General features: G+C 73.6%; 57 protein-coding genes, 1 pseudogene and 1 CRISPR repeat array (2 of these 59 only partly in view). Of the genes and pseudogenes, 39 read left to right on the forward strand and 19 right to left on the reverse strand.

All coding sequences use genetic code 11. The features are described 5' to 3' along the window. The 5 genes and pseudogenes from ACIP4O_RS02005 to ACIP4O_RS02025 all read left to right on the forward strand — a co-directional run. On the forward strand, window positions 1–524 hold the 3' end of the coding sequence (locus ACIP4O_RS02005) for an aspartate-semialdehyde dehydrogenase (RefSeq protein WP_401570366.1). It extends 556 nt beyond the left edge of the window; 524 of the gene's 1,080 nt are visible here — the last part of the coding sequence; the start codon falls outside the window, past its left edge; the stop codon is at window positions 522–524. A gap of 395 nt (window positions 525–919) precedes the next feature. Next, a complete protein-coding gene (locus ACIP4O_RS02010) occupies window positions 920–1,594 on the forward strand; it encodes a SigE family RNA polymerase sigma factor (protein ID WP_401570369.1) in 675 nt (224 codons plus the stop codon). Between the two features lie 416 nt (window positions 1,595–2,010). Continuing rightward, on the forward strand, window positions 2,011–3,030 hold the full coding sequence (locus ACIP4O_RS02015; protein WP_401570372.1) for a hypothetical protein: 1,020 nt from the start codon (window positions 2,011–2,013) through the stop codon (window positions 3,028–3,030). A 79-nt stretch (window positions 3,031–3,109) separates the two neighbouring features. After that, window positions 3,110–3,235: pseudogene (locus ACIP4O_RS02020) on the forward strand (hypothetical protein); the annotation flags it as partial. 89 nt (window positions 3,236–3,324) lie between these two features. Then, window positions 3,325–3,516, forward strand: a complete 192-nt coding sequence (locus ACIP4O_RS02025; protein WP_361331066.1) for a hypothetical protein — start codon at window positions 3,325–3,327, stop codon at window positions 3,514–3,516. 113 nt (window positions 3,517–3,629) lie between these two features. Here the strand turns inward: ACIP4O_RS02025 and ACIP4O_RS02030 are convergent, their stop codons facing one another. Both ACIP4O_RS02030 and ACIP4O_RS02035 read right to left on the reverse strand, forming a co-directional pair. Beyond that, on the reverse strand, window positions 3,630–4,427 hold the full coding sequence (locus ACIP4O_RS02030; protein WP_401570375.1) for an SURF1 family protein: 798 nt from the start codon (window positions 4,425–4,427) through the stop codon (window positions 3,630–3,632). Between the two features lie 58 nt (window positions 4,428–4,485). Beyond that, the gene (locus ACIP4O_RS02035; protein WP_401570377.1) at window positions 4,486–6,321 is read right to left on the reverse strand and encodes a S9 family peptidase; all 1,836 of its coding nucleotides are present in this window, start codon (window positions 6,319–6,321) and stop codon (window positions 4,486–4,488) included. A gap of 259 nt (window positions 6,322–6,580) precedes the next feature. Between ACIP4O_RS02035 and ACIP4O_RS02040 the strand changes: the two genes are divergently transcribed. Beyond that, window positions 6,581–7,288, forward strand: a complete 708-nt coding sequence (locus ACIP4O_RS02040; RefSeq protein ID WP_401570380.1) for a DUF4232 domain-containing protein — start codon at window positions 6,581–6,583, stop codon at window positions 7,286–7,288. Window positions 7,289–7,434: 146 nt separating this feature from the next. Then, entirely contained in the window at window positions 7,435–8,523 is a 1,089-nt protein-coding gene (locus tag ACIP4O_RS02045) for a glutamate--cysteine ligase (protein ID WP_401570383.1), read from the forward strand. Window positions 8,524–8,554: 31 nt separating this feature from the next. Here the strand turns inward: ACIP4O_RS02045 and ACIP4O_RS02050 are convergent, their stop codons facing one another. The 4 genes from ACIP4O_RS02050 to ACIP4O_RS02065 form a co-directional block, all read right to left on the reverse strand. Further along, entirely contained in the window at window positions 8,555–9,601 is a 1,047-nt protein-coding gene (locus ACIP4O_RS02050) for a MerR family transcriptional regulator (RefSeq protein ID WP_401570385.1), read from the reverse strand. A gap of 655 nt (window positions 9,602–10,256) precedes the next feature. Then, window positions 10,257–10,463, reverse strand: coding sequence for a DUF397 domain-containing protein (locus ACIP4O_RS02055; RefSeq protein ID WP_401570388.1), 207 nt, complete (start codon window positions 10,461–10,463; stop codon window positions 10,257–10,259). 43 nt (window positions 10,464–10,506) lie between these two features. Further along, window positions 10,507–10,734, reverse strand: coding sequence for a DUF397 domain-containing protein (locus ACIP4O_RS02060; RefSeq protein ID WP_401570391.1), 228 nt, complete (start codon window positions 10,732–10,734; stop codon window positions 10,507–10,509). Then, window positions 10,731–11,582 (reverse strand): helix-turn-helix domain-containing protein, encoded by an 852-nt coding sequence (locus tag ACIP4O_RS02065; RefSeq protein WP_401570394.1) that lies wholly within the window; start codon window positions 11,580–11,582, stop codon window positions 10,731–10,733. Before ACIP4O_RS02065 ends, ACIP4O_RS02060 begins: the two co-directional genes overlap by 4 nt. A 206-nt stretch (window positions 11,583–11,788) precedes the next feature. On the opposite strand from ACIP4O_RS02065, the gene ACIP4O_RS02070 reads away from it, so the two are divergent. Both ACIP4O_RS02070 and ACIP4O_RS02075 read left to right on the forward strand, forming a co-directional pair. Next, window positions 11,789–12,226, forward strand: coding sequence for an ATP-binding protein (locus ACIP4O_RS02070; protein ID WP_401570396.1), 438 nt, complete (start codon window positions 11,789–11,791; stop codon window positions 12,224–12,226). After that, window positions 12,223–12,597, forward strand: coding sequence for a hypothetical protein (locus ACIP4O_RS02075; protein WP_401570399.1), 375 nt, complete (start codon window positions 12,223–12,225; stop codon window positions 12,595–12,597). The genes ACIP4O_RS02070 and ACIP4O_RS02075 overlap by 4 nt, the downstream gene beginning before the upstream one ends. A 101-nt stretch (window positions 12,598–12,698) precedes the next feature. Here the strand turns inward: ACIP4O_RS02075 and ACIP4O_RS02080 are convergent, their stop codons facing one another. Next, the gene (locus ACIP4O_RS02080; protein ID WP_401570402.1) at window positions 12,699–13,643 is read right to left on the reverse strand and encodes an aminoglycoside phosphotransferase family protein; all 945 of its coding nucleotides are present in this window, start codon (window positions 13,641–13,643) and stop codon (window positions 12,699–12,701) included. Window positions 13,644–13,824: 181 nt separating this feature from the next. Further along, window positions 13,825–14,331: a DUF2199 domain-containing protein gene (locus ACIP4O_RS02085; protein WP_401570405.1), complete on the reverse strand. Its 507-nt coding sequence runs from the start codon at window positions 14,329–14,331 to the stop codon at window positions 13,825–13,827. Window positions 14,332–14,715: 384 nt separating this feature from the next. On the opposite strand from ACIP4O_RS02085, the gene ACIP4O_RS02090 reads away from it, so the two are divergent. After that, window positions 14,716–15,447: a DUF4232 domain-containing protein gene (locus tag ACIP4O_RS02090; protein WP_401570408.1), complete on the forward strand. Its 732-nt coding sequence runs from the start codon at window positions 14,716–14,718 to the stop codon at window positions 15,445–15,447. A 1-nt stretch (window position 15,448) separates the two neighbouring features. On the opposite strand, the gene ACIP4O_RS02095 is transcribed toward ACIP4O_RS02090, so the two are convergent. Then, entirely contained in the window at window positions 15,449–16,081 is a 633-nt protein-coding gene (locus ACIP4O_RS02095) for a nucleotidyltransferase family protein (RefSeq protein WP_401570411.1), read from the reverse strand. Window positions 16,082–16,243: 162 nt separating this feature from the next. On the opposite strand from ACIP4O_RS02095, the gene ACIP4O_RS02100 reads away from it, so the two are divergent. From ACIP4O_RS02100 to ACIP4O_RS02110, 3 genes are all read left to right on the forward strand, one after another. Continuing rightward, window positions 16,244–16,621: a DoxX family protein gene (locus ACIP4O_RS02100; RefSeq protein WP_401570414.1), complete on the forward strand. Its 378-nt coding sequence runs from the start codon at window positions 16,244–16,246 to the stop codon at window positions 16,619–16,621. Window positions 16,622–16,637: 16 nt separating this feature from the next. Further along, window positions 16,638–17,552 (forward strand): RNA polymerase sigma-70 factor, encoded by a 915-nt coding sequence (locus tag ACIP4O_RS02105; protein WP_401570417.1) that lies wholly within the window; start codon window positions 16,638–16,640, stop codon window positions 17,550–17,552. Window positions 17,553–17,766: 214 nt separating this feature from the next. After that, entirely contained in the window at window positions 17,767–18,294 is a 528-nt protein-coding gene (locus ACIP4O_RS02110) for a nucleotidyltransferase domain-containing protein (RefSeq protein WP_401570420.1), read from the forward strand. 42 nt (window positions 18,295–18,336) lie between these two features. Here ACIP4O_RS02110 and ACIP4O_RS02115 read toward each other — a convergent pair whose 3' ends face one another. Beyond that, window positions 18,337–19,101: a VOC family protein gene (locus ACIP4O_RS02115; protein WP_401570422.1), complete on the reverse strand. Its 765-nt coding sequence runs from the start codon at window positions 19,099–19,101 to the stop codon at window positions 18,337–18,339. A 227-nt stretch (window positions 19,102–19,328) separates the two neighbouring features. Between ACIP4O_RS02115 and ACIP4O_RS02120 the strand changes: the two genes are divergently transcribed. Further along, window positions 19,329–19,715 carry a VOC family protein gene (locus ACIP4O_RS02120; RefSeq protein WP_401570425.1) on the forward strand — a complete coding sequence of 129 codons (387 nt, stop codon included), beginning with the start codon at window positions 19,329–19,331 and terminating at the stop codon, window positions 19,713–19,715. A 12-nt stretch (window positions 19,716–19,727) separates the two neighbouring features. On the opposite strand, the gene ACIP4O_RS02125 is transcribed toward ACIP4O_RS02120, so the two are convergent. After that, window positions 19,728–20,114, reverse strand: coding sequence for a VOC family protein (locus tag ACIP4O_RS02125; RefSeq protein ID WP_401570428.1), 387 nt, complete (start codon window positions 20,112–20,114; stop codon window positions 19,728–19,730). A 207-nt stretch (window positions 20,115–20,321) separates the two neighbouring features. Between ACIP4O_RS02125 and ACIP4O_RS02130 the strand changes: the two genes are divergently transcribed. The 3 genes from ACIP4O_RS02130 (at window position 20,322) to ACIP4O_RS02140 (ending at window position 22,119) form a co-directional block, all read left to right on the forward strand. Beyond that, the gene (locus tag ACIP4O_RS02130) at window positions 20,322–20,693 is read left to right on the forward strand and encodes a helix-turn-helix transcriptional regulator (protein WP_361331024.1); all 372 of its coding nucleotides are present in this window, start codon (window positions 20,322–20,324) and stop codon (window positions 20,691–20,693) included. A gap of 62 nt (window positions 20,694–20,755) precedes the next feature. After that, entirely contained in the window at window positions 20,756–21,625 is an 870-nt protein-coding gene (locus ACIP4O_RS02135) for a hypothetical protein (RefSeq protein WP_401570431.1), read from the forward strand. Between the two features lie 155 nt (window positions 21,626–21,780). Beyond that, window positions 21,781–22,119 carry a DUF2516 family protein gene (locus tag ACIP4O_RS02140; RefSeq protein ID WP_164291822.1) on the forward strand — a complete coding sequence of 113 codons (339 nt, stop codon included), beginning with the start codon at window positions 21,781–21,783 and terminating at the stop codon, window positions 22,117–22,119. A gap of 76 nt (window positions 22,120–22,195) precedes the next feature. On the opposite strand, the gene ACIP4O_RS02145 is transcribed toward ACIP4O_RS02140, so the two are convergent. From ACIP4O_RS02145 to ACIP4O_RS02155, 3 genes are all read right to left on the reverse strand, one after another. Continuing rightward, window positions 22,196–23,680, reverse strand: coding sequence for a PP2C family protein-serine/threonine phosphatase (locus ACIP4O_RS02145; protein ID WP_401570434.1), 1,485 nt, complete (start codon window positions 23,678–23,680; stop codon window positions 22,196–22,198). Between the two features lie 234 nt (window positions 23,681–23,914). Beyond that, entirely contained in the window at window positions 23,915–25,387 is a 1,473-nt protein-coding gene (locus tag ACIP4O_RS02150) for an NlpC/P60 family protein (protein ID WP_401570437.1), read from the reverse strand. 254 nt (window positions 25,388–25,641) lie between these two features. Further along, window positions 25,642–26,370 (reverse strand): class I SAM-dependent methyltransferase, encoded by a 729-nt coding sequence (locus tag ACIP4O_RS02155; RefSeq protein ID WP_401573771.1) that lies wholly within the window; start codon window positions 26,368–26,370, stop codon window positions 25,642–25,644. A gap of 500 nt (window positions 26,371–26,870) precedes the next feature. On the opposite strand from ACIP4O_RS02155, the gene mshA reads away from it, so the two are divergent. From mshA to ACIP4O_RS02170, 3 genes are all read left to right on the forward strand, one after another. After that, complete coding sequence (gene mshA, locus ACIP4O_RS02160; protein ID WP_401570440.1) at window positions 26,871–28,250, forward strand: D-inositol-3-phosphate glycosyltransferase; 1,380 nt, start codon at window positions 26,871–26,873, stop codon at window positions 28,248–28,250. Between the two features lie 31 nt (window positions 28,251–28,281). Then, complete coding sequence (locus ACIP4O_RS02165; RefSeq protein ID WP_401570442.1) at window positions 28,282–28,782, forward strand: YbjN domain-containing protein; 501 nt, start codon at window positions 28,282–28,284, stop codon at window positions 28,780–28,782. Between the two features lie 470 nt (window positions 28,783–29,252). Further along, window positions 29,253–30,014: a class I SAM-dependent methyltransferase gene (locus tag ACIP4O_RS02170; protein WP_401573773.1), complete on the forward strand. Its 762-nt coding sequence runs from the start codon at window positions 29,253–29,255 to the stop codon at window positions 30,012–30,014. Window positions 30,015–30,065: 51 nt separating this feature from the next. On the opposite strand, the gene ACIP4O_RS02175 is transcribed toward ACIP4O_RS02170, so the two are convergent. Further along, window positions 30,066–31,358, reverse strand: a complete 1,293-nt coding sequence (locus tag ACIP4O_RS02175) for an MDR family MFS transporter (RefSeq protein ID WP_401570445.1) — start codon at window positions 31,356–31,358, stop codon at window positions 30,066–30,068. Between the two features lie 289 nt (window positions 31,359–31,647). Between ACIP4O_RS02175 and ACIP4O_RS02180 the strand changes: the two genes are divergently transcribed. The 5 genes from ACIP4O_RS02180 to ACIP4O_RS02200 all read left to right on the forward strand — a co-directional run bounded on the left by ACIP4O_RS02180 (window position 31,648) and on the right by ACIP4O_RS02200 (window position 35,560). Further along, on the forward strand, window positions 31,648–32,406 hold the full coding sequence (locus tag ACIP4O_RS02180; RefSeq protein ID WP_361331009.1) for a phosphoglyceromutase: 759 nt from the start codon (window positions 31,648–31,650) through the stop codon (window positions 32,404–32,406). A gap of 103 nt (window positions 32,407–32,509) precedes the next feature. Then, complete coding sequence (locus tag ACIP4O_RS02185) at window positions 32,510–32,845, forward strand: transcriptional regulator (protein WP_401570448.1); 336 nt, start codon at window positions 32,510–32,512, stop codon at window positions 32,843–32,845. Window positions 32,846–33,174: 329 nt separating this feature from the next. Then, window positions 33,175–33,639 carry an NUDIX hydrolase gene (locus ACIP4O_RS02190; RefSeq protein ID WP_401570451.1) on the forward strand — a complete coding sequence of 155 codons (465 nt, stop codon included), beginning with the start codon at window positions 33,175–33,177 and terminating at the stop codon, window positions 33,637–33,639. A 65-nt stretch (window positions 33,640–33,704) separates the two neighbouring features. Beyond that, complete coding sequence (locus tag ACIP4O_RS02195) at window positions 33,705–34,217, forward strand: DUF4232 domain-containing protein (RefSeq protein WP_401570454.1); 513 nt, start codon at window positions 33,705–33,707, stop codon at window positions 34,215–34,217. Window positions 34,218–34,294: 77 nt separating this feature from the next. Then, window positions 34,295–35,560, forward strand: a complete 1,266-nt coding sequence (locus ACIP4O_RS02200) for an FG-GAP repeat domain-containing protein (protein ID WP_401570457.1) — start codon at window positions 34,295–34,297, stop codon at window positions 35,558–35,560. On the opposite strand, the gene ACIP4O_RS02205 is transcribed toward ACIP4O_RS02200, so the two are convergent. Then, window positions 35,549–35,890, reverse strand: a complete 342-nt coding sequence (locus ACIP4O_RS02205; RefSeq protein WP_401570460.1) for an isomerase — start codon at window positions 35,888–35,890, stop codon at window positions 35,549–35,551. The genes ACIP4O_RS02200 and ACIP4O_RS02205 overlap by 12 nt on opposite strands. 128 nt (window positions 35,891–36,018) lie before the next feature. Between ACIP4O_RS02205 and ACIP4O_RS02210 the strand changes: the two genes are divergently transcribed. Continuing rightward, a complete protein-coding gene (locus ACIP4O_RS02210) occupies window positions 36,019–36,993 on the forward strand; it encodes an NAD-dependent epimerase/dehydratase family protein (protein ID WP_401570463.1) in 975 nt (324 codons plus the stop codon). A gap of 263 nt (window positions 36,994–37,256) precedes the next feature. Here ACIP4O_RS02210 and phoU read toward each other — a convergent pair whose 3' ends face one another. Next, a complete protein-coding gene (gene phoU, locus ACIP4O_RS02215) occupies window positions 37,257–38,003 on the reverse strand; it encodes a phosphate signaling complex protein PhoU (RefSeq protein WP_401570465.1) in 747 nt (248 codons plus the stop codon). A 203-nt stretch (window positions 38,004–38,206) separates the two neighbouring features. Here phoU and ACIP4O_RS02220 point away from each other — a divergent pair, with 203 nt between their 5' ends. After that, entirely contained in the window at window positions 38,207–39,691 is a 1,485-nt protein-coding gene (locus ACIP4O_RS02220) for a sensor histidine kinase (protein ID WP_401570466.1), read from the forward strand. Beyond that, window positions 39,688–40,368, forward strand: coding sequence for a response regulator transcription factor (locus ACIP4O_RS02225; protein WP_029396737.1), 681 nt, complete (start codon window positions 39,688–39,690; stop codon window positions 40,366–40,368). Before ACIP4O_RS02220 ends, ACIP4O_RS02225 begins: the two co-directional genes overlap by 4 nt. 114 nt (window positions 40,369–40,482) lie before the next feature. On the opposite strand, the gene ACIP4O_RS02230 is transcribed toward ACIP4O_RS02225, so the two are convergent. Then, window positions 40,483–41,157: a DUF461 domain-containing protein gene (locus ACIP4O_RS02230; protein WP_401570469.1), complete on the reverse strand. Its 675-nt coding sequence runs from the start codon at window positions 41,155–41,157 to the stop codon at window positions 40,483–40,485. Between the two features lie 730 nt (window positions 41,158–41,887). Here ACIP4O_RS02230 and ACIP4O_RS02235 point away from each other — a divergent pair. The 11 genes from ACIP4O_RS02235 (at window position 41,888) to ACIP4O_RS02285 (ending at window position 54,258) form a co-directional block, all read left to right on the forward strand. Continuing rightward, a complete protein-coding gene (locus ACIP4O_RS02235) occupies window positions 41,888–42,370 on the forward strand; it encodes a CarD family transcriptional regulator (protein WP_003953493.1) in 483 nt (160 codons plus the stop codon). 400 nt (window positions 42,371–42,770) lie between these two features. Next, window positions 42,771–43,556: a 2-C-methyl-D-erythritol 4-phosphate cytidylyltransferase gene (gene ispD / locus ACIP4O_RS02240; protein WP_401570472.1), complete on the forward strand. Its 786-nt coding sequence runs from the start codon at window positions 42,771–42,773 to the stop codon at window positions 43,554–43,556. Further along, entirely contained in the window at window positions 43,546–44,025 is a 480-nt protein-coding gene (gene ispF / locus ACIP4O_RS02245; protein WP_401570475.1) for a 2-C-methyl-D-erythritol 2,4-cyclodiphosphate synthase, read from the forward strand. The genes ispD and ispF overlap by 11 nt, the downstream gene beginning before the upstream one ends. 206 nt (window positions 44,026–44,231) lie before the next feature. Further along, a CRISPR array of direct repeats spans window positions 44,232–44,626; the repeat unit is 29 nt; unit sequence CTGCTCCCCGCGCGTGCGGGGATGGCCCC. A gap of 100 nt (window positions 44,627–44,726) precedes the next feature. After that, window positions 44,727–45,239 carry an AAA family ATPase gene (locus ACIP4O_RS02250; protein ID WP_401570478.1) on the forward strand — a complete coding sequence of 171 codons (513 nt, stop codon included), beginning with the start codon at window positions 44,727–44,729 and terminating at the stop codon, window positions 45,237–45,239. Window positions 45,240–45,366: 127 nt separating this feature from the next. Then, window positions 45,367–46,770: a cysteine--tRNA ligase gene (gene cysS / locus ACIP4O_RS02255; protein WP_401570481.1), complete on the forward strand. Its 1,404-nt coding sequence runs from the start codon at window positions 45,367–45,369 to the stop codon at window positions 46,768–46,770. A gap of 129 nt (window positions 46,771–46,899) precedes the next feature. Further along, window positions 46,900–47,844 carry a 23S rRNA (guanosine(2251)-2'-O)-methyltransferase RlmB gene (gene rlmB, locus ACIP4O_RS02260; RefSeq protein ID WP_164290513.1) on the forward strand — a complete coding sequence of 315 codons (945 nt, stop codon included), beginning with the start codon at window positions 46,900–46,902 and terminating at the stop codon, window positions 47,842–47,844. Between the two features lie 470 nt (window positions 47,845–48,314). After that, complete coding sequence (locus ACIP4O_RS02265; protein ID WP_203607448.1) at window positions 48,315–48,737, forward strand: hypothetical protein; 423 nt, start codon at window positions 48,315–48,317, stop codon at window positions 48,735–48,737. A 27-nt stretch (window positions 48,738–48,764) separates the two neighbouring features. Beyond that, window positions 48,765–49,484, forward strand: coding sequence for an ABC transporter ATP-binding protein (locus ACIP4O_RS02270; protein WP_164290511.1), 720 nt, complete (start codon window positions 48,765–48,767; stop codon window positions 49,482–49,484). Continuing rightward, a complete protein-coding gene (locus tag ACIP4O_RS02275; RefSeq protein ID WP_401570486.1) occupies window positions 49,481–51,766 on the forward strand; it encodes an ABC transporter permease in 2,286 nt (761 codons plus the stop codon). Before ACIP4O_RS02270 ends, ACIP4O_RS02275 begins: the two co-directional genes overlap by 4 nt. Window positions 51,767–52,225: 459 nt before the next feature. Then, complete coding sequence (locus ACIP4O_RS02280; RefSeq protein ID WP_401570489.1) at window positions 52,226–52,486, forward strand: hypothetical protein; 261 nt, start codon at window positions 52,226–52,228, stop codon at window positions 52,484–52,486. 107 nt (window positions 52,487–52,593) lie between these two features. Beyond that, window positions 52,594–54,258 carry a DoxX family membrane protein gene (locus tag ACIP4O_RS02285; RefSeq protein ID WP_401570491.1) on the forward strand — a complete coding sequence of 555 codons (1,665 nt, stop codon included), beginning with the start codon at window positions 52,594–52,596 and terminating at the stop codon, window positions 54,256–54,258. Between the two features lie 139 nt (window positions 54,259–54,397). Here the strand turns inward: ACIP4O_RS02285 and ACIP4O_RS02290 are convergent, their stop codons facing one another. Then, window positions 54,398–54,525: the final stretch of a GNAT family N-acetyltransferase gene (locus tag ACIP4O_RS02290; protein WP_401570494.1), read on the reverse strand. 379 nt of this gene lie beyond the right edge of the window; 128 of the gene's 507 nt are visible here — the last part of the coding sequence; its start codon lies beyond the right edge, outside the window — the gene reads right to left on this strand; the stop codon is at window positions 54,398–54,400.

The raw sequence follows: 54,525 nt of genomic DNA on the forward strand, positions 1-54,525 counted from the left end.
GCGGCGCCGCGACGCCCGGGCCCGGTACGGCGCCCGGCGACGTACGCCGCGTGCTCGGCCAGGACACCGGGCCCTTTCCCGACCCGGTCGCGCTCAACGTCGTGCCCTGGACGGGCGCGTACGACGGCGAGGGCTGGACCACGACCGAGCGGATGCTCCGCGACGAGCCCCGCCGCGTCCTCGGCCTCCCGACGCTCCCCGTCTCCGCGACCTGCGTGCGTGTCCCCGTCGTCACGACCCACTCGCTCACCGTCCACGCCCGCTTCGAGCACGCCGTCTCCGCCGGGCGCGCCCGCGAGATCCTCGCCACGGCACCCGGTGTCGTCCTCATCGACGATCCCGAGAAGGGCGAGTACCCGACACCCGTGGACGCGGCGGGGACCGATCCCGCGTGGGTCGGGCGGGTGCGCGCGGACGCCGACGACCCGCACGCGCTCGACTTCTTCGTCTGCGCCGACAATGTGCGCAAGGGAAGGGCGCTCAACGCGGTGCAGATCGCCGAGCTGGTCGTGGGAGCCCGCTGACGTGGCGTGAACGGGGGCTGAGCGGGGGGGGCGTACGCGCGTGCGGGGGAGGGGCGTACGTCCCCAACGTCCCGAAATATGGGCCTGCTGTGACGAAGTTGTGACGTTCCCGTGTGCAACTCTGCCCCAGCCGCCCTTGTGCCGCCTCGCCCCCGCAACGGACGATGCGAGTCCGTCCCCCCGCAACCGCGCACGGTGGACCCGACGTCTCCCCCCACACCAGGAAGCCGCACGGTCCCCAGGACGCGAGGGGGGCGCACGGGGGTGCGACGGGGGTGTTCCGAGTCGGGGAGGAAGAAGCGGGTGCGGGTGAGGGTGAGGGGGGCGGAGGGGACCGGTCCGGCGCGTCTTGGATCGCCGTACAACCCCGAGGGGGGCAGCGGTGTCAAACAACCGTGGCTGAGGTTCTCGAATTCACGACGGCGCGTGTCGCGCCCCTCCCGCTGCGTCCCCCGGGACGCCGCAGGACGACCCGTGCCCCCGGCACCATGCCGGTGATCGCGCCGATGCCCCTGACCAGGCCCTCCGTTCCGCGGCAGCGGTCCGCGGACGAGACGGAGCCGGAGGCGCCCGCGGTCGGTACGACCGTCGACCACCTCACCGAGACCTACCGCGCCCACTACCGCTCGCTGCTCGGCCTCGCCGCGCTGCTCCTGGATGACACCGCCTCCTGCGAGGACGTCGTGCAGGAGGCGTTCATCCGCGTGCACTCGGCGCGCAAGCGGGTCCGCGATCCCGAGAAGACCCTCGCCTACCTGCGGCAGACCGTCGTGAACCTCTCGCGGTCCACGCTGCGCCGACGCATCCTCGGCCTGAAGCTCCTCTCGAAGCCGATGCCGGACATGGCGAGCGCGGAGGAGGGGGCGTACGACCTCCTGGAGCGCGACGACCTCATCAAGGCGATGCGCGGACTCCAGCGCAGGCAGCGCGAGGTGCTCGTGCTGCGGTACTTCGCCGATATGACGGAGGCGCAGGTCGCCGAGACGCTCGGCGTCTCGGTCGGTTCGGTGAAGGCGTACGGCTCGCGCGGGATCGCCGCGCTGCGCGTCGCGATGGGAGCCGTGAAGTGACGGCGGGCGACGGCGCCCGGCGGGACGGCATGCCTGCGGACGGCGCGGGGCGGGACGGCACGCGGGACGAGGCTCGAAGGGGCGGGGCTCGGGATGAGAAGGGCGCGGCGGTGAGCGGCGGCAGGACACCGGGGGCGGCGGCAGGAGCTTCGGGGGCACCGGGGGACGGCGAGACGAGGGAACTCCCCGCGCCGCCCGCCGACTCGGCGGCCCCCGCGTCCCCCACCGCCCCCGCGACGGCGGATTCCGCCCCGGCGGACGCCGCGCCGACCCCTCCCGCTTCCGCGGACGCCGCGCCGACCCCTCCCGCTTCCGCGGACGCCGCGCCGACCCCTCCCGCTTCCGCGGACGCCGCGCCGACCCCTCCCGCCTCCGGGGATTCCGCTTCGCCCGATTCCTCCTTCGGTGAGGATGAATTGCGCGCGTTGTTCCACGGCGCGGTGGGTGGGCTCGCGCCCGGGGAGGGGACGCTCGACCGGCTCCAGGCCGCCGTGCCGGCCCGTCGGGCCCGCAGGCGGCAGACGCTCGTCGGCGCGGCCGCCGCCGTGATCCTCCTCGGCACCGCGATCCCCGCGGCCGTCCACGTCGCCGCGGCGCCGGGCCACGAGGCCGATCCGGCGATGGCGGGCAGCAGCCAGGACGCGCGCACCCCGTCCTCGGCCGCGACGAAACGGCACGAGGGCGCCGGCCACGAGGCGGGCGGCGGCCGGAGCGCCTCGCCGCACTCCTCGGCGAGCGGGGAGCACCGAAGCGGCGCGAGCGATTCGCCCGGCCCGGACGCGCCCCCCTCCGCCGGTACGGTCCTCGCCGAAGCCCCCCGCTGCGCGGCGACGCAGCTCGGCGACGCCGCCGCCGACCGGGGCACCCCGGCCGCCGACGGCACCGTCTACGGCAGCTTCCGCGTCGCGAACATCTCCGGCGAGAAGTGCGCGGTCACCTCGCCGGGCCAGGTGCAGGTCGCGGTGGTGGGCGGTACGTCCCGTACGACCGTGCCCGTCGTCCAGCACCAGGACGGCGACGCGGCCGCGGGCCTGCCCGGCACCGCGCAGTCGGTGCGGGCGCTGCTGCTCGACCCGGGGCAGTCGTACGAGGTGCGGTTCGCGTTCGTACCGGACAGCACGTGTCCGACCAGCGGCCCGACGCAGGGCACTGGCGACCCCGAGCCCTCGTCCCCGCCCCCGGCCGACCCGTCCCCGCCCCCCGCCGAGAGCGGCGGTTCGGACCCGGGCACGGCCCCCGAGGGCAACACGGCGGCGCTCGACCAGACCACGACCCAGTTCGCGAGGACCGTCCCGGCCGACGACGCCTCCGGCACCGCCACGGTCGAGGTCACCCACAACGCGGCCCCCGGCGGCCCCGTCACCAACACGACGATCCCCGAGTCCTGCCCGGGCACGGTCTACCGCACGGGCCTCCTCCCGGCGAACGGCGGCTGAGGGGGCGGAGGGGGGCGGCTGCCCCGCGGGACCCCCGCCCCTCGCCCCGCCCTACTTCGCCGGTACCACCGCGCTCGCGGCGACGATGCTGATCGGCCTCGTGGTCGGCCGCCGCCTGGTCCAGGTCCCCGTGCCGGCCGAGGAGGACGCGGAGGCGATCATCGCGCGCGTCGCCCCGGCGATCCAGCGCCTCCTGGTGCCCTGAGGGCGTACGGCACGCGGGGCCGGTGCACGTGTCAGCGCGCGCGAGGCGGGTACCCCGAGGGTCTGACCGACGACCGGAAGGAGCCCGCCGTGCCGCACGAAGCGAAGCCGGAGAAGCCGAAGGACGCCGAGTCCCCCCGTACCGCCGCGCAGGAGATCCGCCACGAGGCGGAGAAGGCGGCCGGGGACGTCCGCGAGGAGCACCCGCGCCACCCGGGCGAGAGCGGGGACGCGATGCGGCCGAACGTGGAGCAGGAGGAGTCGGCGCGCGAGGAGACGTGAGGGCGCGTGAGCGGTGTGTGAGCGGTGCGTGAGGCGCCGGGGCGGCGGCTGTGGCGGGCCGTGTGCCACGCGGGCCGTACCCCCGTAGGCCGTACCCCAGTGGGCCGCGCGCCTCAGACCCGCGCCGTCTCCGGCTCCGGTGCCGGTTCGTCCTCCTCCGCCGCGATGCCCAGCTCCGCGTCCCTGCGGGCCTCCGCCTCGCGGCGTACGAGCCGGTACCACATGAAGACCACGAACCCGGCGAACACGAACCACTCGCCCGTGTAGCCGAGGTTCTGCCACGCCTTGAGGTCGAGGCCGCCGCCGTCGGGGGACTTGGCGGGCACGGGCGTGAGCCCGGACTCGGCGTGGTCGAGCGTGATCCAGCCGTCGTACACGTCGTACGTGGTGAGGTTGAGGAGCGAGGCCGCGCCGATGATCCCGACCTGCCCGGCCGGGAGGCCGCCGGTCGCGGTCACGCCCGTGCTGCGCGCGTCCTCGGAGGGCTGGAGCGCCCCGGTCACCGTGACGGTCCCGGTAGGTGCCGCGGGGGCCTTCGCCGGGGCGGAGCCCTCGTGCCAGCCGCGTACGACGGGCAGGACCTTGTCCTCGGGGGTGCGCAGGAGCCCGAGCACGTAGTAGCCGTCCGCTCCGTCGAGCCCGCGATCGGGCACGAGGAGCTGCTTGACGTACCGGCCCGTGGCGCGCGTGCGGGCGCCCGAGGTCTCGGTCGTGACGGGCAGGACCTTCGCGAGCGGGCTGGCCGCCGCGTCGGCGTGCGCCTCGGCCGTGGCCTCGGCGTGCTGGTGCGTGTCCACCCGGTCCTCGAAGCGGCTCAGCTGCCAGGACCCCATGAAGACGCAGAAGGGGATCGCCAGGAGGACGAAGACGTGGATTCCCCACCACCGGGGAGTCAGCAGGAACCGGTACACACCCCCACGGTACGGGGCGGGCCGGGACGCCCCGCGCCCGCCCCCGTACCACAGTCGCTCAGGCCCCGGCCCCCGGCACGTGCCGCCGGACGAAGTCCAGTTCCATCCGCACCTGCTTCACGCGCTCGTCCACGACGAGCGAGCCGTGCCCCGCGTCGTAGCGGTAGACCTCGTGCGGGTGCTTCCTCGCCACCAGCCGGTCGACGTAGTTCTCGACCTGCTTGATCGGGCACCGCGGGTCGTTGACGCCTGCCGAGAGGTAGACGGGCGCGCGCACCTCGTCCACGTACGTGAGCGGGTTCGAGGCCGCCCACCGCTCGGGCAGTTCCTCGGGCGTACCGCCGAAGAGCGTGCGGTCCATCGCCTTCAGCGCCTCCATCTCGTCGTGGTACGCCGTCACGTAGTCCGCCACCGGCACGGCCGCGACGCCCGCCGCCCACGCCCCCGGCTGCGCGCCGATCCCGAGCAGCGTCAAGTAGCCGCCCCAGGAACCGCCCGAAAGGATGAGCCGCTCCGGGTCGGCGAGTCCCGAGCCGACCGCCCATTCCCGTACCGCCGCGATGTCCTCCAGCTCGATGAGCCCGACGCGGTGCTTGAGCGCGTCGGTCCAGGCCCGCCCGTACCCCGTCGAGCCCCGGTAGTTGACGCGGACGACCGCGTACCCGTGGTCGATCCAGGCGGCGGGCCCGGCGGCGAAGGCGTCGCTGTCGTGCCAGGTCGGGCCGCCGTGGATCTCGAAGACGGTGGGGAAGGGGCCGTCCCCCTCCGGCGTCTGCACGAGCGCGTGCACGCGCCCGCCCGGGCCTTCCACCCACGCGTCCGTGACCGGCACCGAGGCCGGGGCGCGCATCCCGGGCGGGTCCAGGACGACGCCGCTCGTCGTGGAGCGCACGACGGGCGGTTCGGCGGCCGAGGACCACAGGTACTCGACGCTGCCGTCCGGGCGCGCCCCTGCCTCGGAGACGGTGCCGCGCGGGGTCTCGATCCGGTCCAGGCGGTGCGCGGCGAGGTCGTAGCGGTACAGCTCGCCGCGCGCCTCGTGGCTGTGCGCGATCAGGAGCGCCGAGGCGTCCTCGTACCAGTCGGCGCTGACATCCCCCGGCAGGTCGATGGCGAGCGCGGTCTCCGTACCGGCGACCGGGTCCCAGATCATCGGCAGCCAGCGGCCCGCGCGCTGCGTGCCGACGAGGAGCCGCGCGTCCCCGGCGAGCGGCGCGAAGCCCATGACGGAGAGGCCGAGTTCCTTCGTCCCGCCCTCGGTGTCGTCGAGTTCGGCGACGGTACGGGCGATCTCCCCCGACGCGGCCAGCTCGAAGACCCGCAGCGCCGAGTGCATCGCGTCCCCGTGCTCGGTGTGCTCGACGACGAGGAGCGAGCCGTCGTACGAGAGGTCCCCGACGCCCGCCGACTCGCGGTGCCGGTACACCTCGACGGGCGCGCCGCCGTCCCGTACGACGTGGACGAGCGAGCCGTCCTCGTCGCTCGAACTGCCGACGACGACGGTCCGCCCGTCGCGCCCGAGCGCGAGCCCGGCGGAGTACGCGGCGGCGACCCCGGGCAGCGCCTCGGCGTCCTCGCCCCCGGCGAAGGGCTGACGCCGCCAGATCCCGAACTCGTCCCCGTCGTGGTCGTCGAACCACCAGATCCACTCGCCGTCCGGGCTCAGTGCCCCGTCCGTCGTCCCGTTCTCGCGGTCGGTGACCTGCCGTTGCGCCCCGTTCGCGCGGTCCCAGGCGTACAGCTCGTACGTCCCGGTCGCGTTCGACACGAACAGCGAGCGGTCCGGGGCGTCCTCGGCCCACTCGGGGAGGGAGACGCGCGGGGCACGGAACCGCTTCTCCCAGTCGGGCATGGCTGCCGCGTCGTCCGGCATGGCTGTGGCGTCGGTCGTCATGGGCCTATTCAACTCCCTTCGCAGGTGGAGCGGGGAGCGGTACCGGGGGCGCGGGGCTCGGTTCCGGGGGCGCGGGGTCCGGGGCTGCGGGGCGCGGTCCGGGGTGCGCGGGTCCGGCGGGCGTGTGGGCGGAGTGTCGCGGGCTTGTCACGAGGCCGTTCCGAGCCGGAGGCGGCGGGAACGGCTGAGGGCGTCCACGAGGTCCCTGTCCACGTAAGCGCTCGACGGCACGTCCCCCCACTCGACGGAGGAATCCGCAATGCACTCCCGCAAGCTCGCCCTCGCCACCCTCGCCGTCCTCACCGGTCTCACGCTCACCGCCTGCCAGAGCGACGACGGCGACGACAAGGCCGCCTCGGCGGCGGGGAGCAATGCCGCCGACTCCTCGGCGCCCGCGAGCGAGCCGGGTCCCGCGCAGCCGTCCGCCTCGACCGGCGGCGACTCCTCGGCGGCGTCCGGCTCCACGGGTTCCTCCGGTTCCGGCTCCTCGGGCTCGTCGGCCGGCTCCTCCGGCGGGGGCACGAGCGCCAAGACGGGCAAGTGCCTGACGAGCAACCTCAAGATCTCCGCCTCCGACGCCACGATCGGCGACGACGACCCGGCCACCGTCGCGATCACCTTCGAGAACAGCGGCAGCGCCCCCTGCTCCCTCAACGCGTACGCGGGCGCGGACCTGAGCACCAACGCGGGCTCGCTCTCCGCCGAGCGCGGCATCAAGGCGTCCGTCCCGGACCACCCGGTGGTGCTGAAGCCGGGCGAGAAGACGTACGCCCCCGTCATGTACCCGGTCAACAAGACCGGCGGCAGCGGCGTGCGCATCACGGGCCTCACGGTCACCCCGCCCGACGAGACGCACTCCGTGAAGCTCGCCTGGCCGGGCCAGCCCTCGCTGCCGGTCTCGGACAGCGACAAGGGGCAGGGCGTCGTGGTCGGCCCGATGGGGAGCATCGGGCAGGGCGAGGGCTGAGCCGTACGGCACTCCGCCCGAGCGCGCCGCGCACCCCCACTGCCTCCCCGCCGCACACCACCCGCGTTGCCCCGCTTCAAAAGCCCTCGCGCGGGGCAACCGGTGGACACGGAACAAAGGGCGGGACGGCGGAGAGGCGGTGTCGGGTGCGGACGGTCGGGGTTGAGGAAGAACTTCTGCTCGTGGACGAGAGGACGGGGGAGCCCAAGGCGCGGGCGGCGGCGGTGCTCGCCTCGGCCGACGCGGCGCCCAGGGAGTCCTCGGTGGAGAGCGAGCTGCACGGTCAGCAGATCGAGTTCGCGACGAGTCCGTGCGCCGACATCGACGCGCTCGCCGAGGAGATCAAGCGGCTGCGCACCACCACGGACGCGCTCGCCCGCCGCGCGGGCGCGCGGGTCGCCGCGCTCGCCACCTCACCGCTCCCGGTGAGCCCGCAGGTCAACGACGGTGAGCGCTACCGCTGGGTCACCGACAAGTTCGGCGCCCTGGCCCAGGAGCAGCTGACGTGCGGCTGCCACGTCCACGTCTCCGTCGCCTCCGACGCGGAGGGCGTCGCCGTCCTGGACCGTATCCGCCCCTGGCTGCCCCCGCTCCTCGCCCTGAGCGCCAACTCGCCGTTCTGGCAGGGCAAGGACACCGCCTACGGGAGCCACCGCGCCCGCGTGTGGAACCGCTGGCCCTCGGCGGGCCCGTACGACATCGCGGGCAGCCCGCAGGCGTACGACGCCCAGGTGGAGGCGATGCTCGGGACGGGCGTGCTGCGCGACAAGGGGATGGTCTACTTCGACGCCCGCCTCTCGCACCGCTGGCCCACGGTCGAGATCCGCGTCGCCGACGTGTGCCTCGACGCCCGCACCCCCGCGCTCCTCGCCGCCCTGTGCCGCGCCCTCGTGGACACGGCCGCCCACGAGGCGGCCGGGCGCGTGCCGCCCGCGCCGGTCCCCACCGCCGTCCTGCGCCTCGCCTCCTGGCAGGCCGCCCGCTCCGGCCTCGACGGCGACCTCCTCCACCCCGTCCACCACACCCCCGCCGCCCCCACCGAGGTCGTCGCGGCACTCCTCGCCCACACACGCGACGCCCTCAAGGAGAACGGCGACCTCGACCTCGCCGAGGCCGAAACAGCCCGCCTCCTGCACGAGGGCAACGGCGCCCGCCGCCAGCGCGCGACCTACGAGGAGACGGGCAGCCTCGGAGACGTCGTACGGGAGTGCGCCCGGTACACGGTGGGGGAGTGAGGGGCGCGGCGGGAGGCGCCCGGGGAGCGCGTCAGCCGGCGGCGACGTCCGCCACCACGCAGCTCACGTTGTCGGGACCGCCCGCTCGGTGGGCCAGGGAGACGAGCGCCCGGGCCGCGCGGGCGGGGTCCGTCGCGGTCTCGCGCAGCGTGCGGCGGATCGCCGGCTCGGGGACGGCGGTGGTGAGCCCGTCGGAGCACACGAGGTAGCGGTCGCCGGTGCGCGGGGTACGGAGCTGGAGGTCGGGACGGGCGGCCGGAGGCGTCAAGGCACGTACGAGCGTGGCCCGTTGTGGGTGTGTGGCCGCCTCCCGCTCCGTGATACGGCCTTCGTCGGCCAGTGCCTGGACGAGGGTGTGATCGTGCGTGAGGCGGGAGAGTGAGCCGCCCCGTAGGAGGTACGCGCGCGTGTCGCCGACGTGTACGAGGGCGAGGCGCGACCCTGCGGGCAGCAGCGCGGTGAGCGTGGTCCCGGCCTGCGCGGGCACCTTGCGGGCGGCCTCGTCGACGGCGTCCGCGAGCGCGCCGAGGAGCGCACCGGGGGCGGGCTCCGGCCCCTCGGAGAACCGGCGCAGGGCCGCGACCGCAGCGCCACTGGCCAGCGCCCCGCGCGTTCCGAACCCGTCCGCGACCGCGAGCAGCCGCTCCCCGGCGTGCACGGCGTCCTGGTTCTCCTCCCGTACGAGACCCCGGTCGCTCACCCCCGCGTACCGCAACCCGAAGGCGGGGCCCGGCGGTGGCCCGGCGAGCGAGTCCGCGAGCGAGTCCGCGACGAAGGCCGCCAGCGCACCCCGTACCGCCGTCTCCGCCTCGACCCCGCGCCACCACCCCCGCACCGCCTCCGCAGCCGCCCCCGGCTCCATCGCGACGACCTCCCCCACCCGCGCGAGAGGCATCCCGACCCGCCGCAACCACCCGACGAGCCGAGCCTGTTCGACCTGCGACGCCGCGTAGTACCGGTACCCGGTGACGGGATCGACGCGGGCGGGCACGAGCAGGCCCATGCGGTCGTACAACCGCAAGGCCTTCGCCGAAAGCCGTGCGGCCCGCGCGAATTCCCCGATCGGGAGGAGAGTCATGGAGCCCATCCTGCCGCTCGCCGTCGCCCCTCCCGCGCCTGCCGCCGCTACCGCCCGACCGCCTCCACGAGGTCCGCGCGCCGTACGTTCGAGCGGAGGCGGGGTGGTGGACGGGGGCGGAGGTGGCGGGTGCCTGCGGTCCGCCCGCGCTGCCGCCACCGCGAAGCCCCGCCTCTGGAACTCCGGCAGGATCGCGTACCCCCTCTCGTACGCCGCCTCCCCGGCCCGCTCGTGCTCCCAGAACCCCGTGCTCCTCACGGTCTCCCCTTCCGGGAGCGGCACGATCCGGAACGTCGTCCGTTGACGTCCCGGTCGAGGGAGATCCAGGTCGCCTTCGGACCAACGGGCGAGGGCGAGTTCGGGACGCTCGTGGGCTGGCACGCGGGCAGCGTACGGGCGTCGCACGTGGCCAGGGGCGCCATCCTGGGAGGGCGGCGTGACGGGGGGTGTTGTGGTGGGTGAGTGCTCACTCACCTGGGAGGGGTGGGAGGGGTGGAGGTTTTCGGTCGCGGGCGCGGTCGTACGGGGCGACTGTCCGCGCGGTGGGAGTGCTCAGCCACGGCCGGGAGGGCGGCGAAGTCGGCGCGTGGGTTCGATCTCGGGCACGGTCCTATGTGGACGTGGTCCGCGCCGCGAGATCGCTATGCCGTGTCGGTCAGTTCCGTCCGGTCAGGCCCGTTACGAAATCCGCGAAGGCGGCGGGGGTGAGGAGGAGGGCCGGGCCGGGGATGTGCTTGGAGTCCCGGAGGGCGATGGCGGCGTGGACGGGGCGGAGGTCGGTGAACTCGACGCACTGGCCGTTGGCCATTCCGCTGTAGGAGGACTTTCGCCAGCCGTGGGCTTCGATCTCGGGCGCGGTCATACGTGGAGGCCGTCCGCGCCGCGAGATCGCTATGCCTGCCGGGTCAGGCTCGGTCGGTCAGGCGCGCCAGGAAGGTGGTGAAGGCGGCGGGGGTGAGGAGGAGGGCCGGGCCGGGGATGTGCTTGGAGTCCCGGAGGGCGATGGCGGCGTGGACGGGGCGGAGGTCGGCGAACTCGACGCACTGACTTGTGGAGCCGCTGTAGGAGGACTTCCGCCAGTTGGCTGCCGGGGACTCGGCCTCGTGCCACTGCCGGTTGTTCCTCGTGCTCACTTGTGCAGCCTTTCAAGGTGCTCGCGCAAAAGTTCACGCGTCTCGTCAAAGGGGAGCGCGGCGCGCGCAATCTCCTCAAAACCACCGGCGTGGAAAGCTACCAGATCCGCCTCCTCCGTATGTGAGCCGCCCGAGGGGCCGTCCACACTCACCACTGACGCCCACGGGTGCCTGAAGTCAAGCAGGGTGATCGCTCCGTTGGAGCTGTATTTAGGGTGCGTGGTGAGCGGGAGTACCTGAAGGTCGATGTTCGGCATGTCCGAAACATCGATGAGGCGGCGCAGTTGGTCCCGCATGATGCTGGGACCGCTCTCGAACTTCGGCCAGAGTGCGGCTTCCGGCACGATGGCGTGCAGACGTGTGAGCTGGCCGATCACCGACTGGCGGGCAAGTCTGAGGTTGATGAGCATCCCCACTTGCCGGGGGTTCAGCCGAGGTTCGTAACCGATGAGCTCGCGCATGTAAGCGGGTGATTGCAGCAAGCCGGGGATCACCGAGTAGTGCTGCACGCGGATGACGTCCGCCTCCGCCTCCATCTGGACGAAGTCCAGCAGGTCCGCCTGCACGTGTCCCGTGTACGGCACCCACCACCCCGCGCCGGCCGGCTCCTCCGCCGCGAGGGCGACCTCCTCGATGCCGGGCTCGTCGTCCACGCCGAGCTTGGCCGCGAAGGCCCGTACCTCCTCGCTGCTCACTCGGTACGTGCCGCGTTCGATGCGGCTCAGGCGCGTGATGTCCCAGCCCATCAGCTTCGCGGCGTCACCGCTCTTCATCGGGCCGCGCCAGCGACGCAGTTGGGCGCCAACTCGCCGCCGTTTGATGGTCGGTACCGCTCTCTTCTGAACCATGGCCGCATTCTGGCACGCCGCCAACTCAGCTTTCTATCCGCACATTTGAACGGGACACTCGCAATCGCGTGAATCCATTGCCGAGGTCCCGCCAAAAGACGCATGCTTATTTCCCGCTGGGGTCCGAGCCTTCGCCACACACCCTCGCGCGCTCTTCAACTCCCCCGTCCCACCCCCCGGAGGGACCGGCCCGAGGACGTGATCACATGACCGCCGTTTGTTCGAGCGGCCCCGCCGCTCCCCGTACGCAGTGGACGGGCGAGTTCGCGCCCGTACTGGATTCCGTGCCTGACGCTCGGCACACGTTGCGGCGGGTGTTGCCGCGCATCGGCGGCGTCAGCTCCGAGTTGGCCATGCTGACCGTGACGGAGCTGATGGCGAACGCCGTTGTGCACGGGGGCGGGAGGCGGCCGGTCCTGCTGCTGATCGCCGTCGAGGCGGACGGGGCGCTCGTCATCGCGGTGACGGACAACAGCTCCCGCGTGCCGGGGCGTTGTGCCATGCCGGGGCCGGACGCGGAGGCGGGGCGCGGGCTCGCGCTGCTGCGATTGTTCGGGGTGCGGGTGAGCTGGGACGTGGACGGGGACGGGCGCAAGCGCACGCGGGCCTTGGTGCCGGCGCAGGTGGACGGGCGGCGGCTGTGAGGGGGCGGCCGATAGGGCGGGGCCGTACGGGGCGGGAGCTGCGCCGCCTGCGGGACCTCGCGGAACGGGTGCTGGGCCTCGTCCCCGTACCGCCACCGGACCCCCGTACTCAAGAGGCGGTCCTGTTAAGGGAGTTGCGCCTGCTGTCGGCCGCGACGGCCGAGCATCCCCACCCGGCGGTGGCCCGCCTCTCCCGCACGGCGGCACGCCACGCCCGTACGGAGTCCCCCGCGACCCCCGCCCGCCTGCGCACCCTCTCCCTCCTGGCCCTCGCCCTCCTCGACGCCTTCCCCACACCGGCCGCCGCCGCCCCCGCCCCGCCCCGTTCACCCTGCGCGCCCGCTCCGCGTCGAGCCCAGCTCCGGAGGTGACCTCCCGGGACCCGTCGCTCCCGTATCAAGCCCCTTCCGGGCGGCTCCGGCGCGGTCTCTCCTTCACGCCGTGACCTCACGTTTCCGCGCAGCCGCTGGGATCACTGTCGACGGACGCTCCCGCCCTCGCCCTGGCTGATCCCCCGCCCGGCGTCCGCCAGGACGTTCCGTACCCGTGCCACGCACTCGGTCGCGAAGTCCGGCAGCGTTTCCCAGTAGTACGGGATGCCCATGAGGGCGACCGCGAGGGCCCAGCCGCGTGCGCGGGCCCACGTCACGTCGTCCAGGGCGAGGGCTTCGCGGTAGGCGGTGCGGGCCTGGGGCGGGAGGTCGAAGACGGGGGAGTGCTCGGCGTCGGGGAGGCCGACGGAGAGGGTGCCGAAGTCGAGGACCGCGTGCAGCCTGCCCTCCCTGACCAGCAGGTTCGCGGGGCGCAGGTCGCCGTGGAGCCAGCCTTCGGGGCCCTCGGCCTCGGGCAGCGCGAGCGCCGCCGCCCACTCCGCGCGCACCGCCGCGAGGTCGAGGGCGAGTACGTCGCCGAGCGGGGCGCAGCCGTCGAGCCCCGTCCAGACCTCCGACGTGATCCCCCGCAACTGACCGCCCCGGTACCAGCTCAGCCCGTTCTCGCGCCGCGCCCCCATGAGCGGGGCGGCGCGCAACTCCCGTACGAACGACGCCAGATCGGCTCCGAAGGCCGTCCAGTCCCGTACGGACTCCGGTCCCGGCTCCTCCCCGTCGATCCACCGCAACACGGCCCAGGGGGCGGGGAACTGCTTGCTCGCCGACCCGACCCGCACCGGCTCCGGCACCCGCTGACTCAAGTGCGGCGCGAGCCGGGGCAGCCACGTCAGCTCCCGCTCCTGCGAGCCCCCGGGCGTACGCGGCAGCCGTACGACGTACTCGTCCCCCAGCCGGTACATGGTGTTGTCGGTGCCCGCCCCCGCGTACCGCAGCGGCAGTCCCGCCCACTCCGGCATCTGCGCGGCGAGCAGCGCGCGGACGAGGGCCGGGGTCGTCGGGATCTCGTTCGGGTGGAGTGGGGACATGGGGGGAGTGTGGCGGGGGAGGGGGCGCGAGGACCAGCGCTTTTCGTACGGGTCCGGCTCGCGCCTTACGGGGCCTCTCGCGCTCGCGCCTTCCCGGGCCTTTCGCGCTCGCGCCTTCCCGGGCCTCTCGCGCTCGCGCCTTCCCGGGCCTCTCGCGCTCGCGCCATCCGAAGTGCTCGCGTCAGCCGTGCGGCATGAGCTCCGCCAGCTCCCGTACGCGGTCCCTCCCGATCCCCTCTCGCTGCTCCACCGCGAGGGGGTGTGCGGTCGGTTCCAGCTCGATCAGGGGGCGTTCGCCGAGGGGGCGGGTGTGTACGCGGGTCTTCAGGTCGAGGGTGGTGGGGGAGTACACGGGCAGTTCCGTGCTCAGCCACCCGAAGCAGGGCGGCTCGGCCTCACGGCCTGGCGTCTCCCAACGGTCGTTCGTGAGGCCGAAGTTCTTCCGGCTGATTGAGACCCACACCCCCCACGAGAACATCTCGTCCGTCCCTCGCACGGGTATCTCGATCAGCCCCCGCACGAAGTAGTACTCCCCGTTGATGACGCACTGGTCCGAGGAGAGCAGGCAGCCGGGCGCCGACTCCATCTCGGGGAGCCAGTACTGGGGCGCGGGGGTGGCGTAGTGCAGTGGCGTCTCGTCGTGGCGTGTGCCGCAGGCGGTGCAGGTGAAGCCGGGGGCGGAGGTCATGAGTGGGAGAGTAGGCGGGGCTGGGGGCGGCGCGTGCCGATCGGGGGGACTCGGTTTCGCTCGTGAGGGGTGCGTGAGGGGTGTGGGGGCGGGGCGTGTGCGGGCGGTGGGGCAAGTGCTGGGGCGTCACGGGATCGTCCCGGTCGCACGGGCGCGCGGCGTGCGTGGTTTCGGCGGGCGGGAACCGGCCGATCGGTGCGGAACGGCCCTGTCTTCCGCGGGGCGAGGGCGCTCGGCGCGCGGCGCCGTGTCCTCGCGCTGCCGTTGGCGTGCGTCGGTGCGTGTCACAGGCGTGTAGGGGTGGGGTGCGGGGCGGAACGGTTCGGGGTGGTCCCGTGGTCCTCTTGATCAGAAAGGCGCACCGAACGAACGAAGGAAGCCCCCATGCGTGCCAAGAAGCTCAGCCTCGCCGCCGTCGCCCTCCTCGCGGGGCTCTCGCTCACCGCCTGCGAGGGCGGCTCCGGCGACAACGCCGCCGGGGGCGACTCCTCCGCCGCCACAGGCCAGGTGGCCGGCTCGGGCAACGGCGGGGCTTCCGAGAGCGGCAGCGGCGGCGGCAGTGGTACGGGAGGGGCGAAGGCGGCCGGTACGTCCGACGGCTCCGCGAACGGCTCCTCCGGCTCCGCGAACGGCTCCTCCGGTTCCGGTTCCGGTTCCGGTTCCGGTTCCTCCGGCTCCGACGAGTCCCAGGGCAGCGGCGGCGGTCAGATCACCGCCGGGGCCTGCAAGACCGAGAACCTCGCCTTCGACACCGCGCACGGCATGGGCGAGGGCACTCTCGTCGTCAGCATGCGCAACACGAGCGGCGACGCCTGCTCGCTGAAGGGCTTCCCCGGGCTCGACATCCGCTCCGACGAGGCAGGCGCCCCGCTCAGCGCCGAGCGCAGCGGCATGACGCCGCCCGCCGTCGCCCTCAAGTCCGGTGACACGACGCGCTTCACGCTCCACTACCCGCCGAGCAAGAGCGGCAACTCCGGCGTCTTCATCAACGCCATCGACGTCACCCCGCCCAACGAGACCCACACGCAGCGCCTCTCGGTCGGCTTCAGCGTCGAGGCGGGCGCCGACAAGCCCGGTCTCCTCGTCGTGGACCCGGTGGGCGCGGGCAAGCAGTGAGCTACGCGGCCGCTCCCGGCCACGGGAGCACCCGCAGCTCGGGCCACGCCTCCCGCCACCGCGCCGCCTTCGCCTCGTACACCTCCCGCGGAGCGAGCACCGGGTTCGGGCGCAGGACGAGGCCGAAGACGTCCGCGAGACCGTGCGGCGCGTACACCCGCCACGGGCCCCCGTCGTCCTCGCTCCGCACGCCCAGGCAGCACGTCGTCGCCGCGAAGGAGTCGATCGCCGCCTCGCTCGACGGGTACGGGGCGCAGGGCACGCCGAACTTCGCCTCGTACCAGAGGTGGACGCGCGCCTCGTTGCGTATCTCGACCTCCGCCGCGAGCCCCGCGAAGACCTCGCGGCCCCTCCTGATCACGGCGTCCTCGGCCTCCCAGGAGAGGTCAAAGGCGTCGTGGTAGAAGAGGTCGTAGTCCCGGATTCCGTACGTGGGCGGGCGGCCGGTGACCGCGTTCCACACCGACTGGAAGACGCACCCCGCCGTCACGTACCAGCCGGGCAGCCCGAGCCCGGCCGCGCGCCGCACGACCTCGGTCAGGGTCTCGTTGCGCGCCAGGATGCCGCGCAGGGCGGCGAGTTGGGCGTCGAGAGGGAGCCGGGCGAGGGTGGTCGGGTCGGCCTGGGCGGTCATGGGGCGCAGCTTCGCACGGAGCACCGACAGCCGGTGCGCGGCGGGCTCGTGCGCCCGGCGTACTCGCCCCGATGACTTCCCTCCCCCGCGTGTCACAGCCACGCCTGCCGCCTCGTCCCCATGGTGTACCCCGGGCGAACGCCCCGGCGGGGAGAGGACACCATGAACGCTGTGCTGTGGACGGCCGCCGCGCTGCTCGCACTGGTGGCGCTGGCGGGCGGGACCAGCAAGACCTTCGTGGCGCGCGAGCGCCTCGCCGCCGTGCGGGGCGGCGGCTGGACCGAGCACGCGGGCGACGGAGTCGTCCGTACGCTTGGAGTGCTCGAACTCGCCGCCGCAATTGGCCTGTTGCTCCCAGCCGCGCTCGGCATCGCACCCGTTCTCGTGCCCGTGACGGCCGTGTCCTGGGTCGCGCTCATGGTCGGTGCGATGATCACGCACGGCAGGCGCGGCGAATTCGCCCTCGTGGCACTGAACTTCGCCTATCTCGCGCTTGCCGCGCTCCTCGCCTGGGGCCGCTTCGGCCCGTACGGCTTCTGACCGACCGGGGGATGAAATGACGGACCGTACCGCTGAGTTCGAGAAGCTCCGCCCGCTGCTCCTCTCCCTCGCGTACCGGATTCTGGGCGGCGTCGCCGAGGCCGAGGACGCCGTGCAGGAGACGTGGCTGCGGTACGAGGCCGCCGAGGCGGAACCGCGCTCGCCGCGCGCGTACCTCGCCGCCGTCGTCACGCGCGTCGCGATCGACGTGCTGCGCTCGGCGCGGGTCCGCCGTGAGACGTACGTGGGCCCCTGGCTCCCCGAACCGCTGCTCGCCGACCCCTACGAGGACCCCGAGCGCGCCGCCGAACTCGCCGACTCCGTCTCGATGGCCGCGCTCCTCCTCCTGGAGCGTCTGAGCCCGCTCGAACGGGCCGTGTTCGTGCTCCGCGAGGTCTTCGGCTTCGACTACGCGGAGGTCGCGGGCGCGGTCGGCCGCTCGGAGGAGGCGTGCCGACAGTTGGCGGCACGGGCGAGGCGGCACATGCGCGAGGGACGACCCCGCTTCGCGGCGGACCGGGCGGAGCGCGAGGAACTGGCCGCCCGCTTCTTCGACGCGCTGCGCGAGGGCGAGATGGACGGCCTGCGCACGCTCCTCGCCGCCGACGTGACGGTCGTGGGCGACGGCGGCGGCAAGGCGCCGCAACTGGCCCGTACGGTCGCGGGCCCCGACAAGGTCGCCCGCCTCCTCGCCGCCGTCTTCCCGCGCATGGCCCGTGCGGGCATCACGTACGAGCCGCGCCCGGTCAACGGTCAGCCGGGCGCGGTCTTCCGCGACCGCGGGGGCAAGATCCTCCACACGCTCGTCCTGGACGTCGCGGAGGGTCGCGTCCAGACGATCCGGCTCGTCCTCAACCCGGACAAGCTCCGGCACCTGGGGCCGGTGGCGGACGCGTGGGAGGTGTCGGCGGAGGTGAGGCGGACGCGGTGAGGAGCTCATTGCGGACCCCGTCACCCCGGGTACGTCTCCGTCGCCCCGGGTTCGTCGCGCGGCAGACGGGAATCGTCGGGCCGAGCCCAGGCCTCTCGGGGAGCGCGTCGGCCTGCTTCCCGAGCGCCCTGGCGCAGGAGGGGGCCACGAGTTCACCCGCCGTCCCCGCGCCACCACGTCCCCGCGCCTACCCTCCTCGGGTGATGACCTCGTGATGACCGCTGAGCACGCCCTCGCGCTCCTCGCCCTCCTGCGCCGCGTCGGCGCCGACGCGTGGATCGAGGGGGGATGGGGGATCGACGCGCTGCTCGGCGAGCAGACCCGTACGCACCAGGATCTCGACCTCGCCTACCGCCGCGAGGACGAGGCGGCGATCGTGGCCGCGCTCGCGGCGGACGGCTTCGCCGAGACGGAGGACCAGCGGCCCGTACGGCACGTCATGGCGGCCCGCGACGGCCGCGCGGTCGACCTGCACCCGCTCGCCTTCGCGCCGGACGGCTCGGCGTGGCAGGAGTCGTTCGAGCCCGGCCGCCCCTTCCCGTACCCGGCCGACTGCTTCGTGACGGGCACGATCGCGGGGACGCCCGTCCCGTGCGTCTCGGTGGCGCAACAGGTCTTCTTCCACACCGGGTACGTGCCGAGGCCGCACGACGTGGCCGACATGGAGCGGCTGCGCGCGGCCTTCGGCGTGCGGACCCCGTACGGGGAGGGTGCCGGTGAGGGCTCGCCGCGAGGTGAGTGAGTGCTCACCCACCTCGCGGAGCCACCCCGTACTCCCGCGCCGCTACCGCGACGGCGGCTTGATGACGGCGAACCGCGCGCCCTCCGGGTCGGCGACGACCGCCATCCGGCCCGCGACCATGTCGAAGGGTGGGGCGAGCACCGTGCCGTCGCGGCGGATCAGCGCGTCCGCCGTGGAGTCGACGTCGTCGACGGAGAAATACGTCAGCCAGTGCGCCGGGGTCCCGGGCGGGTCGTTCTTGAGGTGCGTCGCGCCGCCCACCGTCTTCCCGGCGACCTTGACCGCCCAGTACGCCTCGACGCCCTCCACGGGCTCGAAGTTCATGCCGAACACCTCGCCGTAGAAGGCGGCGGCGGTGGGCACGTCGGCCGTGTGCAGCTCGTTCCAGATGAGCGTCCCCGGCTCGTTGACGAGCCGCGCCCCGGCGAACTCGCCCGCCTGCCAGACGCCGAAGGCCGCGCCCTGCGGGTCGGCCGCGATGAGCATCCGGCCGAGGTCACCGACGTCCATGACCGGCGCGAGGAGCGAACCGCCCGCGCTGACGATCGTGTCCTGCGTCGCGGGGGCGTCGGTCGCGGCGAAGTAGGTGGTCCAGACGTTCGGCGTCTCCGGCTGGTCCTGCGGAGCCGCGCCGATCCCGGCCACGGCCAGCCCCCGCAGCTCGCAGATCGCGTACCCGCCGGACCCCGGCCGCCCCTGCCAGCCGAGCAGGTCACTGTAGAAGTCGATCGTGTTCTGCTGGTTCCTCGCCATCAGGTCGACCCAGCACGGCGTGCCGGTCGCGTACGGGCTGGTGATTTCAGGCACCTTGCGCCCCTTTCGTGGGATTCGTCCCACACCCTGGCGGCCCGGACGAGCCCGCTGCCACCTGACACGCCGCCACCTGGGCGCACGTCAGCACGGCGGTGGCGGGGGGCGGGCCTGTCCGGTCGGGGGCGCGCGGGCTCCGCGCCCGTACGGTGCGGGGGCCGGGGGCGCGCCCGGTGCAGGGGCCCGTACGGTGACGGGAGCCCGTCCGACCGAGGAGCCGCCCCGTGTCCCCGCACCTGCGTCCCGTCGCCGTCACGCTCGACTGCGCCGACCCGCTCGCCCTCGCGGCCTTCTACCGGGAGGCGACGGGACTCGCCCCGCACCCGGAGTCGGGCGCCGGCTTCGCGGCGCTCACCGGGCCGGACGGCTTCGTCCTCGGCTTCCAGCCCGTCGAGGACTACCGGCCGCCACGGTGGCCGGGGCAGGACGTCCCGCAGCAGGTCCATCTCTGCTACGAGGTCGACGAGGACCTGGCCGCGACCGAGGCCCGCCTCCTCGCCCTCGGCGCCGCCGTACCCGGCCACCAGCCCCACGACCCGGCCCGCGCCCGCGTCCTCACGGACCCGGCGGGCCACCCCTTCTGCATCCTGCGGAAGAAGGCGGAGGCCTGAGCCCCGCCGGGGTCACTCCGCCCGCCGCGCGAGCACGCAGAACTCGTTCCCCTCGATGTCGGCGAGGGTCACCCAGGACACCTCGTCCCCCTGCCCCACATCGACGCGCCGCGCCCCGAGCGCGAGCAGCCGCTCGACCTCGGCGCCCTGCTCGCGATCGCTCGGGTTCACGTCGATGTGCAGCCGGTTCTTGACCGCCTTGCCCTCCGGCACCCGCGCGAACCCGATCGAGGGCGGCGCGTACCCGGGCCGCGCCGCCCCGGTCCCCGGCGCCCCGATCGACACGAAGTCGCCGCCGTCGTCCTCGTACACCTCGTAACCGAGCACCGCGCACCAGAACCGCGCGAGGGCGCGCGGATCGGCACAGTCGACGGCGAGTTCGGTGAACCGGCTGGTCATGGCCCTGCCTCCCGTACGGGTCCGGCCGGACGGTCGGCGGTCCCGTGCCGAACCTAGTGCGTCCGGACCTGTGACGGGGTGGCGGAGGGCTCGGAGGCGGAGGGCCGGCTTGCCCTTGAGACGCCCGCCGCCAACCGCCGCCGACCTCCGCTAGCCCCCGCTAGCAGGGCGCTTGCAATAGTTAGCAAGGTGGGGCAGCATCGGGGCATGGTTTCGCTTGATGTGGGGGGACTTGGGGAGTTTCTGCGGGAGCAGCGACGAGCGGCGCGGTTGTCGCTCAGGCAGCTCGCCGACGCGGCCGGGGTGTCGAATCCGTATCTCAGCCAGATCGAGCGCGGGCTGCGCAAGCCCAGCGCCGAGATTCTCCAGCAGCTCGCCAAGGCCCTGCGGATCTCCGCCGAGACGTTGTACGTGCAGGCGGGGATTCTCGACGAGCGGGAGAGGGCCGAGGCCGAGACCCGGGCCGTGCTGCTCGCCGATCCCACGCTGACGGCGCGCCAGAAGGAAACGCTCCTCCAGATCTACGACTCCTTCCGCCGGGAGAACGGCTTCCCGGTGGAGGACACCGCTTCAGGCTGACCCGCACCCGCACCCGTACTGCCAGGCACTCACCCTCACTCGTGTTCCGGGAGGACCACGCCATGGCCATCACCGACGATCTGCGCAAGACCCTCACCGACCCGACCCCCCTCTACTTCGCCGCCGGTACCGCCGAGCTGGCCGTCCAGCAGGCCCTGCGGCTGCCCGCGATCCTCGACCAGCTCCGCGCCGAGGCACCCGCCCGTGTCCAGGCGGTGCGCGAGAGCGATCCCAAGGAGATCCAGGACCGGGCCGTCGCCCGCGCCCGCGAGGCGCAGGCCGTCGCGCGCGCCGCTGTCACCGAGGTCGTCACCGCCTTCTCCTCGCGCGAGAGCCGCGAGGCGGAGCTGAAGCGGCTCCAGGAGAGCGCGCAGGGCTTCGCGCTGCGCGGCTTCGGGCTCGCCGCCGAGTACGCGGTGCGCGCGCGGGAGACGTACGAGAGGGTCGCCGAGCGCGGCGAGGAGGCGGTCCGCGGCTGGCGCGGCGAGGAGGAGGGACACGGGGGCGGTACGGGTACGGATACGGCGCCCGCCGATGACGCTCCCGCGCCCGGTGCCCCGCGTGTCGCCGTCGACCCGGAGCCGGACGAGCCGGTCGTGGTCACGAGGAAGCCGGCGACGGAGCCGGTGACCGAGGCGGTGACGGAGGTGGGGACGGACCCGGTGACCGAGGCGGTGACGGAGCCCGTGGACGCATCCGCGCCGGAGGCCGCGCCCGCCCCCGTAGCGCCGGAAGCCGCACCCGAGACCCCCGTACCCCCCGTACCCCCCGTGCCCCCCGCCCCCCGCAAGGCCGCGCCCCGCCGTGCCGCCCGCCCTGCCGCGAAGAAGCCCCCTGTCAAGAAGCCGGCCGCCAAGCGGAGCCCCGAGGGCCCCGAGGGCGCCGAGGGCGCCGGGGGCCCCGAGGAGAGCGCGGGCGGCGCTCGGGAGTAGCCGGGGGCGCGCCCGGCGGGCGCGTACCTTCGCGCACGGGTGTCCTGTCGGTGGCAGCCGGTACGGTGGAGAGTCACACGCCGTACCGGCCGGTCGCGGCGCGGAAGCGGACACGTACGTAAGAGAACGACCGAACGAACCGGGCGGTGGCCATCGTGTTGATGCAGGGCTTCAGCAACTTCCTGTCCCTGCTGTCCCTGGCGTTGACTCTCTTCTGCGCCTTCGCGTTCTTCGACAGCCTCTTCCGCCGCGAGGACGCCTTCCGCGCGGCGGACAAGAAGACGAAGCCGTTCTGGGCGATCATCCTCGGGCTCGCGCTCGCGGTCGCGCTCATCTTCGGCTTCATGTCGTTCCTGCCGATCATCGGGCTCATCGCCGCGATCGTGTACGTCGTGGACGTACGACCAGCGCTCAAGCAGGTCACGGGCGGTGGCCGGCGGCGCGGCGGGTCGAGCAGCGACGGTCCGTACGGGCCGTACAACGGCGGTCGCTGAACCCCCTCGGGGCCCACCGGCGGAGCCCCCCGGCTCAGTCCCCCGGCTCAGTCCTGCCGGGGGTACTGCGCGGGGGTCAGCGCGCGAGGAGGATCGCCGCTACGTCGTCGGTGAGTTCGCCGCCGTTCAGGTCGCGGGCCGCGTGCACCGTGGACTCCAGGAGTTCCGCGCCGCGCAGGCCCGCGCTCTGGTGCTCGCGGACGAGCGCCAGCATGCCCTCCTGGCCCAGCCGCAGGCTGCCCGCGCCGATCCGGCCCTCGATCAGGCCGTCCGTGTAGAGCATGAGCGACCACTCGGGGCCCAGGCCCACCTGGGTGCGCGGCCAGCGCCCGCGCGGGAGCAGACCGAGCGCGGGCCCGCAGGGCTCCTGCGGCAGCAGCTCGGCGCGCGCCCCGCCGCGCCGCACGACCGGAGCCGGGTGCCCGGCCAGGCACATCGCGGCGCTCCGGCCGTCCGGGGCGATGTCGACGGTGCAGAGCGTCGCGAAGATCTCGTCGTTCTCGCGCTCGTGCTCCAGGACCTCCTGGAGCGTCGCGAGGAGGCGGTCGCCGCTGAGTCCGGCGAGGGTCAGCGCGCGCCAGGCGATGCGCAACTCGACGCCGAGCGCCGCCTCGTCCGGGCCGTGCCCGCTCACGTCGCCGATCATCGCGTGCACGGTGCCGTCCGGGGTGCGCACGGTGTCGTAGAAGTCGCCGCCGAGCAGTGCGCGCGAACGTCCCGGGCGGTAGTGCGCGGCGAAGCGGAGCGGGGCGCCTTCGAGGAGCGGGGTGGGGAGCAGCCCGCGTTCCAGGCGGGCGTTCTCCTGGGCGCGCAGGCGGCCCTCGGTGAGCTGGCGCTGCGCGGTGTCGGCGCGTTTGCGCTCGACGGCGTAGCGGACGGCGCGGCTCAGGACGCGGCCGTCGAGTTCGTCGCGTACGAGGAAGTCCTGCGCCCCGACGCGGACCGCCTCCGTACCGCCCTCGACGTCCTCGGACGCGGTGAGCGCGAGGACCGCGTGGTGCGGGGCGAGGGCGAGGAGACGTCGCAGGACGGCGAGCGGCTCGTCGTCGTCCGCCGCCGGGAGATTCAGGTCGAGCAGGACGCAGTGCACGTCGTCGGTGAGGAGCCGGGCGGCCTCGGTGAGGTTGCGGGCGGTGCGTACCCGGATCGGCTTGCCGGAGGCGTCGAGCATCTCGGGGATGCTGAGCGAGCCCGCCGGGTCGTTCTCGACCAGGAGCAGCGTGAGGTGGCCCGCGCCCGTGGCGGGGGTCGCGGACGGCGGCGAGTCCGGGTGCGGGGCTCCGTCGCGTGGGGCTCCGTGGTGCCGAACGCCGTCGCGCGGGGCTCCGTGGTGCGGGCCCGGTTTTCCGGGGCCCTCGCCCTCGCCCGGCTCGGGCGGGGTGTCCCCGGTGGGGGCGACGGGGGTGACGGTGAGGCCGGTGCCGTGGGCGAGCAGCCCCGCGCCGAGGTGTTCCGCGCGAGGGTGGTCACCCGGGGTGACCGGGGTGGGGTGCGTGCGGGGAGCCGTGGACGACGGCGCCTGGACCGGTCCTGGCCGGTTTCCGTTCCCGGGTACGGGCATCAGCTTCGTTCGCCTCCCTCCGAGGCCGCGACGGGACGCCGAACGGCGCCCCACCGACCGGGACCCTAGCGGGCGGGGCGCCGCGAACGGAATGCCGGGCGGGCGCGGAACAGCGGCATATGCCGCCCCCAGCAGGCCATTTGTGGACGAGCCGACCGGGCGCGGAATGACGAAGGTCACGCCGGGAGCGTGCAACCGGTGGGGAGTTCGTGGCATGGGTCACGCGGGGCGAGGTCAGTCCTTGGCGGGGCTTTCGTCCGCCTTGGTGGCCTTTTCGGCCTCGCGCTGCGCGGTGTCGGCCGCATGGCGCTGCGCGGTATCGGCCGCGTCGCGCTTCGTGACGCGCGCGACGCCCTTGTCCGCGCCCTTCTCCCCGCCCTTCCTCGCGTCCGTCTTCGTCTTCGTCTTCGACTTCGACTTCGCCCCGTCCTGCGGCTCCGTCTTGCCCTCCGCCTCCGGGTCCGGGCGGACCGCGCCGAGGATCTGCATGGAGCCGACCCCGGCGACGGTGACCGAGCGGCCCGGGCGGGGGGCGTGGATGATGTTGCCCTTGCCGACGTAGATGCCGACGTGGCTCGCGTCGGAGTGGTAGATGACCAGGTCACCGGGGCGGATCTGACTCAGCGGTACGTGCTGGAGCTGACGCCACTGCTCCTGCGAGGTGCGCGGGATGATGCGGCCCGCCGCCGCCCACGCCTGCGAGGTGAGCCCCGAGCAGTCGAAGGAGTCGGGGCCCTCGGCGGCCCACACGTAGGGCTTGCCGAGCTGGGCCGTGGCGAAGGCGACGGCTTTCGCGCCCTGTTCGCTCGCCCCCGTACCCGTACTGACGTGCTGGTTCGCGCCAGCGCCAGCGCCAGCACCCGCGCCCGCGTCGGGGAGGACCCCGGTGTCGAGCAGGCGGGCCTGCGCGCGCTCGGCCGCGGCCTTCTCCAGGGCGCGCAGCCGCTGCCGCTCCTTCTCCTCCAGCCGGGATTCGAGGAGCTTGGCCGCCTTGATCTCCTCCCGGACCTCCCCGCGCGCCTTGTCCTTCGCCTTCTCTGCCTGTTCGAGACGGTGGAGCGAGGTGGTCGCGTCCTTCTTGTCGCGCGTCAACGCGCGCTGTGTCTCGCGGACTTGGTCGAGCAGGATGGCGCTGCCCTTGTTGCCCTGCTTGGCGAGTTCGGCGGCGCGGAGGAAGTCGTCGGGGTCGTCGCTGAGGAGGAGGCGCTGCTGTACGGAGAGGCCGCCGCCCTGGTCGCGGTACTGGGCGATCGCGGCGGCGGCGAGGCGGTCGCGGAGGCCGGCGAGGCGTTGTTCGCCCCGTACGACCTGGGTGGTGAGCGCCTCGACCTTGTCGGACTGCTCGGAGCGCTTCTCCTCGGCGGCGTTGTACGCGTCGGTGGCCTTGCCCGCCTCGGTGTAGAGGGCGTCGATACGGGCCCGTACGGCCTCCAGCTCGGCATTGCTCAGCTCCTTGCCGGGGGAGGTGCTCGTGGCGCCCCCCGAGCCGGGCTCGGGGAGCGGGGCCGCGAAGGCGGAGCCGGGAGCGGAGAAGGCGAGCGCGGCGCAGACGACGGCGAGCGCGCTGAGCAGCGACCGGCGCCCTCCCCTCCGGCCGCGCGGGGCGTTCGCCCTTGTCCGTACGGACGCGTCCCGCGCCTCGTCCCGCACCTCGTCCCGCACCTCGCCCTGTGCCTCGCCCTGTGCCGCGCTCGCGTCACGGTTCAACGTCCCCGCCCCCTGATCCCTCAGTCCCCACTGTCCGTGTATCCGGCCGCCAAAGGTCCCTTACCGCAGGTAACCCACACGGATGGTGCCATGCCGCCCCCGCGTGGCGACAGAGGCACGGAGCGAGGGTTTGCTGTGAATCCCCGCCCCTTCTCGCGAGCCTCCCCCGCCCCACCCCGCACTTCCCCGCGCGCGGCCCCTCGCGCTCCCGGACGAACAAGCGGACCGCATCGTTCCCACGAGGCGCGCCCCCTTCACCCTCCGGGCGCCACCGCCCCCCACTCCACCGTCACTTCCCCCTCCCGCCACAGCTCCTCACGCCCCACCAGCGGCCATCCCGCCGCCCGCAGCGTGCGCGCCGTCTCCGTCCAGCGTTGCCGCGCCCCGTACGCCGCGTACGGGGCCGCCGCCGCCCAGGCGCGGTCGGCGTCGCGGAGGAAGGCGTGGACCGGTTCGCCGGGGACGTTGCGGTGGATGAGGGCCTTCGGGAGGCGTTCGGCGAGGTCCGAGGGGCGGTCCAGGCTCGCGAGGCGGGCCGCGAAGGTGACCGTGCGGGGGCCCTCGGGGCCGAGCGCGATCCACACGTGCCGCCGCCCGATCTCGTCGCACGTCCCCTCGACGAGCAGCCCGCCCGGCGCGAGCCGCGCGCACAGCCGCTCCCAGACCCCGGCGACCTCGTCCTCGTCGTACTGCCGCAGCACGTTCGCCGCCCGGATCAGCAGCGGCCGGGCGCCCGCGGGCAGCGGCACCTCGAAGCCGCCGTGCAGGAAGTCGAGCCCCTCGCGCCGGTACGGGGCCGCCGCCGCCACGCGCGCGGGCTCGATCTCGACCCCGTACACCCGCACCCCGGGCGCCGCCGCGCGCAGCCGCCCGAGCAACTCGACCGCCGTCCACGGCGCGGCCCCGTAGCCGAGGTCGACCGCGAGGGGGGAGGTGGCGCGGCGCAGCGCGGGGCCGTGCGTGCGCGCGATCCAGCGGTCCATGCGCCGCAGCCGGTTCGGGTTCGTCGTGCCGCGCGTCACCGTCCCCACCGGGCGGGCCGTCGCCGTCCCCACCGGGCGGGCCGTCGCGGTTCCCACCGGGCGGCGCGTCCCTGTTCCCGCCGGGCGGGCGGGGGAGAGGCGCGGGTTCATGGGTACGAGGGTACGGGGGCCAGGGAGTACCGGGAGCGGGCAAAGGTGCCCGCTCGGTCACCGTGCGTCAAGGTTGATCACCGGACGGTCAGGGTTGGGTAAAGAAACGGTCGCCGGTGCCGCAGCGGAAATGGACTCCCGACCTCCGGTGTTCCCGCTTGAGGGCCGTTCTCCGCCCGTACCGCGTGGGACGCGCGAGCCGGACGGGGCACGGGCCCGCGAGGCGGCCCCCTACGGCGTGGGGAAACCGCCCCGCGCCGCACCACGCGCACGCGGACGAAGACGTCACGCGGGCGAAGACGTACGGCGAAGACCCGCAGCCGACCGCACGCCGCAAGGAGGACCGCCCCGTGAGCCAGTACGTGTCGAGGCTCCGGCCGACCGCCCCCGGCGGGAGGACCGGCACCGGCCGGCTCGCCGCGCAGGCGGGCCGCCTGCGCCTGCCGGGTCCCGGCCGCCGGGTCCCGCGCCGCGTCGCCATGCTCAGCGTGCACACCTCGCCCCTGCACCAGCCGGGGACGGGCGACGCGGGCGGCATGAACGTCTACATCGTGGAACTCGCGCGCCGCCTCGCCGCGCACGACATCGAGGTGGAGATCTTCACGCGCGCCACCGAGGGCGGCCTCGACCCGTGCGTCGAGCTGACCCCGGGCGTTCTCGTGCGGCACATCGACGCGGGCCCGTACGAGGGCCTCAACAAGGAGGACCTGCCCGCGCAGCTGTGCGCCTTCACGCACGGCGTCATGCGCGCCTGGGCCGGGCACCGCCCCGGCTACTACGACCTCGTGCACTCGCACTACTGGCTCTCCGGGCACGTCGGCTGGCTCGCGGCCGAGCGCTGGGGCGTGCCGCTCGTGCACGCCATGCACACGATGGCCAAGGTCAAGAACGCGGCGCTCGCCGAGGGCGACACCCCCGAGCCCGCCGCGCGCGTCATCGGCGAGACGCAGGTCGTCGAAGCCGCCGACCGCCTCATCGCGAACACCGAGGAGGAGGCCGAGGAGCTGGTCCGGTACTACGACGCGGACCCCGCGCGGATCGCCGTTGTCCACCCCGGTGTCAATCTCGACCGTTTCTGCCCGGGTGACGGCCGTGCCGCCGCGCGCGCCCGCCTCGGCCTCCCGCAGGACGCCCTCATCCCGCTCTTCGCGGGGCGTATCCAGCCGCTCAAGGCCCCCGACATCCTCCTGCGCGCCGTCGCCCACCTCCTCGCCGAGCGCCCCCACCTGCGCGGCCGGCTCCTCGTCCCCGTCGTCGGCGGCCCCTCCGGCAGTGGCCTCGCGAAGCCCGAGCGGCTCCAGAAGCTGGCCGCGCGGCTCGGCATCAGCGACGTCGTACGTTTTCAGCCCCCTGTCGGGCAGGAGCGGCTCGCCGACTGGTTCCGCGCCGCGTCCGTCCTCGTCATGCCCTCGTACAGCGAGTCCTTCGGGCTCGTCGCGATCGAGGCGCAGGCGGCGGGCACGCCGGTGATCGCCGCCTCGGTCGGCGGGCTCCCGGTGGCGGTACGGGACGGGGTGACCGGTTTCCTCGTACGGGGCCACGAGCCCGCCGACTACGCGGCGCGCCTCGCCCGCTTCGTGGACGCCCCCGAGCTGACCGCGCGCATGGGCGAGGCGGCGGCGCGGCACGCGCTCTCGTTCGGCTGGGACACGGCGGCCTCGGCGACGGCGGAGGTGTACGCCGCCGCCGTGCAGGAACGCAGGCGTCGCGTACGCTCGCAGCACGTCTGAGCAGCTCGCGACCGGGAAGGAACGCGCAACCATGACCGCAGCGGAGAGCCCCGACGCCGTCCTGACGGCCTTCCTCGACGACGCGGAGCTGGAGTGGGAGAGCCCCGGGCCGGGCAACTACGTGGTCAAGCTCCCCGGCACCCGCAAGCTCTCGACGACGCTCTCGCTCCTCGTCGGCAAGCACACCCTCTCGCTCAACGCCTTCGTCGTGCGCCACCCCGACGCCAACGAGCCCGCCGTGCACCGCTGGCTCCTGGAGCACAACCTCAAGCTGTACGGCGTGAGTTACGCGATCGACCACCTCGGCGACATCTACCTCACCGGCCGCCTCCCGCTCGCCGCCGTCACCCCCGGGGAACTCGACCGCCTGCTCGGCTCGGTCCTCGAAGCGGCGGACGGCAGCTTCAACACCCTCCTCGAACTCGGCTTCGCCGACGCGATCCGCAAGGAGTACGCGTGGCGCGTCTCGCGCGGCGAGTCGACGCGGAACCTGGAGGCGTTCGGGAGGGTGACGGGGCAGGACAGGGGCTGACACCCGGAACTCCCTCGCAGGGCTGCCCGTTGTGGCCCGTCGGGGGGCCTCCCGTCCCCTAGGGAAAGCGTTCGAGCGCCCCGTAAGGGTTCCCCCCGACGCTTCCCCGAGGGCGGTCGAACGGATTCCCTAGGGGACGCCAAGGCCCCCCACGGGACCCAACGCGTCGCCCATTGCGCTGAGTTCCCCATGGCCCCCGAATTTCCCGCCCCATCGCCCCGCGAAAAGCCCCCATCCCGCCCCACCACGGCCGCCTCCGCACGACTTGGGCGGGTCCCCGGCGCCCCGGTTCGTCGCCCCCGTGTCCGTACGGGACGGCACCGCGTACGCCCGCGCCCGGCGCCCCCTCCACCCCGCTCCCCGCGCGCGAGACCCCCCGCCCGCCTAGGCTCACGGCACCCCCCGCTCCCCTCCCGAAAGGGCCCTCCGCCGTGCGCGACATCCGTACCACCGAAGACGTCCGCACCCTCGTGGACGAGCTGTTCCCGGTCGCCCCCGCTCGCGGAGGCGACGACGCTCTCGCCCTCCTCGACGACCTCTTCCCGGCCTCCGCCGACCGCTGGAGCGAGGGCGGTTCCGCCTGGTGGGACTCCTTCTACGGTGACCCCGACCGCGCGATCCCGTTCCGCGACGCCGGCCCCGACGAACACCTCGCCGCCTACCTCGCCGCCGGCCGCCTCGGCGCACCGGGCCGCGCCCTCGACCTCGGCTGCGGTACGGGGCGCAACGCCGCCCGACTGGCGGCGCACGGCTGGGAGGTGGACGCCGTCGACCTCTCCGGGACCGTCCTCGCCACGGCCCGTACCCGCGTCCCCGCGAGCGTCCGCCTCCACCACGGCGACGCCTTCACGCTCCCCGCCCTCACCGGCCCCTACGACCTCGTCCACGACGGCGGCTGCTTCCACCACCTGCCCCCGCACCGCCGCCCGGGCCACCTCGCCCTCCTCGCCCGCGTCCTCAAGCCCGGTGGCCGGCTCACCCTCACGTGCTTCGCGAGCGGCCACCCCGACTCGGGCTCCGAACTCCCCGACGCCGCCTTCTACCGGGGCGAGCACGCGGGTTCCCTGCACGGCGGCCTCGCCTACTCCGCCGAAGCGCTCCGCGAGATCTTCGCGACCGCCCCCGCCTCGCTGAGCTGCGAGGAGTTGCGCCCCATGCGGGTTCCGTCCCCGGACGAGGGCCTCTTCGGCGCGGAGTTCCTGTGGGCGGGGCTGTTCCGGCGGGCGGCGTGAGTGGTATCCCGTTCGCACGCACGGCGTACAGCCCGTGGACGTACCCGTACTTCACGAAGTGAGGTCACCGACGTCCAGCCCCTGCGGCACGTGAGGAGCGGGGTCCGGGGCGGAGCCCCGGGAGACCGGCCCCGGCTCACCCGCTGCCTTCGCCGTCCGCAGGACGACCCCGTACCCCGCCCCCGCCACCGTCCCGAGCACCGCGCACGACCCCCACAGCCACCCCGCGCCCAAGTGGTCGATCATCGCCCCCGCCATGAGCGGGGCGACCAGCGCGGCGGCCGACCAGGACAGCCCGTACACGCCCTGGTAGCGCCCGCGCCCCCGTACCGGTGAGAGCTGGACGACCAGGCTCGTCTGGGTCGGGGCGTTGACCATCTCGGCGAGCGTCCACACCGTGATCGTCATGAGGAGCACGGCCATCGAGTCCGCGAAGGCGGTGAGCCCGAGCCCGTACCCCGCGAGGAGCGAGGAGAGCACGAGCAGCCGGCCGGGGGAGCGGTGCTCGATGAAGCGCGTCAGCGGGATCTGGAGGACGACGATGAGGACGCCGTTGAGGGCGATCGCGCTGCCGTAGTCGGCGGGCGAGAAACCCGACTGACCCATCGTGATCGGCAGTCCGACCTGGGCCTCCTGGAAGACGAGCGCGACGAGGAACGACAGCCCGGCGACGGCCATGAACCGCCCGTCCCGCGCGACCGTCCGCAACCCCACCTCGTCCTCGCGCGCCTCCTTCCCGGGCCGCTCAGGGCGGGTCTCGGGGAGCTTGAGGAAGACGACGATCGCGCACGCCATCGTGAGAGTCGCGTCGCCGAGGAAACCGGCGAGGTAGCTGTACTCCGCGACGAAACCGGCGAGGACCGAGGAGACGGCGAAGCCGAGGTTGATCGCCCAGTAGTTGAGCGCGAACGCGCGCACGCGGTCCTCGGGCGGTACGAGGTCGGCGAGCATCGCCTGCACGGCGGGGCGCGCCGCGCTGTTGACGAAGCCGACGACGGCGGCGACGCCCGCGATCGCGACCGGGTGCGTGACGAAGCCGAGCACCGCCACCGCGACGGCCGTCGCCGCCTGCGCCGTGAACATCGTCGGCCGCCGTCCCCAGCGGTCCGTGAGCACCCCGCCGACGAGCGAGGCGAGGACCCCGCCGAGCCCGAAGAGGGCGGCGACGAGACCCGCGTACGAGGCGGAGTAGCCGCGTTCGACGGTCAGGTAGATCGCCATGAAGGTGTAGACGAAGCCGCCGAGCCGGTTGATGAGCGTGCTCGTCCACAGCCACCAGAAGGCGCGCGGGAGCCCCGACACGCTCTCGTGCAGAGCGCTGCGCACCCGCGCGACGGACGACATGGGACCCCCTGGGGACGAAGCTGCGGTAAGAGGCCGAATGGCTAGCCGAACCTTACGAAGGGGCAGGGGCGCGAAGCCACTGGATTGACGCCGCCCGTCAATCGTCGGCGGCTGCCGGGAAGGGCCTCGGAAGAGCCCCGCGGCGCCCGTACGGAAGAGCCCCGCGGTGCCCGTACGGAGAGCCCCGCGGTGCCCGTACGGAAGAGCCCCGCGGTGCCCGTACGAGCGGGCCGTTCCAGGCTCCGGGCAGGCGCGGCGCGGGCCGTACCCGTGGATTACGCTCGGGACCATGGCCGACGCACCGTACAAGCTGATCCTCCTCCGCCACGGCGAGAGCGAGTGGAACGCGACGAACCAGTTCACCGGGTGGGTGGACGTCAATCTGACCGAGAAGGGCGAGAAGGAGGCCCTGCGCGGTGGTGAGCTGCTGAAGGAGTCCGGGCTGCTGCCCGACGTGGTCCACACCTCGCTCCTGAAGCGCGCGATCCGCACCGCGCAGATCGGCCTGGAGGCCGCCGAGCGCCACTGGATTCCCGTCCGCCGCTCCTGGCGCCTCAACGAGCGGCACTACGGTGCGCTCCAGGGCAAGGACAAGGCACAGACGCTCGCCGAGTTCGGCGAGGAGCAGTTCCAGCAGTGGCGCCGCTCCTACGACGTCCCGCCGCCCCCGCTCGCGGCCGACGCCGAGTACTCGCAGGCGAACGACGCGCGCTACCAGTCGATCCCCTCGGACGCCCGCCCCGACACGGAGTGCCTGAAGGACGTCGTCGTCCGCATGCTCCCGTACTGGTACGACGACATCGTCCCCGACCTCGCCACCGGCCGCACGGTCCTCGTCGCCGCCCACGGCAACAGCCTCCGCGCCCTGGTCAAGCACCTCGACCAGATCTCGGACGCCGACATCGCGGGCCTGAACATCCCCACGGGCATCCCCCTCGCCTACGACCTCGACGCCGACTTCCAGCCGCTGAAGAAGGGCGGCACCTACCTCGACCCGGAGGCGGCGAAGGCCAGCATCGAAGCGGTGAAGAACCAGGGCCGCAAGTAACGGTTTCGCCCGGGCTCGCGAAGGGGGGCGCTTTCCGTACGAGGGGATGTGCACTCGTACGGGAAGCGGACCTCCCGTCGTCGGCTGCGGGACAATCGTCTCCGTGACCGCACCGTCCGACGTCCCCGTCCTACGGCGTGCGCGGTTCGCCCGGCGGCTGCCCACCGCCCTCGCGGAACTCGTGGGACCGCGTCACGGCACCGTCCGCCTCCCGCCCCACCTGGCCTGGTCCGGACTGACCGCCTTCGACCTCGACCGCCCCCGCTTGCGGATGAGCTACTGCCGCATCGTCATCGGGGAGGCCGGGCGCGACGACCTGTGCCGCTATCTCGACCGTGGCCTCCTCCTCACCCTGTGGCCCACGCTGCGCACGCTCGTGAGCCGTGACATCCGGGTGGTGTGGGAGAACGCCTTCCCGGAGCTGCGGACGGCCGCGTAGACGCTCCGGTCGTTCACGAGGATGGGTCTGCCGATCGGAACAGTTCCGACAACCCTGTCCCCAGCACCGCCAGTGTGCGCAACGAGTGCCAAGCCGCGTCCGCGTCGAGCCCGGCCCAGGCCCGGACTGTCTGTGGCGACAGATGGAGCTCGATCCGGCGAGCCAGAACATCCGCGGCCACTGGCAGGTGCGGGTGGGGTGGGGGATCGTCGAGAAGGTCTTCCAGGCCGCGACGGGCACGAAAACACCGGTCGTTGACGATCTCCCGAGGCGGGGGCGAAGCGCGACGCCCCCGGTCTCGTGCGCTCGCCCCATGGCCACGCCCTCCTATGCTCCTGCACATGAGTAACAACCCCCGCAAGTCCGGGTCAACGCCCCGCCACTCCGTCTCCGTCGCCGGGGCCGTCACCGACTCCGAGGGGCGGTTTCTCGTGATTCGGCGGGCCGATAACGGTGCGTGGGAACCGCCGGGCGGGGTGCTGGAGTTGGGGGAGACGCCGGAGGCGGGGGTGTGGCGGGAGGTGTGGGAGGAGACGGGGGTCGAGGTGGAGGTCGGGGGGCTCAGTGGGGTGTACAAGAACCTGGCCAGGGGGATCGTCGCGCTCGTGTTCCGGTGCCGGCCGGTGGGAGGTGCCTTGCGGGTGTCGGAGGAGGCCAGCGAGGTGGTGTGGCTGACCGCCGATGAGGTGCGGGAGCGGGTGGCCGAGGTGTTCGCCGTGCGGCTTTTCGACGCGGGGCGGAGCGGGGTCGTCGTGCGGAGTCATGACGGGTGGACGTTTGTTGATGGTTCGTGACATTCGTGGGGGCTTCGGGCGGGGAGTGATGTCCCGTACGCACCTCTCGTGAAGCCAGGAGTCCCATGCGCCGCCGTCTCGTCCCCCTCGCCGTCCTCGCCGCCACCGCCGCCCTCCTCGCCGGCCCCGCCGCCCAAGCGGCCCCCGCCGCCAAGCCCCCCGCCGTCAAGGCGTGCTCCACCGCCGCCACCTCCCTCGCCGTCGACAAGGTCAGGCGGCCCGTCAACCACCTCCTCCTCACCCTCACCAACGACGGCAAGCGCCCCTGCTACGCCTACGGCGCCCCCACCGTCGTCTTCGACGACGAGCCGGCCGTGACCGGCGTCCTGGAGGACAGCGTCCCGCAGGCCGTCGTCACGCTGGAGCCCGGCGAGTCCGCGTACGCGGCGATCGGCCTGTCCAGCCCCGGCGGCCCGCGCGGCCGGACGGTCCACCACCTCAGCTCCTGGCTCGCCAACCGCAAGCTCCAGGCCGTCGGCGACCCCGCCACGCTCGCCCTCCCCCGTCCCACCCACGTCGACGACTCCGCCTACGTCACCTACTGGCAGTCCACCCCGGACCTCGCCCTCACCTGGTAGGCCCGTCCCCGTCCCGGTCCGGCAACAGCCTCGTCACCGATGCCGTCCCACGCCCCGGCTCGTGTTGAGGTGGAGGCATGGAACGATCCCGCCTCGCCCTCGCCCTCACCGGTGTCGCCGTGCTCGGCGCCGTCGGCACCGCCTCCGCCAATGACGGCATCGCGCGGCCCGTCGAAGGCAGTGCGTGCCGTGCGGAGGCCAGACAGCCGGAGCGGCAGCCCGATATCGACGGGGACGGGCGGGGAGACCTCGTCCTGGAGACCGGCGGGGACGAGCGGACCGGCGTCGAGACGGGGCGGATATACGTGCGGTACGGGAGCGGCGCGAAGGCCCGTACCGCCTACCTCACGCAGGAGGACTTCGGCCTGCACGGGCAGCGGGAGCCGGTCGGCGGCTCCGCGACGAACATCCCCGCCGTCGCGGATCTCGACGGGGACGGCGCCGCCGACATCGTGACCGGCGCGCGCCCCGCCGTCCACTGGGGCGGCCCGCACTCCGCCGCCCCCACCCGCCTCCGCTTCCCCTACGCGCCGGACGCCGACGTCGAACACCCGCCCGTCGCAGGCGACTTCGACGGCGACGGCCACCCGGACCTCGCCTCGCTCCGCGTCGACGGCGACCACGCGAAGCTCGTCGTCCTGCACGGCCCCTTCACGCGCGAGGGTCGCGCGGCCCGTACGGAGGTGCGCCGCAGCCCCGACCACGCCGCCCCCGCCTTCGCCTCCGGCCTGACCCTCGTCGCCGCCGAGGTGACCGGGGACGGAGTGGACGACCTCGTCGAGTACGAGCCCGGGGCACACGGGACCCCGTACCTCCTGCCCGGCAAGCGCGGCGGCGGCTTCGGCGCGCCGCGCACCCTGCCCCCGGGCGACGCGCTCGCCGTCGGCGACTACGACGGCGACGGCCTCCCGGACCTCGCGATCGGGGACAGCGGCGTCCCCGACGATGACGGGGAGTCGCCCGTCGCGGACCGGCGGGGCCGCGTCCTCGTCGTGTACGGGAAGGACCGGGCGCACCCCGTCGTCCTGGAGGGCGGTGCCCCGCGCGGCGGCTTCGGGCTCGGCGTGCTCACCGCCGATCTCGACGGCGACGGCTGCGACGACCTCGCGGTGCGCACCGCGCCCGACCGCTGGCTGGAGACCGACACGCTCACGGTGCTGCACGGCGGCTCGGCGCACGGCCTCGGCTCCGCGCCGTGGCGGCGGATCGGGCGCGCCCCCGTCCTCGCGGAGCGGGCGGTGGAGGCCGGTGACGGACGGCAGGACCTGCTCGTGACGGAGGGCGACGGGGACGGCGGGATCGGGAAGCGGCGGCTCGTGGGCCTCGGGGACTCAGCTCCGTAGCCGGTACGAGTCCGGGAGGTCCCGCACCTCGACGGACGTCACGACGTGCGGCCCGCCCGCCGTGTACCGCCCGAGCAGCGCGAGCACCGCGTCCGACAGGTGCGCCTTCTGCGCGGGCGAGCGGTTGGGCAGGAGCGCGACCGTGACGTGCACGTACGGGTGTTCCTCGCCCGAGACGAAGGTGAGTGGCGCGGGGCGGAAGAAGATCTTGCCGACCCCGGCGGAGTGCGATTCCGTGACGACGAGCGGGTCGAGCTCCTTCGCGAAGGCGCGTCGGTCGAAGAGGGTGTCGTCCAGCCGTTCCGTGTAGTCGACGGTGATGTGTGGCATGAACGGCTCCGCTCCGGCTCCCCCGATCGTGGCTCGATGGGCGTACCAACCATTTTCGCGCGGGGGGCGGGGGCGACGGGACGGGGGAGTGGTGAGCCCGGTCACGTCGGGCCGTAGGCTCGGCCGCCATGAGAGCACTGGTGCTGGGCGGAACGGCCTTCGTGGGCCGGGCGATCGTGGACGCGCTCGTACGCGACGGGGCCGAGGTGACGCTCTTCGGGCGCGGCAGGACGGGCCGGGAGCTGTTCCCCGGCGTGCGCAGGCTCGTCGGGGACCGGGACACGGGCGCTTACGCGGCGCTGACGGCCGCCGCGCGCGAGCGGCCCTTCGACGTCGTCGTGGACGTGAGCGGATACGTGCCGCGGCAGGTACGGGGCGCGCTCGCGGCGCTGGACGAGGCGGGCGGCCACGCGGGGCGGTACGTGTTCGTCTCCACGCAGGCGGTCTACGAGTCCGACGGGCACCCCCGGCGCAAGGCGCCCCGCCGGGACGTGGACGATGTCGCGCGGCTCGACAACAGCACGTACGGCCCGGCGAAGGTGGCCTGCGAGGACGCGGTGACCGCTCGCTTCGGGGAGCGCGCCACGCTCGTACGCCCAGGGCAGGTGGTCGGCCCGCACGACACGTCCGGCGCCTTCCTGTACTGGCTGCGGCACGCGGAGCGGGGCGGTCCGACGGCCCTGCCCGGCGACCCGGCGCAGCCCGTACAGCTCCTGGACGCGCGCGACCTCGGGCGCCTTGTCGCGGCGCTCGCGCGCAGGGACCTCGGCGGTGCCTTCGACGCGGTCGGCCCCGCCGAGCCGCTGACGCTCGCGGGACTTCTCGCCCAGTGCGCGCGGGTGGCGGGCACCGAGGCGTGGCTCGTCCCCGTCGCGGACCGGCCCGCGTACTTCCCGTTCGTGCGGGACGACTGGGCGGGCCAGCGGCGCGACCCCGGTCCGGCCCGCGCGGTGGGGCTCACGGCGACGCCGTTCGCGGAGACGGTCGCGGCGGTACGGGACTGGGACGCCGGGCACGGCCGGCCCGTGCTGGAGGCGGGGCTCGGGTACACGGCGGAGCGGGAAGCGGAGCTGCTCGCGGCGGGGAACACCCCCGCGAGGTGAGTGAGTACTCACCCACCTCGCGGGGGCGGGTGCTCAGCCGGAGCAGCCCCCGCACTGGCACGGCGACCCCGACTGGCACCCACAGCCACAGCCGGAGCCGCAGCCGCAGGCGCCGAGGAGGGGGAGGCTCCTGCCTTCGGCGGGGGTGGGGGGCGTGTCGGGGCTCTCGGGCATGGGGTCCTCCTCGGTCGCGGGCGTACTCCGTGACCAGGGGACCTGGGGCAGGAGGGGGGCGTCAACGGCGCGTTGGGGTGTGGGCGGGTTCACCGTTTCGCGTCTGTGCGCCCCTGGGGCTCCGCCCCAGACCCCGCTCCCCAAACGCCGGAGGGGCTGTTCTTGTCCCCCACCGGCCCCACCGCCTGGATGGCGTCCGCGTGCTCTCCCGTCACCAGATAGACGACCCGCTTCGCCACCGACACCGCGTGGTCCGCGAACCGCTCGTAGTAGCGGCCGAGCAGCGTCACGTCCACCGCCGTCTCGATCCCGTGCTTCCACCGCTCGTCGATGAGGTGCTGGAAGAGGGTGCGGTGCAGGAGGTCCATCTCGTCGTCGTCCTGCTCCAGTTGGAGGGCGAGGTCGATGTCCTTCGTGATGATGACCTCCGCCGCCTTCGCCATGAGCCGCTGGGCGAGCTGCCCCATCTCCAGCAGGGTCGCCTGGAGGTCGCGCGGGACGGGCGACTGGGGGTAGCGCAGCCGGGCCTGCTTGGCGACGTGCTGGGCGAGGTCCCCCGAGCGCTCCAGGTCCGCGCTCATCCGCAGGCTCGTGACGACGACCCGCAGGTCCGTCGCGACCGGCTGCTGCCGGGCGAGCAGCTCGATCGCCTTCGCCTCCAGCTCGTGCTGGAGCTCGTCCACGCGCGCGTCGGCCGCGATGACGTTCTCGGCGAGCTGGAGATCCGCGTCCAGCATCGCCGTCGTGGCCCGGCCGATCGCCGAGCCGACGAGCCTGGCCATCTCGACCAGGTCGTCGCTGATCGAGTCGAGTTCCTCGTGGTACGCGTCGCGCATGGCGTTCCTCACTCCAAGACCGAAACAGGGCCGGACGGGGGAGTCCTCCCGCGCCCACGCTGCCACGGTCCGTCCCGTACGCGACGGAATCCGGCCGCCCAAGTGAACCGGCACCGTCACCAAGGTGAACTCTGGGCGACGAGTGTTCGAGGTGACCCCCGAACGGCTGGGAGGTACCCGACGCGTCGACCTACCCTTGCGGCATGGACGTGAACGCGGCGGTGGCCGCAGCCGCCGCTCTCGCCGGGCTCTGCACCGGCGTGATCGCCGCGCTCGCCTTCCGCTGGAGCGAGCGCGAACTCAAGCGCCCGACCAGGACTTCCCTGCACACCGAGGCGGTACTGCCGCCCGGCGTCGACACCGTCCTGTCGGTCCTCTCCTCCTCCGCCGTCGTGCTCGACGAGGAGGACAACGTCGTCAAGGCCAGCTCGGCCGCGTACGCCCTCGGGCTCGTACGGGGCGGACGCCTCGCCGTCGAACCGATGCTCAAGCTCGCCCGCGAGACCCGCCGCGACGGCGAGATACGCCAGACCGAACTCGACCTCCCGCGCCGCACGGGCCGCGGCGGCCCGCTCGCGGTCTCCGCGCGCGTCGCCCCGCTCGGCTCCCGGCTCGTCCTCCTTCTCGTGGAGGACCTGACCCGCGCCCGCCGCATCGAGGCGGTACGGCGCGACTTCGTCGCCAACGTCAGCCACGAGCTGAAGACCCCCGTCGGCGCCCTCTCCCTTCTCTCCGAAGCCGTCATGGACGCCTCCGACGACCCCGAGGCCGTCGAGCGCTTCGCCGGGCGGATGCAGAAGGAGGCGACGCGCCTGACGACGCTCGTGCAGGAGCTGATCGACCTCTCGCGCGTGCAGAACGACGACCCGCTGGAGGACGCGGAACCCGTGCTCGTACGGGACCTCGTCGCCGAGGCCGTCGACCGCTGCCGCCAGACCGCGGGCGGCAAGCACATCACGATCGTCCCCGGCGGAATGGGCGAGGACCTGTCCGTGTGGGGCAACCGCGGCCAGCTCGCCGCCGCGCTCGGCAACCTCGTCGAGAACGCCGTCAACTACAGCCCCGAGCACACCCGCGTCGGCATCGCCGCGCGCCGCACCCCCGTCGGCGGCGGCGACCTCGTCGAGATCGCCGTCACCGACCAGGGCATCGGGATCTCCGAGAAGGACCGCGAACGCGTCTTCGAACGCTTCTACCGCGTCGACCCGGCCCGCTCCCGCATGACGGGCGGAACCGGCATCGGCCTCGCGATCGTCAAGCACGTCGCGGCCTCGCACGGCGGCGAGGTCACGGTCTGGAGCACGGAGGGCGAGGGCTCGACCTTCACCCTGCGCCTGCCCGAGGCCGGCACCGCCCGCACCTTCGGCAACCCCGGCGACACCTCACGCACCACCCCCCGTACCGCCCACGGCGCCACCCGCGCCGCCAGCCGCCGCACCCAGCGCGGAGCCGCCAACGGCGTCGGCAACCGAGCGGCCAACGACGTCGGCGACGGCGACGGTGGCGGTACGGGCCGGGGCGAGGCGCCCCGCACCGGGGCCGCCTCCCGTACCCGTACCACCGCCCCCGACGACCCGGCGCCGCGTGCGTCCCGGACGCGTGCCCGCACCGCCGCACCCTCTTCCACCGGTACGTCCGACGAGACCGCCTCGTTCGAACCCCTTCCCGCCCCGGAGGTCCTTCCGTGACCCGAGTGCTCGTCGTTGAGGACGAGGAATCCTTCAGCGACGCTCTGTCCTACATGCTCCGCAAGGAGGGCTTCGAGGTGGCGATCGCCGCCACCGGGCCCGACGGCCTCGACGAGTTCGAGCGCAACGGAGCCGACCTGGTCCTCCTCGACCTCATGCTCCCCGGCCTCCCCGGGACCGAGGTCTGCCGCCAGCTGCGCGGCCGTTCCAACGTCCCCGTGATCATGGTGACCGCGAAGGACAGCGAGATCGACAAGGTCGTCGGCCTGGAGATAGGGGCCGACGACTACGTGACGAAGCCCTTCTCCTCGCGCGAGCTGGTCGCCCGTATCCGCGCGGTGCTGCGCCGCAGGGGCGAGCCCGAGGAGGTCACGCCGACCGCCCTGGAGGCGGGTCCGGTCCGGATGGACGTGGACCGGCACGTCGTGACGGTGGGCGGTGGCAAGGTCGACCTGCCGCTCAAGGAGTTCGACCTCCTGGAGATGCTGCTGCGCAACGCGGGCCGCGTGCTGACCCGTATGCAGCTCATCGACCGCGTGTGGGGGGCCGACTACGTCGGCGACACGAAGACCCTCGACGTCCACGTCAAGCGCCTGCGCGCCAAGATCGAGCCGGACCCGTCGGCGCCGCGCTACCTCGTCACGGTGCGGGGACTCGGGTACAAGTTCGAGCCGTAGGCCGTGGAGAGAGGGCCGCGCGGGGCCGTGCAGGCGGCTCCGCGACGACGCACGCGGAAGGGGCCGGTCACCGTTCAGGCGGTGGCCGGCCCCTTCGCCGTGGATGCGCTCGGCCTACTCGGCCGCGCCGCCGCTCGCCGAGGAGGAGGCGTCGGGCGAGGTGCCGTCCGCCGCGGCCTCGCCGGACGCGCCGGACTCCGGGGACTCCGAGGACTTCGGGGACTCGGAGGAGGAGGCGGACGGGGAACCGCTCGCGGACTCGCTCGGCGAGGCGCTCGGCGTCTCGCTCGGGCCCCAGCCCTTGAAGTAGTGGTTCGCGGGGAGGACGTACGCCTTGATCTTGACGGTGCCCGTCTCGCTGAGGCGGAAGACGACCTCTTGGACGTCGCCGTCGTTGAGGGCCTCGCGACCGCTGGGCAGCTTCGCCGAGGCGTTGCCGTCGCCGCCGATGATGACCTTGCCGTGCGCGGGCACGGAGAGCGAGCCGGAGCCCTTCGCGGGCTTCAGGTCGGCCTGCTCGTCACCGACGCCGATCGAGTCGAGGGTCTGTGCCTTGGCGCTGTTGTTGAAGACGGTCGCGAGGATCGCCGCGGGGCCGCTCGCGTCGCGCTCGGGCTGGGTGACGACGGTGACGTTCTGGACCTTGACGTCGCCGACCGAGGTGGCGGCGTTGTCCGGCTTCACTTCCAGCGTCTGGGCGTTGTTACCGGCGCCGCAGGCGGCGAGCGTGGCGATCGAGAACGCGAGGGCGGAGGCGGCGAGGGCGCCGCGTCGAAGGCTGCTGCTCACGGCGGCGGCTACTCCTTGAACGAGGACTTGAAGGGTGCACGGAACGGAACGGGGCGGTACGGGTGCGGACGCCCCAGCACGCACGGACAGCTGTAAAGCCGCCCTAAACGGAGTGTCAGCGCGCTCAGGTTACCGAGCCGTCTCGACGCCGCCGCACCCGACCCGCCCTTGAGGGCGGATGGCGGCACGGGGACCCCCGGCGGCGGCGCGGGGACGGGGGCGGCCGCGAGGCCCGGCGTTAACAGCCGTCGAATTTCTCCCGTGATTCTCCTGTGATCAGCGAAAACAACCCCTGCTTCACGATGTCGGCGAGACCACTGGGGCGGGTGTGACGAGAGCGAAGATCATATTGCGCGAGGTGCTCTCGCACGCGATTTCCCGCCACACCGGAAGATCGCCTTCCGTGGCGGCGCGCGCACCGCCCGGGTAATTCCGGATTTGCTCGAAACGCCTTCCCTTCCCCGAACGGAGTAGCGAAAGACACGGTCGGCGGTGCGGACAAATCGGGACGTATGCCGCCTTGGAGGGGCCCCGGGATGGGTGTAACTTACGCGTTTCCCTTTGTCCGGACAGCCGCTCCGACCTGCGAATACCTGCTTCCACGAGCCTCCGGATGCACGTTTCCGGCACCGTTGTCAAGCCCTGAGATATGCCCTGACCTGCGAAAACGCCATCCAAAGGGCGGCGTTGTCGTGTTACCCTGGATAGCCACGGAAGGGGTACCTGTCACATGACGTTCAAGGTTGGCGACACCGTGGTCTATCCCCATCACGGGGCCGCGCTGATCGAGGCAATCGAAACTCGCCAGATCAAAGGTGTGGACAAGACCTACTTGGTGCTCAAGGTCGCCCAGGGCGACTTGACGGTGCGTGTACCGGCGGACAATGCGGAGTTCGTGGGTGTGCGCGATGTGGTCGGTCAGGATGGACTGGACCGGGTCTTCGAGGTGCTGCGCGCACCCTACGCCGAGGAGCCCACGAACTGGTCGCGTCGTTACAAGGCGAACCTGGAGAAGCTCGCCTCCGGTGACGTCATCAAGGTCGCGGAGGTGGTCCGTGACCTGTGGCGCCGGGAGCGCGAGCGCGGTCTCTCCGCCGGCGAGAAGCGCATGCTCGCCAAGGCCCGTCAGATCCTCGTGAGCGAACTGGCGCTCGCCGAGAACACCAACGAGGACAAGGCCGAGGCGCTGCTCGACGAGGTACTCGCCTCCTGAGCCACCGCCTGGACACCTGTGCCGTGGTGCCCGTGGACCCCCGCCGGGGTGCCGGGCACCACGGCATACGTATCTGTGGCGCACGGCCCTGAAGGGCGGCGCGTCCATGGTGCTCGTCCCCTGTCAGGGTCGTCCCCCGTCTGTCAGGGTCGTCCCCCGTCAGGGGCGCGCACTGTTTCTCCCCCCTCGTACCCCTCCCCGCGTGACATACGGCACGCTGTTGCCGTGCACCGGCTTCGCGCCGGGGGCGACCTGACCGGTACGTCACGGAAGGGACCGGTCTGGGCGCATCGCCCGGCACGCTGTGGGCCTACCCACCCCGCCCGCGCACACAAACCTGTCTCCCGTATGCCCCGAGATACGCGCCGGGGGACGAGAGCCTGAGAGCCGAACGGAAGCGATGACTGAGCAAGCCAGCCCGGCGCGGGACGCCGCGGCCCCGCCGTCCCCCACCGTCCCGGTCCGTACCGCCGCCGTCATCCCCGCCGCCGGGCGCGGCGTGCGCCTCGGCCCCGGCGCCCCGAAGGCGCTGCGCGCGCTGAGCGGCACACCGATGCTCGTGCACGCGGTGCGCGCGATGGCGCGCAGCAGAGCGGTCTCGCTGGTCGTCGTCGTCGCGCCGGCGGCGGACGTCACCTCCGTACGCGCCCTCCTCCAGGACCACGCGCTGCCCGAGCGGACGGACTTCCGCGTGGTGGCGGGCGGCGAGACACGCCAGGAGTCGGTACGGGCCGGGCTCGACGCCCTGCCGGAGGACGTGACCACGGTCCTGGTGCACGACGCGGCGCGCCCGCTCGTCCCGGCGGACACGGTGGACGCGGTGATCGAGGCGGTGCACGCCGGGGCCCCCGCGGTGGTCCCGGCCCTGCCCCTCGCGGACACGGTGAAGGAGGTGGACCCCCGCCCGGCGGGCGAGCCGGAGCCGGTCGTGGCGACCCCGGTCCGCGCCCGCCTGCGCGCGGTCCAGACCCCGCAGGGCTTCGACCGCGCGACGCTGCGCCGCGCGCACGAGGAGGTCGCCCTCTCCGGCGAGGGCGCGACGGACGACGCGGGCATGTGCGAGGCGCTGGGCCTGCCGGTGGTGGTCGTCCCGGGCCACGCGGAGGCGTTCAAGGTGACCCGCCCGCTGGACCTGGTCCTGGCGGAGGCGGTACTGGCCCGGAGGAGGGCGAACGATGCGTTCTGAGATCCCTCGTGTCGGCATCGGCACGGACGTCCACGCCTTCGAGGCGGGCCGCGAGCTGTGGTGCGCGGGCCTGCGCTGGGACGGCGACGGCCTCGCGGGCCACTCGGACGGGGACGTCGCGGCCCACGCGGCCTGCGACGCCCTCTTCTCGGCGGCGGGCATCGGCGACCTCGGCGCCCACTTCGGCACGGACCGCCCCGAGTGGGCCGGAGCGGCGGGCGTGAGACTCCTCGGCGAGGCCGCCCGCCTGGTCCGCGAGGCGGGCTTCGAGATCGGCAACGTCTCGATCCAGGTCATCGGCGTCCGCCCGAAGATCGGCAAGAGGCGCGCGGAGGCCCAGCGGGTGCTCTCGGAGGCGGTCGGAGCGCCGGTGTCGGTGTCGGGAACGACGACGGACGGCCTGGGCCTCACGGGGCGCGGGGAGGGACTGGCGGGGTTGGCGACGGCGGTGGTGTGGGAGGTGGGGTGAGGAGGACCGCGCGTCCGCGCACCGGCGGATCGACAACTCGTACGGGCGCCTCGCGACGACGTCCGGCCGGCCGCTCACCGAGGCGGGGCTGCCGGAATGGTCGCAGGGACGATGGGGGAGGAAAGAGGGAAAAGCCCTATTCGCCGGATTCCCCACTTCTTGCAGGAGCGCCGCCGGGCGACAGATAAACCGGCTGGTCACGGAGACTGCTCCCCGCGCGAGCGGGGATGGCCCCCGACAGCGCGGCCACCCGCCAGGAACAGGTGACTGCTCCCCGCGCGAGCGGGGATGGCCCCACCCCGCTGTTGAGGCCGAGGTTGGCGTCGAACTGCTCCCCGCGCGTGCGGGGATGGCCCCCGCGAGGGGAGCGGGAAGTCCTGCGGACGGTCCTGCTCCCCGCGCGTGCGGGGATGGCCCCTGGTATCCGGCGATCTGCCCCAGCTCACCGGGCTGCTCCCCGCGCGTGCGGGGATGGCCCCTTGCAGAGGTAGAACAGCTCGTCGGCAAACAGCTGCTCCCCGCGCGTGCGGGGATGGCCCCCCGATGCCGATCCTGCGGTTCGCCGCGCACGCCTGCTCCCCGCGCGAGCGGGGATGGACCCGGAAGAGAGGGAAGCCGGGTGTTCAGCGCGGGCCTGCTCCCCGCCCACGTGTCGCCCCCACCCCCACACATCACGTCCCGCCCCCCGCTAACCTCCCCCCATGCCGATCACCCTCCTCAGCGGCCCCTCCGGCGCCGGCAAGACCACCGTCGCCCGCATCGTGGCCGCCCGTGGCCCCGCGCCCAGCGTGCATCTGCATACCGATGACTTCTACGCGGCGATCAAGCAGGGGGTCCTCGCGCCGTATCTGCCGGAGGCGGCGCCGCAGAATCGGGTGGTCACCGGGGTCATCGCGCGGGCCGCCGCCGGGTATGCCGTCGGGGGGTATCACGTGGTTGTCGACGGGGTCATCGGGCCGTGGTTTCTCGGGGCGTACGAGGAGGCGGCCCGGGAGGCGGGGGTCGGGCTCGTGTACGTCGTGCTGCGGCCCGTACGGGAGACCGTGCTCGACCGGGGAGCCTCCCGCGCCGCGCACCCGCTCACCGACCGCCGCGTGCTCGGCGAGATCTACGAGGGCTTCGCCGACCTCGGCCCGTACGAGGCGCGTGTACTCGACTCCACGGGCCTCACTCCCGAAGAGACCGCCGACGCCGTCCTCGAAAGGCGCGCCTGAGTCCCGTACCGAGCCCGAGCCGAACCCGTACCCCACCGGCAGCCCGCCCGCCTCCCCTCGGCCCGCGCCCAAGGCCCCCCCGCCGCCCGCGCCCCAGCACCGCCCCGCGCCGACTACCCTGGACCCCGTGACTATTCGGCTGTACGACACCCGCGCCCGGCAGATCCGTGACTTCTCCCCGCTCGTGCCGGGCTGCGTCTCGATCTACCTCTGTGGTGCGACCGTGCAGGGCGCTCCGCACATCGGGCACATCCGGTCCGGGCTGGATTTCGACCTCATGCGGCGGTGGTTCGCCTACCGCGGCTATGAGGTCACCTTCGTGCGGAACGTGACCGATATCGACGACAAGATCATCAACAAGTCCGCCGAGCAGGGTCGCCCCTGGTGGGCGATCGGGTACGAGAACGAGCGCGCGTTCAACGCCGCGTACGACGCGCTCGGCTGCCTGCCGCCCACGTACGAGCCGCGCGCGACCGGGCACATCACCGAGATGATCGAGATGATGCGCACGCTCATCGCGCGCGGGCACGCGTACGAGTCGGGCGGCAACGTCTACTTCGACGTGCGCTCGTTCCCCGGCTATCTGGAGCTGTCCCACCAGGAGTTGGACAACCTGCTCCAGCCCTCCGGCGAGGGCGAGACCGGCAAGCGGGACGCGCGCGACTTCGCCATGTGGAAGGCCGCGAAGCCCGGCGAGCCGAGCTGGGCGACCCCCTGGGGTCGCGGCCGTCCCGGCTGGCACCTGGAGTGCTCGGCCATGGCGCACAAGTACCTCGGCGCCGCCTTCGACGTGCACGGCGGCGGGCTCGACCTGATCTTCCCGCACCACGAGAACGAGATCGCCCAGTCCAAGGCGTACGGCGACGAGTTCGCCCAGTACTGGGTCCACAACGCGTGGGTCACCATGAGCGGCGAGAAGATGGCGAAGTCCCTCGGGAACTCCGTCCTCGTCAGCGAGATGGTGCAGCGCTGGCGGCCGATCGTCCTGCGTTATTACCTCGCGACCCCGCACTACCGCTCCATGATCGAGTACAGCGAGGAGGCCCTTGCCGAGGCCGAGTCCGCCTTCGGGCGCATCGAGGGCTTCGTGCAGCGCGTCACCGAGCTGGCCGGGGGCGAGGTCGCCCCCGCCGCTGAGGTGCCGCCCGCCTTCGCCGAGGCGATGGACGACGACCTCGGCGTGCCGCAGGCCGTCGCCGTGCTCCACACGACGGTCCGGCAGGGCAACAGCGCGCTCGCGGCCGACGACAAGGAGGCGGCGGTCGCCCGGCTCGCGGAGGTACGGGCCATGCTCGGCGTCCTCGGCCTCGACCCGCGGAGCCCGCAGTGGGCCACGGCGGGCGGCGAACAGGCCGAGGACCTGCACGGCGTCGTCGACACACTCGTACGACTTGTCCTCCGGCAGCGCGAGGACGCGCGTGCCCGCAAGGACTGGCCGGCCGCGGACGCGATCCGCGACCAGCTCGCCCAGTCCGGGCTCGCGATCGAGGACAGTCCGCAGGGACCGCGCTGGACGCTCGGCCCCCGCTGACCCCCTGCCGGGCCCGCGATTCGGGGCGGGCCCGGCACCTTACGTACCCTGGTCGGTGCGTCCCTCGTACACCCATGGGCGCGCACCGACCGGGGACCCCCGCAGCACCCAGCAGAAACAGGTAGAACGATGGCCGCGAACAACCGACGCATGTCCGGCAAGAAGGGCGCGCAGATCGGCAGCGGCGGCAAGCGCCGGCGCGGCCTCGAAGGCAAGGGCCCGACGCCGCCCGCCGAGGCGCGCAAGGGGCACGTGAAGAACCGCCTCGCCAACGCGAAGGCGAAGCAGACGCAGCGCCGTACGGCGGCGAAGCGGGGCGGCAAGTCGAGCAGCGAGCTGGTCGTGGGCCGCAACCCGGTCTTCGAGGCGCTGCGCGACGGCGTCCCGGCCACCGCGCTCTACGTGCAGCAGTTCATCGACAACGACGAGCGCGTGCGCGACGCTCTCAAGCTCGCGGCCGACCGCGGCGGCATCCACCTCATGGAGGCCCCGCGCCCCGAGCTGGACCGGATGACGAACGGCCTCAACCACCAGGGGCTCGTGCTCCAGGTCCCGCCGTACGAGTACGCGCACCCCGAGGACCTCCCCGCGGCCGCCTACGACGAGGGCGACGACCCGCTGATCGTCGCGCTCGACGGCGTGACCGACCCGCGCAACCTCGGCGCGATCGTCCGCTCGGTCTCGGCCTTCGGCGGCCACGGCGTCGTCGTCCCCGAGCGCCGCGCGGCCGGCATGACGGCCGGCGCGTGGAAGTCCTCGGCGGGCACGGCGGCGCGTACGCCGGTCGCGCGCGTCACCAACCTGACGCGCGCCCTGGAGGCGTACAAGAAGGCCGGGATCACGGTCGTCGGCCTCGCGGCGGACGGCGAGCACACGGTAGGCGAACTCGCCGCGCTGGACGGCCCCGTCGTGATCGTCATCGGCTCGGAGGGCAAAGGCCTCTCCCGCCTCGTCGGCGAGACCTGCGACTACCGCGTCTCCATCCCGATGCCGGGCGGCGCGGAATCGCTCAACGCGGGCGTCGCGGCGGGCATCGTGATGTACGAGGCGGCTTCGCGGCGGGCGCGGAGGTAAACGCCCCGCGGGTGGCGGTACGGGGGCGACGCCGGCGCTGACGGAGGCGGTACGGCTCCGCCGGGGCGCCGTTTCGGCGCGGTGGCCGGCGGTGCCCCGGCGACGGTGGCACCCCGGCGACGGTGGTACGGGAACGGGCGCGGCGGCCCGCGGGCGGGAAGGTGTCCGGGCGGGAAGGTGTCCGGGCGGCAAGGCGTCCGGGCGGCAAGGCGTCCGGGCGGGGCCGGGCGGGCCCGCCGGGTCTCTCCGTGAGGGCGGCGGGCGGCCTCCGCGTTCTCCTGCGCGGCACCTCATCAGAACCCCTCTGGGGGCCATCGCGCCTGTCCTGCGGGCGAGTTGGCCGGGCGCGTGTTTCGAGGCGCCCTCGGGTATTCACCTATCTGGGTGAGCCCTATCTCGGGCGTTGTTACTTTCCGTGTTCTCTGTGTCACATTGGGTCGCAAGTGGCTGGCGGAACGGACGGGGAGCTCATGCGCAGGTCATTGGTGGCGGTCGCCGCCACAACTCTCTTCGCGGTGGGGGCGGGTAGTGCGGTTGCCGCTTCGTGGCATTCGCTCGGCGAGATGCGGACCACTGGGGCCCAGTTCGTGAAGGGGCAGTACACCTTCTATCCGAAGTTCACCAATCACGGTGGCTTCGGCTTCAAGGGTGGCCTGAAGGACTTGGTGAAGGGTGACGGGAACAACGTGTACATCCTGTCCAAGGTCGAGGGCTACGACTGGCGCCGGTTCAACGGAAAACAGGGCAAAGTCGTACAGATGAACAAGGTGGTGTACGACGGGGCGGCGTTGTACGTGCGTAAGGCGTGGATTCGTGTGTGCCGCGACCGGGGGTCCCTCCGCCCGGACAACTGCAGCCCCACCAAGTACTACAAGGGTCCCAACCAGGATTAGTGGATCGAACCGGAGAGGCGAATCGCTATGTCTGGCTGGGTACTTCGGGCCGAGGGCGTCGATGTCGCGTATGGCGAGCAGCGTGCTGTGCGCGGGGCGACGCTCGGGCTCGCCGCGGGTGAGGTCGTGGCGGTGACGGGGAGCAGTGGGAGCGGGAAGTCCTCGTTGCTCCACTGCCTGGCGGGGATCGTGCCCGCCGCGGCGGGCACGATCCGCTTCGGTGAGCGGGACTACGCGGCGCTGGGCGACGAGGAGTTGTCGGCCCTGCGTCGCGAACGCTTCGGCTACGTCTTCCAGCACGGTGAGCTGCTGCCCGAGCTCACCGTCGAGGAGAATGCCGCGCTGCCCCTGCGGCTCGCGGGGCAGCGCAAGGGCGCGGCACACGCGGCGGCGGCCACCGTTCTCGGGCGGCTCGGTCTCGACGCGCTGCGCGGGCGGCGCGTCGCGCAACTCTCCGGGGGTCAGGCCCAACGCGTCGCGGTGGCCCGGGCCTTGGTGCACCGCCCGGCGGTCGTCTTCGCCGACGAGCCGACCGGCGCGCTCGACTCGGCCAACGCGACGGCCGTGCTCGACGAGTTCCTCTCGCTGGCCAGGGACGCCGGTACGGCGGTGCTGCTCGTGACGCACGACGAAGGCGTCGCCGCCCTCGCCGACCGGCGCTGCCACATGCACGACGGTCACCTCCGCGACCTTTCCGCCGTACCGGCCCCCGCGGCCCCCGCCGATCCGGGAGAGGGCACTCCGTGAAGACGCTCAGGCTGGGGCTCGTGCTCGCGGTACGTGGCGACCGCGCCGCCCGGGTCCGTTTCCTCCTCATGGCCTTCGGCTGCGCGATCGGCGTGGCGTGCCTCGCCGCCGTGCTCTGCATCCCGACGATCGTCGCCGCCCACGACGCACGCGGCGCGCTTCGGGACTTCGTCACCGCACGGGGGACCGAGGCCGAGCACAGCGACGGGCTGCCCTTGACCATGGAGCTGAGTGATCCCTTCGGCAGCCGCCCCGTCACCCGCGTCTTCGTCGCGCGCCCCGGGACGGGCGGGGGGCCGACCCCGCCGGGAGTGAAGCGTCTGCCGGGCCCCGGTGAAGTGCTCGTGTCGCCCGCGCTGCGCTCCTTGCTGGCGGAGGCGCCAGGGCTCAAGGGCGGCCTCCCCGGACGGATCACGGGGTCGATCGGCCAGGCGGGTCTCATGGGCCCCGACGAGCTGTACGCCTACGTCGGCCGCACTCCGCAACAACTCGCTCACACCAGCAGCGACAAGGTCCTGCGGTACGGCGGCACGTCCGCTCCGTATCCCACGCTCGACGGGCAGACGCTCGACATCCTGCGCTTCACCTTGTGCTGCCTGGTCCTGCTTCCCCTGTTCGTCTACCTCTCGGTGTGCGTACGGCTGTCCGCCGAGTCGCGTTCCCGGCGGCTCGCCGCGCTGCGGCTGCTGGGGCTGAGCGCGCGCGACACCGTGCGCGTGAGTGCGGTGGAGACGGTGTGCGCCGCCTCGCTCGGCGCCGTGATGGGCCTCGGTCTGTATCTCGTGGGCAACGCGGTGGTGGCGGAGACGGGCTGGGTCGGTCTCGCCTGGTACCCGGCGGACGGGCTGCCCAGTACCTCGACGCTCGTGGCCTGCCTGCTCGGCTGCCCCGTCCTCGCCTACGTCGCCGGGCGGCGGCACGCGCGCGAAGCCGCGTTGCGTCCGCTGTCGGTGCGCCGGCGCGAGCGCGAGCGGCGGCCCCGCGCCTGGCTCTCGGCGCTGCTCGTGCTGCCCGGCCTGGGCATCGTCACCGCGTACTGCGTCCTCGGGCTCGTCGACAAGGTCCCCGGGCCGAGCACGACCACCTCGTTCCTCGTACCGGCCGGGGCACTGCTGACCGGTGCCGGCCTGATCCTGGCGCTGCCACCCGCGACGGCGTGGACCGCCCGCCGCGTCGCGGAACGCACCCAGCGCGTCTCCCTCACCCTCGCCATGCGCCACCACGAGGCCCACCCCGGCACGGCACTGCGCGTCGTGAGCGGCCTGGTCCTCCTCGTGTACGCCGCCTCGCTCACGCAAGGCGTGCTCATCGAGATGGACCAGGTGAGCCGCCGGGATGCCCCGAACCAGGAGTACAGCGTCCCGTACGAACGGCTGTCGGCCGCTCAGCTGCGGCAGGCGAAAAGTGTGCCCGGCGTCAACGAACAGGCCCTGGCCGGAGACCTCACCGATTCGCCGGGTGGCGTGTTCGTCGGCACCTGCGCGCAGCTCGAAGCCTTCGTCATCCCCGGCAGCATGAAAGGGTGCGTGGACGGCGAAATCCTCGCGATCCACGATCCCGTCGTCCCCCGGGAGCCCACGGAACTCGCCGGTACACGGCACACTCTGCGGCTCCGGGACGAGGCGGGCGGCCCAGCGGGCGAGAAGCAGCTCACCATTCCACGGCGCACGATCACCGTCAGCGTGGCCCAGCCGTCCGCCGTTGTCGACGCCCTCGTCGTGGTCCCCCCGTCCGCCCTCCCGGCCGGTACCCACCCGGCAGGCACCGACCTGCTGTTGAGCAGCGCCACCGACCAGGACACGGTCCGCGCTGTGCTCGACGGCCTCGCGGCCATCGCCCCGACCACGGAGATCACCCCGGTCGGCATCGTCATCGACTCCCTGAACCAGCTCGCCGTGATCAAGGGCCTGCTCGCCACGGGCATGGTGCTGGGGCTCGGCATCGGCGTCGCCGCCTTCCTCGTCTCGACCGCCGACCACGCGATGAGCCGCCGTACGAGAACCGCCGCCCTCACCCTCCTCGGCATCCGTCCCGGCACCCTGCGGGCGGCGCAGAGCGCCCAAGTCGTCCTGCCCCTCGCACTCGGCCTCGTCGCCGCCGTCATCACCGGGAAACTCGCCGAGTCCAGCTACCTCGTCACCGGCGGCGGCGCGATCTTCTGGGACACGGCGGGAGTGCCCCTCCTCCTGGTCAGCACGCTGGCCGTCGTCGTGGTCGCCGGCCTCGCCTGCCTCCCCATGGCCCGCCGCCACCTGGACCCCGAGGCGCTGCGCAAGGACTGAGTCGCGCGAGGGGCGATCCGCGCGGTGACCCGCGGGAGCCGGGCGACCGTGGCGTTGAGGACGCGGTGGCGCCGACGACGGCGCGGGTACGGTCCGTGCGAGGGAGGGCGGGGCCGTGGAAGCCGAAGAGGGCGTTGCGCGGGACGGGGGCGCTGTCCGTGTCGGTCTCCGCGCGGGTCGAGGCGCGTCCGCGCAGGGCGACGCGGGCACCGACGAGGAGCGCCTCGCCGCCGAGGCTCAGCGCGGGGCGCACGTCGGCGAGCCGAGCCCGCGGCCACGCCGGGTCCTGGTCGCGGGCCGCCCGGTCTGGAAGAAAGTCCTCCTGCGGCAGCGGCGGTCAGCTTGGAAGTCGCCCCGCTGCCGGGCGGGTTGGCCTTGCGCCTGCCCGACGACGTACGCGACCCACGTGACCCCGGTACGAGGGTGACGGCGGCCAGTCGCCACCGTGGTGCCTCGTTCGTGCTCCGCGCGGCCCTCGAGCCGGCGATCGAGGAGGCTCTGGAGGCGGCGGTGCCGGGTCTCGCGGGCGTCACCATGCGGGCGCGGCCGCTCTGCCTGCCCAGCTGCACGAGCCCGCTCCTCGCCGCCCGCGCCCGCGCCGTCTGCTCGCACCTGTGCCTCGGCTGCCACTACCACCCGTACGAGATCGGGCCCACGGAAAGCCAGGTCCGCGCCTGGCGTGCGGAGGCCGGCGAGCTCGTGGGGTCGCTTGCGTACTGACCGCCGACCAGCCGTCCCGGTGTTCCCCTCCTCGTCCGACGCCTTGACGGGGTCCGGACAGATCGTGCGTGTCAAGGCAGTGTCCAAAGGGGGCGTCACTCGGTTAGATGAGTGTGGACACAAGAACACCCCGCAATCCCACCGGGGGAACCTCGACGGGATTCGACGAACCCCCCTTGCTGGCCATGGTCAAGGTGGCCAGTGATCCGGCGCAGGTCATCGTCAATCACGCGAGTTTCCGTGTGCAGCTTCCCTCCACCGCCCGGGCCTCCTCGCGGGTGGCCGCCGCGCGGGCCGCTGTGCCGCGGCGCGAGCCCGTCGTGGGTACGGGGGGTGCGCGGCGCAAGCCCGTCGTGTGGAACGGCAGTTCCGGGCCCGGGGACACCGCGGCGACGGGGCTGCTCGAAGCCGTGCGGACGACCGGGATCAGGCACGGCGAGGCGCCGCGCGGCTCCGGGGAGACCGGTGAGCTGACGCAGGCGATCCCCGCCTACGGAGCGGACGAGACGCGGGCCTTCGGCGCGCACGGGCTCGCCGAGACGCGGGCGCTCGCCGCCGCGGGCGGGCCCGGGGCGCCGTTGCTGCCCCGGATGCGCGGCTCGGGGAGCGCGTTCGAGGAGGAGGGGGCGCCGCGGTACGGGGGTGTGCCGACGGGGGAGCTTCCGCTCGTCGACGACAGGAACCGTACGGGCAACCGCAAGGACAACGCGCGGCACGGGTACTACCCCGGCCGGCGTCTCAACCTCGGCGTCGTGCTCCTGCCGTTGCGCGTCTTCCTCGGGCTGATCTCGGTCTACGCGGGCATGGGGAAGCTCTGCGACCCCGTGTACTTCGACGGTGGCGAGCGCGGCTCGATGGTCAAGTGGCTGACGTCGCTGCACCCTTGGGCGCTCGCCGAGCCGCTGCGCGACTTCGCGCTCTCGCACCCCGTCGGCGCGGGGCTCTCGATCGCGTTCCTCCAGGTCATCGCCGGGGTGCTCACCGTGCTCGGGCTGTGGCAGCGGCTCGCGGCGGCGACCGGTGTCGCGCTCTCGGCGGCGCTGCTCGTGACGGTGACCTGGCGGACCGTACCGGCGTACGACGCGCCGGACTTCATCTACCTCGCCGCCTGGAGCCCGCTCGTCATCGCGGGCGCGCCCGTCTACTCGGTCGACGCGCGGCTCGCCTCGGGCGCATGGCGCGCGCTCGGGCCGCGCGCCACGCTCGCGGCGCTGCGCGGGCGGGTGCTGCGGCGCGGCTCGGTGCTCGCCTTCGTCGTCATCGGGTGCACGCTCCTCGTCGGGGCCATGCTCGGTGCGGCGGTACGGGACGCCGACCGCATCACGGCCCCCGGCCCCGGTGAGCAGCCGCGCAACGAGCTGCCCGGCTCGCCGTTCCCGCGCGACGCCGAGAAGCGTAAGCCGAGCAACTCGCCCTCGGCGAAGCCCTCCTCGCCCGCCGCGGAGACTTCGGTGGCGCCGAGCGCCCCCACCTCGGCGCCCGCGCGGTCCACGGACGGTGAGCAGAGCGGTACGTCGCCGCAGACGCCCGCGCAGGGCGGCGCCGGTACGACGCCGGGCGACACCCCGCAGGCGCCGCCCGCCCAGCAGCAGGCACCGCGGCAGCAGGCCCCCTCGTCCACGGGGGGTGGCGGCCCGGCCTCGGGCTCCGGCGGCGGCGCTCAGGGCTCGTCCCCGGCCGACTCGGCCCCGCAGAGCGGTGGTTCGGGCGAGGGCGGGGGCGGCGACGACGGGAGCGGGGGTGGTCAGGGACTCGGCGGCCTCTTCGGCTAGCGGCGGGCCGGTCCGCACGTACCGGCCCGCTCGACGAGACCTGACGACGGCGCTCGCTGTCGCGGTACGGAAGAGGGGCCCACCCGGTCGGGGTGGGCCCCTCTCGCGTGGGGGAGCCGGGGGCGTCTCGTACGGGCGCTCACACCCCCCGCCGCATCGCCACCCGTGGCCACCTGTCCAGGCCCGCCGCCGCTTCCCGTGCGCGGATCTCGCGGAGGGCGGGGGTGAGGTGGGGTTCGGGGATCGGGGTGAAGCCGAGGCGGGTGT

This window comes from Streptomyces sp. NPDC088923 (assembly GCF_044749745.1).
Lineage (GTDB): Bacteria > Actinomycetota > Actinomycetes > Streptomycetales > Streptomycetaceae > Streptomyces.

Coding starts and splice junctions, on each gene's coding strand:
- ACIP4O_RS02035 (WP_401570377.1), bottom strand. CDS start 6,321: ATGACGACCGACGCCACAGCCATGCCGGACGACGCGGCAGCCATGCCC.
- ACIP4O_RS02040 (WP_401570380.1), top strand. CDS start 6,581: ATGCACTCCCGCAAGCTCGCCCTCGCCACCCTCGCCGTCCTCACCGGT.
- ACIP4O_RS02050 (WP_401570385.1), bottom strand. CDS start 9,601: ATGACTCTCCTCCCGATCGGGGAATTCGCGCGGGCCGCACGGCTTTCG.
- ACIP4O_RS02055 (WP_401570388.1), bottom strand. CDS start 10,463: ATGACCGCGCCCGAGATCGAAGCCCACGGCTGGCGAAAGTCCTCCTAC.
- ACIP4O_RS02065 (WP_401570394.1), bottom strand. CDS start 11,582: ATGGTTCAGAAGAGAGCGGTACCGACCATCAAACGGCGGCGAGTTGGC.
- ACIP4O_RS02070 (WP_401570396.1), top strand. CDS start 11,789: ATGACCGCCGTTTGTTCGAGCGGCCCCGCCGCTCCCCGTACGCAGTGG.
- ACIP4O_RS02080 (WP_401570402.1), bottom strand. CDS start 13,643: ATGTCCCCACTCCACCCGAACGAGATCCCGACGACCCCGGCCCTCGTC.
- ACIP4O_RS02085 (WP_401570405.1), bottom strand. CDS start 14,331: ATGACCTCCGCCCCCGGCTTCACCTGCACCGCCTGCGGCACACGCCAC.
- ACIP4O_RS02090 (WP_401570408.1), top strand. CDS start 14,716: ATGCGTGCCAAGAAGCTCAGCCTCGCCGCCGTCGCCCTCCTCGCGGGG.
- ACIP4O_RS02095 (WP_401570411.1), bottom strand. CDS start 16,081: ATGACCGCCCAGGCCGACCCGACCACCCTCGCCCGGCTCCCTCTCGAC.
- ACIP4O_RS02100 (WP_401570414.1), top strand. CDS start 16,244: ATGAACGCTGTGCTGTGGACGGCCGCCGCGCTGCTCGCACTGGTGGCG.
- ACIP4O_RS02105 (WP_401570417.1), top strand. CDS start 16,638: ATGACGGACCGTACCGCTGAGTTCGAGAAGCTCCGCCCGCTGCTCCTC.
- ACIP4O_RS02110 (WP_401570420.1), top strand. CDS start 17,767: ATGACCGCTGAGCACGCCCTCGCGCTCCTCGCCCTCCTGCGCCGCGTC.
- ACIP4O_RS02125 (WP_401570428.1), bottom strand. CDS start 20,114: ATGACCAGCCGGTTCACCGAACTCGCCGTCGACTGTGCCGATCCGCGC.
- ACIP4O_RS02130 (WP_361331024.1), top strand. CDS start 20,322: ATGGTTTCGCTTGATGTGGGGGGACTTGGGGAGTTTCTGCGGGAGCAG.
- ACIP4O_RS02135 (WP_401570431.1), top strand. CDS start 20,756: ATGGCCATCACCGACGATCTGCGCAAGACCCTCACCGACCCGACCCCC.
- ACIP4O_RS02145 (WP_401570434.1), bottom strand. CDS start 23,680: ATGCCCGTACCCGGGAACGGAAACCGGCCAGGACCGGTCCAGGCGCCG.
- ACIP4O_RS02155 (WP_401573771.1), bottom strand. CDS start 26,370: ATGGACCGCTGGATCGCGCGCACGCACGGCCCCGCGCTGCGCCGCGCC.
- ACIP4O_RS02165 (WP_401570442.1), top strand. CDS start 28,282: ATGACCGCAGCGGAGAGCCCCGACGCCGTCCTGACGGCCTTCCTCGAC.
- ACIP4O_RS02175 (WP_401570445.1), bottom strand. CDS start 31,358: ATGTCGTCCGTCGCGCGGGTGCGCAGCGCTCTGCACGAGAGCGTGTCG.
- ACIP4O_RS02180 (WP_361331009.1), top strand. CDS start 31,648: ATGGCCGACGCACCGTACAAGCTGATCCTCCTCCGCCACGGCGAGAGC.
- ACIP4O_RS02190 (WP_401570451.1), top strand. CDS start 33,175: ATGCTCCTGCACATGAGTAACAACCCCCGCAAGTCCGGGTCAACGCCC.
- ACIP4O_RS02195 (WP_401570454.1), top strand. CDS start 33,705: ATGCGCCGCCGTCTCGTCCCCCTCGCCGTCCTCGCCGCCACCGCCGCC.
- ACIP4O_RS02200 (WP_401570457.1), top strand. CDS start 34,295: ATGGAACGATCCCGCCTCGCCCTCGCCCTCACCGGTGTCGCCGTGCTC.
- ACIP4O_RS02205 (WP_401570460.1), bottom strand. CDS start 35,890: ATGCCACACATCACCGTCGACTACACGGAACGGCTGGACGACACCCTC.
- ACIP4O_RS02210 (WP_401570463.1), top strand. CDS start 36,019: ATGAGAGCACTGGTGCTGGGCGGAACGGCCTTCGTGGGCCGGGCGATC.
- phoU (WP_401570465.1), bottom strand. CDS start 38,003: ATGCGCGACGCGTACCACGAGGAACTCGACTCGATCAGCGACGACCTG.
- ACIP4O_RS02220 (WP_401570466.1), top strand. CDS start 38,207: ATGGACGTGAACGCGGCGGTGGCCGCAGCCGCCGCTCTCGCCGGGCTC.
- ACIP4O_RS02235 (WP_003953493.1), top strand. CDS start 41,888: ATGACGTTCAAGGTTGGCGACACCGTGGTCTATCCCCATCACGGGGCC.
- ispD (WP_401570472.1), top strand. CDS start 42,771: ATGACTGAGCAAGCCAGCCCGGCGCGGGACGCCGCGGCCCCGCCGTCC.
- ispF (WP_401570475.1), top strand. CDS start 43,546: ATGCGTTCTGAGATCCCTCGTGTCGGCATCGGCACGGACGTCCACGCC.
- ACIP4O_RS02250 (WP_401570478.1), top strand. CDS start 44,727: ATGCCGATCACCCTCCTCAGCGGCCCCTCCGGCGCCGGCAAGACCACC.
- rlmB (WP_164290513.1), top strand. CDS start 46,900: ATGGCCGCGAACAACCGACGCATGTCCGGCAAGAAGGGCGCGCAGATC.
- ACIP4O_RS02265 (WP_203607448.1), top strand. CDS start 48,315: ATGCGCAGGTCATTGGTGGCGGTCGCCGCCACAACTCTCTTCGCGGTG.
- ACIP4O_RS02270 (WP_164290511.1), top strand. CDS start 48,765: ATGTCTGGCTGGGTACTTCGGGCCGAGGGCGTCGATGTCGCGTATGGC.
- ACIP4O_RS02285 (WP_401570491.1), top strand. CDS start 52,594: ATGAGTGTGGACACAAGAACACCCCGCAATCCCACCGGGGGAACCTCG.